This is a genomic window from Kaistia granuli DSM 23481 (assembly GCF_000380505.1).
GTDB classification, from domain to species: domain Bacteria; phylum Pseudomonadota; class Alphaproteobacteria; order Rhizobiales; family Kaistiaceae; genus Kaistia; species Kaistia granuli.
The window spans coordinates 171,167-228,491 of record NZ_AQYH01000008.1 but is presented as its reverse complement, the minus strand read 5'-3'; the positions used below and the strand labels follow the sequence as shown (position 1 = coordinate 228,491).

Below are 57,325 nucleotides of genomic sequence, written 5' to 3'. Positions count from 1 at the left end.
CTCGATGGCGGCCGTCGAGCCGTCCGGCCGGACGACAATGGCGCGGCCCGCATCGTCGAAGCCCTGCCAGTCGTCCCGCAGCGCGAAGCGGACGCCGAGCCCGTCGAGCCGGCGGAGCCAGGCCCGCAGCAGCGGCGACGCCTTCAGGGATTTCGGGAACACGCGGCCGCTGGAGCCGACGAAGGTCGGCGCGCCGAGCGCCTCAGCCCAGTCGCGCAGCGCTGCAGGCGGAAAGGCTTCGATCAGCGGAGCGAGGCGGGGTGCCGACGCACCGTAGCGGCCGAGGAAGGTCTCCAGCGGCTCGCTATGGGTCAAATTCAGGCCGCCGCGGCCGGCCATCAGCAATTTGCGGCCGACCGACGGCATGCGGTCGTGCACGCTGACGGCGAGGCCGGCGGCGGCGAGCATCTCGGCGGCGATCAGGCCGGCCGGGCCGGCGCCGATGATCGCCACGGAGCGGGATCGGGGGGAGGTTGTGTCAGACATCGCCGCGGTTTGTCGGTCGAAACCGCGGCGATCGCAAGTCCCCTGATGCGTGGACCGGCCGGACTAGCGCTTGCCGACCAGCTTGTCGGCGAAGAGCGCTGCGCTCTTGGCGTAGACGCCGGCCTTGTTCCACTCGCGCAGGACGCCGAAATTGTGGGAGCCTTCTTCCCAGCTGCCGCCGCGCTGCCAGCCATAGCCCTTCAGATAATTGGCGGTGGAGGCGAGAACGTCGATCGGGCTGTTGCGCAGATCGGCATGGCCGTTGCGGTCGAAATCGACGGCGAAGCGGACATAGGAGGTGGGCAGGAACTGGGTCTGGCCGATTTCGCCGGCCCAGCCGCCCTTCATCTGCGCCGGTGACAGGTCACCGCGCTGGACGATCTTCAGCGCGGCCATCAGCTGATCTTCGAAGAAATCGCTGCGGCGGCAATCGAAGGCGAGAGTGGCGAGCGAGCGGATCGTCGACATGTTGCCGCTGCCGGCGCCGAAATCGGTCTCCATGCCCCAGATCGCGATCAGGATCGGCGCGGGGACGCCGTACTGCTTCTCGATCCGGTCGAGCGTGCTCTTGTACTGCTGCATCAGCTTCTTGCCCCTGGCCACGCGGCCGGGGGAGACGACGCGCTTCGCATAGACTTCGAAGGGCTGGCTGAAATGCTTCTGGTTGCGGTCGAGCTTCATGACGCGCGGGTCGTAGGTGACGCCGGAAAGCGCCTGGTCGACAACCGAGCGCGAGATGCCGGCCGAAACGGCCTCGGCCTTGAATTCCTTCAACCAGGCGCCGAACTGCGCCGGATTGTTGCCGCAGGTGGCAGCTTCGGCCTGTCCCAGACCGGCCGCGAGCGCGACGGAGAGAGCAAGGGCCGGCAGGCGGAGCTTCGAAATCTTCATAGTGAGCCTTTGTCTTGTCGGAACGGCCGTGGACAGCGCCCGCCCGGCGGGCATGAGCGCGACAGTATCCTACGACAGTGATTGTTACCTAGCGGTTGAAGAGCCGTGCCGGTGTGATCCCCGTCACAGCCCTGCCTCCTCCAGGCGAAACCTGTCCGGAAGCGGCCGTTCTCAGCCGAATCCAGCCCGCTTCAGCCTGACGATGGCGAGATCGAGCGCCGACAGGAAGGCGGAGCGGTCCTTCGGCGAGAACGGGCGCGGGCCGCCGGTGACGGCGCCGGCCGAGCGCAGATCTTCCATCAGGTTGCGGGTGGCGAGCACGTTGCCGATCGAAGCTTCGGTGAAGGGCTTGCCGTTGGAGCCGATGACGTCGGCGCCCGCCTTGATGCAGCGATCGGCGAGGGGAATGTCGGCGGTGACGACGATGTCGCCGCGGCTGACGCGCTCGGCGATCCAGTCGTCGGCGATGTCCGGGCCGCTCGGCACGATGACCCGTTCGATCCACGGCTCGCGGGGAATGCTGATCGGCGTGTTGGCGACGACATGGACCTTGAGCCCGTGCCGTTCGGCGACCTTGTAGATTTCGGCCTTCACCGGGCAGGCGTCGGCATCGACATAGATTTCGATGGGGCGAGTTTCGTTGGGACCAGACATTCGATGCTCAAAATGGAAGAAGGGCCGCCCGTCCGGGCGACCCTTCCATTGTCAGACCGCGACCCGGCATCAAGCCGGAGGAAAGCCGGTCACGCGGCGCAAACCTCTACGAAGGCAGAGATCCGGACCATTGCAGCCGACATACGCGGTGAACGACAATGAGACACTAGACCACCTCCTTTCGATTGTTGATGACATGGTTAACGTAGCGCCTTTAGCGGCGATTCGGTAGGGCCTGCAGGCTGCTTCCGCAGCGGCGCGCTGTTTTTGCATCAGTGGCGCCGGGGTTGCCGCCCGTCAGCGGATCGCCTTCAGCAGACCGGCATCGGGGAAGCAGGTCGCCTGCCGGCCGTTCGCTTCCTGCCAGGCGCCGATCGAGATCCGCGTCTTGAAGCCGACCAGACCGTCCACCTTGCCGACATCGGCGCCGCGCTTCACCAGCCGTTCTTGCATGGCGCGGACGTCAGAGCGCTTGAAGCCGCCGACATCGCCCCAGGCGGCGCTGAGGGCGCCGGCGCCGCGCAGACGATCGGCCAGGTGGCCGATGAAAAGCGCGTAGAGGTCGGACTCGTTGTAGCTCTTCAGCACGTAGAAATTAGGGGAGACGATGAAGGCGGGGCCATGCCGCCCGGCTGGCATCAGCAGATGGCCGATGCGATCGGGTGTGCGTCCGGCCAGCTTGCCGCCGCCGACCGGCTGGATGCCCATCTTCTGCCAGACGGCCAGCGGCTTGCCCTGCTCGGGTCCTTCCAGGCTGCACGAGACCGTGTCGGGCACGATCACCTCGACACCCCAGTTGACGCCGGGCTGCCAGCCGTTCTGGCGCAGATAGTTGGCGATCGAGGCGAGGCTGTCGGGCACCGAGTTCCAGATGTCGCGCTTGCCGTCGCCGTCGAAATCGACCGCGAGGGTGAGATATTTGGACGGCAGGAACTGCGGCTGGCCGAGGGCGCCCGCCCACGAGCTCTTCATCTCGGCGAGCGGGATATGGTCGCCCTCGAGGATCTGCAGCGCGGCGAGGAATTCGGGATAGAAATTGGCCTTGCGGGCGCCCATGAAGGCTTCCGTCGCCAGCGCGCGGACGGCCGGGTAGGGCAGCTTCGCAGCGCCATAGCCGGATTCGCGACCCCAGATGGCGACGACGATCGAGGCCGGTACGCCGTAGGTCTTCTCGATCTTCGCCAGCGTCTTCGACCATTTGCCCATCCGCGTCCGGCCGCCATTGGCCAGCCCCGCCACCTTCGCCTCGCTGAAATAGCGGGCGGGACCGGAGAACTCGGCCTGGCGCTGCGGCTCCTCGTGCTTCTTCGGCGCGCCGGGCGGCGCCAGGTCGGGCAGCGACCAGTCGAGCGTCAGGCCGGAAAGCGCGCTGTCGAGCGTGCGGGCGGAGACGCCGCGGGCGCCCGCGTCAGCGCGCACCGTCGTCGCCAGCCAGTTCTGGAACTGCTTCTCGACCCGGGCCCGGTTCGCATTCTGGGCGGTTGCCGGCAGCGCGGCGACGAGGAGCAGGAGGAGACTGAGCAGGATGCGCACGGGATCGATCGCCTTGCCGTTGATGGGAACCGACCGCACCTTGGCGAAGGCGGGCAGCTCGCGCAACCGTCTCGGTTGGCGATCGATCGGTGGTCGGGCAAGCGCTGGTTCAGCGCGACAGCCTGGGCTTGGTGTTCGATTCGCCGATCAGGCAATCGGTCACTGGCAGTTCCTGGCGATCGACGACCGGCAGGATCGTCGGGGGCTGGACCGCGATCTCGGTCACCAGCTTGCGTCGGATCGCCTCCTCGAACTGCTCGACGGCCGTCACCGCGACGGTGAAGGCGCCGACGCCGCCGACGACGCAGTCCCGGTAGTAGGCGTCGAGATTGTCGATGTCGAAGATGCTCGAGCCGGATCTCTCGCCCGGGTTCCTCAAGGTGATGGCGAGCCCGTTGATGGTGATCCCGCGCGCGATGACCGCGTCGCGGATGGGAGTGACCGGCGGTCCCATATTGTTGGGGCCGTCGCCGGAGATGTCGATCGTTCGCCGCGCGCCGGCCAGGCCGTTGCCGTCGAACAGGGAGGCGCCAAAGGCGAGGCTGCTGGAGATCGAGGTGCCGTAGCGGCCATAGACTTCGCCGGGGCTGATCTGCGCCGCTACGGCATCGGCCCCTTCGCCATCCTCGATCACGCTCCACGGCACCACGATCCGCTGCGCATTGGCGCCAGACCACTCGAAATAGGTGATGGCGATCCGGCCGAGCGGTCCTGACTGAATCGCGGCGATGACGTCGGGATGGCGCAGCGCGGCGATGTAGCCGAGCCTCTGCAGCGCCTGTTCGTCCGCGTCCATGGACCGCGAGACATCGACGGCGAGCACCAGTTCCAGATCGACCGGCAGATCCCTCGTATCGGCGATCCGCTCCTTGGCCTCGGTAAGTCCCGGTGCCAGCGATGTCAGCAGAATAGCGGCCAGAAGGGTTCGAGTGTGCATGACGCATCTCCGTTCGACAGCCGGCCCCTTGGTGAGGCTAGGGCGGCGGCGGCGCGGCGCAAGCGTCCCGGCGTCGTCGCAGCGCGCACGGCGGATCAATTCGACGGCACTCGCATTCCGCGTAGCGCGGCCGGGGGAATTGTCGGCTAGAGTGGCCGGGGCGTTTGCCGGGGAGGCGATCGTGGACGAAGCGGGCAGGACCATGTCGGAAAGCTTCGTCGCGGATCGGGGCCGCTATGTCCTCGCCGCCACCATTCTCGCCTCCGGCATGGCCTTCATGGACGGCTCGATCATCACGGTCGGCCTGCCGGCGATCCGCGCCAGCCTCGGCGCCAGTTTCGCCGAGGTGCAGTGGACTTCGAACGCCTACACGCTGACGCTCGCCGCCTTTACGCTGCTCGGCGGCGCCGCCGGCGACGCCTATGGCCTGCGCCGGGTCTTCATGCTCGGCATCGCCCTGTTCGGCCTTGCCTCGGCCGCCTGCGGGCTTGCTTGGTCGCCGGGCAGCCTGATCGTCGCCCGCGCCATCCAGGGCGTCGGCGGCGCGCTGATGGTGCCGGGCTCGCTGGCGTTGATCTCGGCGCATTACCCGGCCGGGATCCGGGGCCGGGCGATCGGCACCTGGGCGGCGGCGTCGTCGATCGCCCCGGCAATCGGCCCGATCCTCGGCGGCGCGCTGGTCGACCTGGGCTCCTGGCGCGCACTGTTCCTGATGAACGTCCCGATCGCCATCGTCGCCTGGCTGCTCTGCCGGGCCAAGGTGCCGGCGGACGACGCCAAGTCCGGGGTGACGATGGACTGGACCGGCGGCGTTCTCGCCGTGCTCGGCCTTGGCCTCCTGACCTATGGCCTCACCTTGATCGGCACGGCGGACCGGCCCGAACTCGCTGCCGGGCTGACGGTCGCCGGCGCGCTGGTGCTGGTCGGCTTCGTAATCTTCGAAGCCTGGACGCCGTCGCCAATGATGCCGCTCGATCTCTTCGCCAACCGCACCTTCGCCGGCGTCAACGTCCTGACGTTGCTCCTCTATTTCGCGCTCGCCGGGGCGCTGTTCTTCCTGCCGACGGCGCTGATCCAGGCGCATCACTACAAGGCGGCACAGGCCGGTTCGGTGTTCCTGCCGTTTGTCATCGTCATGGCCGTCCTGTCGCGGTTCGGCGGCGGGCTGGCCGACAAGATCGGCGTGCGTCCCTGCCTGACCATCGGGCCGATCCTCACTGGCATCAGCTTCCTGCTGCTCTCACCCGCGGTGGCGCGGGGCGATTTCTGGAGCGCGGTGGTACCGACCATGCTGCTGATGGGGCTCGGCATGGGCATCACAGTGGCGCCGTTGTCGACGGCGGTGATGAACGCCGCGCCGGATGTGCGCGGCGGCGCCGCGTCGGGCATCAACAATGCGGTGGCGCGCGTCGCCGCCCTGATCGCCGTGGCGAGCCTCGGCATGGCTGTCGGTTTCGGATTTGACGGCGTGCTGGCGGGGGCCGGACCGGAGATGGCGGCAATGGTGCGCTCGGCCGGCTTCGGCGGCAATCTGGGGCCGGTCGCCGGCGCCGATCCGGTCGCCATGCAGGATCTCTGGTCGCGGGCGACGATCGCCGGCTTCTCAGCCGTGACGATGCTCTGCGGCGTCTTCGCAATTCTTGCCGGGCTGGTCGGCTGGTTCACCACCGGCGGCGATCAAAAGGGCTGAGGCCGCTAGCGGCGGCGTCGGCGCATGGTCGTCCGACCGGTGTTGTCCATCGGCGATGCGGTAGGTGGCGCCGCCGGAGGCCTTGGCGTCATAGAGCGCGATATCGGCCTGCCGGTAGGCGCCCTCGAAATCGGGCGATCCGTCCGCCACCACGGCGACGCCGATGCTGGCGCCGGTAGAAACAAGGGCGGCGGCAAAGCCGATCGGCTCCGAGATGCGATCGATCAGGCGCTGCGCCATCGGCTCGGCCTCGGCGCCCTCGATCAGCAGCGCGAATTCGTCGCCGCCGATGCGCGAGGCGATGTCGCGCTGGCCGAGGCAGGCGCGCAGGCGGTCGGCGATCGCCAGCAGCGCGTGATCGCCGAACTGGTGGCCGTACAGATCGTTGATCGGCTTGAAGTCGTCGAGATCGATCAGCACGAAGCAGAAGGACCGCTTTTCCACGTTCCAGCGTTCAAAGATTTCCGTCAGGGCAGTACGGTTGGCAAGGCCGGTGAGCGGGTCGTGATGGGCGAGACGGCTCAACTCGTCCTGGCGGGCGCGACGGCGCGAGATGTCGAGCAGCGTGCCGACGGCGCGCAGCGGCCGCCCCTCCGCGTCGTGCTCGACGACGCTGCCGCGGTCGAGCACCCAGACCCAGTGGCCGTCCTTGTGGCGGAAGCGCTGCTCGACGCTGTAGCGCGGCGACCGGCCGTCGAGATGGTCCTGGATCCGGCGCCGCGTTTCCGGCTCGTCATCGGGATGGCGTAGTCGGTCCCAGGTCGAGGCATCGGCCTGAAGTTCGTCGCGTTGATAGCCGAGGATCGTGTACCAGCCGTCGCTGAAATAGGTCTCGTTGGTGGCGATGTTCCAGTCCCAGACACCTTCGCCGGAGCCCGCCAGCGCGTAGCGCAGCCGCTCCTGGCTGAGCTTCAGGTCGCGCGCCGCCTTCTGCAGGCCGGCCAGGGCAGCGGCGACGAACAGCGGCGGAATGGTGTTGAAGCAGAGCGCGAGCTCGACGCGTTGCAGCTGCGAGGCGAGCGGAACGCCGCTCGGAAAGGGCCAGACTCCGGCGACGATCATCAGGATGACGGTGAGGGACGTCGCCGAGCCGATGGCGGCGGTGGCGGGGCTGCCGAAGCGGATCGCGCACCAGAGCAGCGGCGCGGTGAAGAAGCTGATCATCGACACGCCGGTCTGCCGCATCACGAGGATCGACACCCCGATCACGCCGACGATCATCGCCAGTTCGGCGATGCGAAGCCGGTCGTTCCGATGGAAAATATCGCGCAGTGGCTCGACACGGCCCGGCTTGGCGATGGCGAAGAACGGCGCGAGGATCATCAGGGCGCTGGTCGCATTGAGGCGCCAGAGGATGGTGAGCGTGTCGGCGAGCGGAATGTCGCGAAACCAGGCGAGCGTGACGGCGCCGCCAAGCGCGCTCGCCGCGGCGCCGGTCGAGATGATCGCCACCAGCACGACGACGTTGACGATGCTCTCGAGGCCGGAGCCGACGAGCCGCAGCCGCTGTGCGGCCAATGCGACGAACACCACCTCAACCAGATCCGCGCCCGACAAGGCGAAGCCCATCATGCCGGTGCCGAGCAAGGCATTGAGGAAGGCGCTGCCCACGATCGCGCCGGAGATCGCCCAGCTGATCTGCCGAATTCCGACCGTCAGGATCAGCGCGACGAGCAGACCGTTGGAGGGCCAGAAGGCGGGTTCGTTGCCGGCGATCCGCATCAGCCACAGGCCAAACGCCGCGCCCGCTGCTTGCAGCAGGCAGCCGGATACGAACGAGACCAGCGGAAGGGGAAGTCGATGCACCACGGGCGGCCTGATTGTCGCTTCGTCGCCTCCCTATCACAGCAATTAATTTAGGAAGAGCAAATAAGCGCGATCACATCGATCGAATGCAGCTTTGGCGCGTATCCGGCCCGATCGCGGAGCCGCTGCCGGCTCCGCGATCGGGCGCGCTCAGGCGGCGCGCGTTCCCTTCTTGACCGAGACCTGCTCGGCCAGCCGGCCCGTCAGCTCGGCGAGATGGTCGAAGCGGCTCGTATAGGTGCCGACGCCGGCCGTCGCCGAACGCAGCTCGACGATCAGCCCGCGCATTTCCGATTCAGGAATTTCCGCCTCGACGACGTCCCAACCCGGCCAATCCTTCTTGGCGTCGAAGCCGAGCAGCTGGCCGCGACGCTGCGTCACCATCATGTTGACGCGGGAGCTCGCCTCGGACGGCACCGAGACGGAAACACGCAGCACCGGCTCCAGCAGCACCGGCGTGCAGGCCTCCAGGGCTTCGCGCATGCCGATCTGGGCGGCCGTGCGGAACGCCTGGTCGGAGGAATCGACCGCGTGATACGAGCCGTCGGTCAACTTGACCGCGACGTCGACGACGGGGAAACCCAGCGGCCCGCGCTTCAGCACGTCCTGCACCCCGGCCTCGATCGCCGGAATGTAGTTGCGCGGCACGACGCCGCCGGTGATGGCGTCCTCGAACAGGAAGCCGTTGCCGCGCCGCTGCGGCCGGATCTCCAGCACGCAATCGCCGAACTGGCCATGGCCGCCGGACTGCTTCTTGTGCCGGCCGCGCACCGTGGCCTCGCCGCGCACCGTCTCGCGATAGGGGATGGACGGCGGGCGCGTCTCCACCTTGAGCCCGTAGCGCGCGGCGAGCCGCTCGATCGCGACGCGCAGATGCATCTCGCCCTGGCCGCCGATGCGGATCTCGCCGGTCTCCTCGTCCTGGCTGATCACCAGCGAGGGATTTTCCTCGGCCAGCCGGCCGAGCGCCGTGGAGAGCTTGGTCTCGTCCTTGCGCTCGCCGGGCGCGATGGCGAGCGCAATCACCGGCTCGGGCCGTTCGAGCGGCGCCAGCTGGACCGGCGGCTGCTTGCCGGTCGCCAGCGTCATGCCGGTCGCCGCGCCGTCGAGCTTGCCGAGGCCGACGACTTCGCCGGCCGAGGCCGGCTCCCGCTTCGAGGCCTGCTGGCCGAGGAGGCGCATCAGCCCGGAGATCCGGCCGACCGAGCCTTCCGGCCCGATCAATTCTGTGCCGTCCGCGATGGTTCCGCGCATCACCCGCGCGACAGAGAGCTTGCCGGCGTGGCCGGTGTGCAGCGTCTTGATGACTTGGACGATGGCCTCGCTGCCGTCCTCGAGGCCGAGGCGCTCGGCGGTCGCCGCGATGTCGGGCGCCTCGTGCCGGATCGCCTTCAGCAGGCGTCCGATGCCGTGTCCGTGCAGGGCGGAGCCGATCAGCACCGGGCAGACCAGGCCGGCCCGCATGTCGGTGACGAGATCGGCGAGCACGTGCTCGCGCGAGGGTTCGACGTCCTCCAGCAGCTCTTCCATCAGCGAGTCGTCGTAATCGGCGAGTTTTTCCAAGAGCGCGTAGCGCTCGCGCGCCTCGGCGGCGCGCACCTCGTCCGTCATGTCGATCAACTCGCTCGGCGCGTATTCGCGGTAGACGAAGGCGCGCTCGAGGGCGAGGTCGACGAAACCGGTGACAACGTCATGCTGGCGGATCGGAATATGGCGGAGCAGCAGCGGCACGGCGCTCGCCGGCTGCAGCAGCGTCAGCGTCTCGCGGACGCCCTTGTCGCTCTTGTCGATCTTATTGAGGAACAGGATGCGGGGAATGCCGCGCGCCTCGAGCCGCTTCAGGATCAGCTGCAGGGCGGCGACCTTCTTCTCGTCCGGCTCGGCGACGACGATGGCGCAGTCGACGGCGTCCAGCACCGCCTCGGACTCGTAGCTGAATTCGACCGATCCGGGACAGTCGAGCAGGGTGATGCGCTCGTCCATGAAGCTGGTTTCGGCGACATTGAGCTCGACGCTCATGGCATGGGCGCGGGCTTCCGCGGCGCTGTCGCCGACTGAGCTACCGTCGCCGACGGTGCCTTGCTTGTGAATGGCGCCGGTGCGCGCCAGGATCGCCTCCATCAGGGTGGTCTTGCCGCTGCCGAAGGGGCCGATCAGGGCGATTGCCTTGGGGCCGGCACTTCTGCCGACGCCACCTCCGTTCCTGCTCGTCATCGCTTCCTCCGTTCATGAAATGTTCTTTGATCATTCTCATGTCTTGGACGCGTGAACCGGAGCCAGAGTTCCGGCCCGCCCGCCGATCGTCTCAGGGAACGGCGGACGTGGCAAGGCGGGAACCATGGAAAAGCAAAGGCCCGCGCCGGTCAGGCGCGGGCCTTGTCATCCAGATGGATGCGATTGGACGGCGATCCCGATGCCGGGACCGGCCGGAACTTAGTTGACCGGGTCGAGCACCAGAGCGGCGCCGCCAGCGGCGACGTTCAGGCCGATCTGGCCGGTCGCGCTGATCGGCTGCAGGGCGATCGAGCCGCGCGTGCCGCCGAATAGGATGTTGGTGCCGATGCCGGCGCCGACCGTGGCCTCGGCACCCGCGCCGAGATACAGGCCGCCCAGCGAGCCGCGGTGATAGCCGGCGGTCGGGGCGAACACGGCCCAGATCAGGCGGCCCTGGCTGGTGTAGCCGAGGTCGATGCCGAGCTTCTTGATGTTGCCGACGTAATCCTCGGCGCGGCCGCCATTCGGCTTGAACGTGCAGGCGACTTCCTTGGCCGAGGCGATGACGTAGCCGAGGCCGGAATTGATATCGCAGGTCAGCATGCCAATGCGGATGCCGTTGCGGCCGTCTTCATAGACCGGGGCGCTCAGATCGGCGGCCTTGGCGACGCCGAGACCGGCGAGGGTGAGGGCCGCTGCGGCTGCAACGAGCTTAAGGGAAACAAACTTGGACATAATGAAATAATTCCTTTCGTGTTACGCCCAACACCGTCACCGCTGCCGGGGCGCAGTCTGGCGAGCGACCTCGGTGACGACCGAACTTGGCGGCAGCCGACCTGCTGGCGACAGGGTGTCGCCCATGTTAACGACTCTCGCGGCCATTCGATCCCTCGAAGGTGCGACTGGAGACCGTCATGACAAACGAAATGCTGCAGCGCAAGTGACCGGCATCACCTGTCTTAGGATTCGGTTAACGCGCGGGAGCCTGGAATGCTGACTGCCTATGCGATTACCCCGGCCGGACCGACCGTGCTGCCGCCTGGCGACAGCCATGCCGCCGAGACCGCGGGGTGGATCGACCTCTACGTGCCGACGCAGGAAGAAGAACATCTGGCAGAGGCCTATCTCGGCGCGCTGGTGCCGACGCGGGAGGAGACGCAGGAGATCGAATTCTCCAGCCGCTTCTATGTCGAGAACGGCGTCGTCTTCATGACGGCGAGCGTGCTGGCCGGCCTCGACCTCGGCCATCCCGTGCTGACGCCGTTCACCTTCGCGGTCTCGAAGTCGAAGATCGTCACGCTGCGCTACGAGGATATGAAGGCTTTCCGCCAGTTTCTGGCCGTGGCGCCGAAGCCCGACAGCGGCTGCGGCACGCCGGCCGGCATCTTCAACGGCCTGATCGAGGCGTTCATCGGCCGCACCGCCGACGTGCTTGAGCATGTCGCCCAGTCCGTCGATCGCATCAACAGCGAGATCTTCACCCGCAAGCCGAGCGAGCGGCTGCGCGCCAAGCGGCTCGCCGTTCTGATCGGCGCGATCGGCGCCCAGGGCGACCTCGCCTCGAAGGCGCGCGAGAGCCTGGCCTCGCTGGAGCGCCTCGCGCAATACGCCGCCGCCATGCTGCCGGACCAGGCGCTGAAGAACGGCAATGGCGCCCGCCTCAAGCTGGCGCTGCGCGACGTCCGGTCGCTGGAGGACCACGTCAATTTCGTGCTGAACAAGATCACCTTCCTGCTGGATGCGACGTTGGGTCTCGTCGCCAACCAGCAGAACCAAGTGGTGAGCGTGCTGACCGTCGCCTCGACCATCCTGATGCCGCCCACCCTGATCGGCACGATCTACGGCATGAACTTCAAGGACATGCCGGAGCTCGGCTGGGGATATGGCTATCCGCTGGCGCTCGGCATCATGGCGATCTCGGCGATCGTGCCCTTCGTCTATTTCCGGCGGCGCGGCTGGCTCTGAGCCGCGCCTCAGAGATAGGGTGTCAGCAGTCGCGTCGCCGCGTCGCGCAGGCGGACCAGCAGCGGGCGCCCGCGCAGGTCGGCGACCCGGATCCGCCGCGCGCCCTTCAGCTTGGCATCGATGAGCGCGTCGATGGTCTCGGCGAAGTGGACGTCATAGGCCTCGACGTTGAACTCGAAATTGAGGCGCAGGCTGCGCGCATCCCAGTTGGCGCTGCCGAACAGCACCCAGGCGTCGTCGACCGTCATCAGCTTGGAATGGTCGAAGGGCGGCAAGGCGCGGCTGATGACGACGCCGGACCGGATCAGCGGTGAGAGCGAGGCATTCATCGCCCAGTCCATGTAGAACTGGTCGGAACGCTCCGGGATCAGCAGTTCGACCGAGACGCCGCGCAGCGCTGCCAGCGCCAGCTGCGAATTGATGCGCTCGTCCGGCAGGAAATAAGGCGTGACAATGCGGATGCGACGCTCGGCGCGAGCGATCGCCGCCGCCATCGTCCACATCAGCTTCTCATTGTCCTCGTCCGGGCCGCTGGCGATGCCGCGGGCCGGGATCGAGCCGCCGGCGCCGAGTTCGGGGAACCAATGCGGTCCCTCGAGGATTTCGTCGACCGTGAACGCCCAGTCCTCGGCGAAGGTCTCCATCAGATGCGCGACCACCGGCCCGCGTACCTCGAAATGGACGTCCTGCACCGCCTTGCGCTCGGGGATGCTGACCTGCCGGAACAGATTGCCGGCGCTGATGTTCATGCCGCCGGTGTAGCCGAGCCGGCCATCGACGATCATCAGCTTCTTGTGGTTGCGCAGGTTGAGGAACGACATCTTCCATGGCGCGCTGATCTCGTGGATGAAGCGCGCCGAATTGACGCCCTTCGCGACGAGCCGGTCATGCGCCGCGCATTTCAGATAGCCACCGCCGATGCCGTCGATCAGCACGCGCACGATGACGCCGCGCTCATGCGCGTCGATCAGCGCGTCGATGATGGGCGCGCCGGCCAGATCGTCATGGAAAATGTAGCCCGAGAGCGCGATGCTGGTCTGCGCCGCTTCGATGGCGGCGATCATCACGGGATACGCGACGTCGCCATCCACCAGGACATCGATGGCGTTGCCGGCCAGCAGTGTGCGGCCGGTGATCCGGAGCCCGAACTTCGCCAGCGGCTCCAGATGCTCGTCGGCGCCATGGGCGACATCCTCGGGCGCCAGAGCGAAGCGCGATGGCGGCGCATCGACGTCGTCCTCCGGGCTCGAAAGCTTGAGCGCCTTGCGGTGGACGCGGTTGATGCCGAACAGGAAATAGAGCGCCGCGCCGACATAGGGCGAGAGCCAAGCCAGGCCGATCCAGGCGATGGTCGATTGCGGGTTCAGCCGGGTCAGCAGCGCGTGGATGGTCACCGCGCTCGCGAAGACGACATGCAGGACCGAAAAGAGAAGCGCGAGATGGGTGGTCATCGCCGGCGGCCCGGCTTGGAGCCCCGTGCCCGCTCTGGCGAGCCTTTCGCGAGGCTAGGGCGCACCGTTGATCTCCACGATGTTACGGTCGGGGTCGAGCAGGTAGAGCTGCGGGAAGCCCGCGAGGCCTTCGCGAATGACGAAGAGCCGCATCGGATCATCCTCGCCCACATCCTCGCGGAAGCCCTGCTCGAGCAGGTGATCGAGGATCCCGTAGAAATCGCGCGTGTGGAACGAGAAGTGGTAGTCGCTGTTGTCGATCGGCCCCGTCCGGAACGTGCCTTCCGGATAGAGAATCAGGTGGATCTGGATGCCATGGCAGGCGAGCCAGGCGCCATCGGTCTTGAAGGGCGGCCGCGCCAGTCGCTCAAGCCCGAACGCCTTCTGGTAGAACGCAACGGATCGCTCGAGGTCGGTTACGACAATCGATACATGATGGACGCGCAGATCGAGCATTCCGACGATTTCCCCCGATAGGATTGCGAAGCCGGGTCGCCGGCTTCTGTCGGGAGGATACGGCCAAGCCGGAGCCGTGTCTTGCGGGATATTGGCCGGCGTCGCCGCCAGGAGGGCCGGATTCGGCGGATGGGGGTGTCCGAGAGGGCGGAGAGGAGATCGCGCCCGGAGGCGCGATCCTGAAGTCTTTGGAGGGGCGAGCCGCCCGGGTCCTTAGCGGAGGTTGCCGCAGAAGCGCTGGATGCGCGTGCAGGCTTCTTCCAGCGCCTCGGTCGAGGTCGCGTAGGAGATGCGGAAGTAGGGCGCCAGGCCGAAGGCCGAGCCCTGGACCACGGCCACGCCTTCCTCTTCCAGCAGCGCCGTGACGAAGTCGACATCCGTCTCCAGCAGCTTGCCGCCAGCCGTCGTCTTGCCGAGCGTGCCGGCGCAGGACGGGAACACGTAGAACGCGCCTTCCGGGTTCGGGCAGACGATGCCGTTGGCCTGGTTCAGCATCGAGACGACGAGGTCGCGGCGCTTCTTGAAGAGTTCGGCGTTCTTCGGGATGTAGTCCTGCGTGCCGTTCAGCGCCTCGACCGCAGCCCATTGCGAGATCGAGGACGGGTTCGACGTCGACTGCGACTGGATCGTGCCCATGGCCTTGATCAGCTCGACCGGGCCGCCGGCATAGCCGATGCGCCAGCCGGTCATGGCATAGGCCTTGGAAACGCCGTTCACAGTCAGCGTGCGGTCATAGAGCTTCGGCTCGACCTCGGCGATCGTCGCGAACTCGAAATCGTCGAAGACGAGGTGCTCATACATGTCGTCGGTCATGATCCAGACATGCGGATACTTGAGCAGCACGTCGGCGAGCGCCCTGAGTTCGGCACGCGTGTAGCCGGCGCCAGTCGGGTTGGACGGCGAGTTCAGCAGCAGCCACTTGGTCTTCGGCGTGATCGCGGCCTCGAGCGCCTCCGGGCCGATCTTGAAGCCCTGCGACTGCGGGCCGACGATCTCGACCGGCGTGCCGCCACCGAGCGCCACCATCTCCGGATAGGACACCCAGTAGGGTGCCGGGATGATGACTTCGTCGCCGGGGTTCAGCGTCGCCATCAGCGCGTTGTAGAGCACCTGCTTGCCGCCGGTACCGACCGTGATCTGGTTCGGGGCGTAGGTCAGGTTGTTCTCGCGCTTGAACTTGGCGGCGATGGCGGCCTTCAGCTCCGGGATGCCGTCGACGGCGGTGTACTTGGTCTTGCCGTCGCGGATCGCCTGGATTGCGGCTTCCTTGATGTTTTCCGGGGTGTCGAAATCGGGCTCGCCGGCGCCGAGGCCGATGACGTCGCGGCCTGCCGCTTTCAACTCGCGCGCTTTGTTCGTGACCGCGATGGTCGCGGACGGCTTGATGCGGGCGAGGCTATCGGCGAGGAAGGCCATTTGGGGCTCCGAACGTGGAAAAACATAAGGGATTTATGCGGCGCGGAACCTAGTCTGCGGGGCGCTTGATGGCAAGCGCCGCGATGCGGCGGGACGGCTTCGCTCGCGCCGGAAATAGAGGTCCGTGACGCGGGGAATTGATTTGAAGCCTTTTGGTCCGCGTCCTACGTATCTCCCGTCGGGGCCGCATATCGGATTGGAGACAGGAATGCTCATTCGTCGCAAGCGTGGCTGGGAGATCCCCGAAAGTCGCGCCACTCCCGAAGCCGTGTTTCTCAATCGACGCGAAATCCTCGCCGCCGCCGGTGGCCTGGGTCTCGCCACCGCCCTGCCGCGCTTCGCCCATGCCGAAGAGGACCCGAGCGCCGGCCTGTACCCGGCCCAGCGCAATCCGCGCTACACGATAGAGCGCGACGTGACGCCGGAGAAAATCAACGCCCACTATAACAATTTCTACGAATACAGCACCGACAAGGACCTCGCCGACGCCGCGCAGGCGCTGAAGGTTCGCCCCTGGACCATCCAGTTCAGCGGCCTGGTCGAGGCGGAGAAGACCGTCGATATCGACGACCTCCTGAAGGCGATGAAGCTGGAGGAGCGGGTCTATCGGCACCGCTGCGTCGAGGCATGGTCGATGACGGTGCCATGGACCGGCTTCCCGCTCGCCGATCTCGTCGCCTACGCCAAGCCGCTCGGGAGCGCGAAATACATCCAGATGGAGACCTTCCTGGATCCGGCGATGGCGCCGGGGCAGAATCAGCCCTTCTATCCGTGGCCCTATATCGAGGGGCTCACCATGGCGGAGGCCAATAACGAACTCGCCTTCATGGTGACGGGCGCCTACGGCAAGCCGCTGCTGAAGCAGATGGGCGCCCCGATCCGTCTGCACACGCCCTGGAAGTACGGTTTCAAATCGATCAAGTCGATCGTCCGGGTCAGCTTCGTCGAGGAGCGGCCGATCAATTTCTGGCAGCAGCTGCAGTCATCTGAGTACGGATTCTGGGCCAATGTGAATCCCGATGTGCCGCATCCGCGCTGGAGCCAGGCCTCGGAAACCGTGATCGGCACCCGCGAGCGCATCCCGACCCGGATCTATAATGGCTATGGCGAGTTCGTCGCCGGTCTGTACAAGGGGCTGGAGAGCGAGCCGCTGTTTATGTAGGCGTGCCTGCTTCATAGGCATCCGGGTGGCGGGGCCGTCTGGTCAACCGGTTTACAAAAGAAAAGGCCGGGCGCTCTTGCGAGGCCCGGCTAAGTCTTTGTTGCTGCGGCAGGGAAATGCGCAGCAAACACCTTCCAGAGGGGAACAGCTGAGGTCGAACCCATCGCAGGGAGGAGGGAGCGAGAGGCCCAACGCATCAACTGATACGTATATGGATTGCTCAGCCTGCCTAATCAACCGGCAGGTGTGCATTTCTGCTATGCAAATTTGATATGGCGCAACGTTGATGTCGTAATGTCACGCCTTGCTCCGAAGGTGGAGCTAGATTGTTGGCAATTCTGGAATGAATTTTCGGAATTTGCTGTAAATCTGGAATGACAACGATCCGGGGATCGTCCGGCTGGGCCGGGCGACCGGGATCGTCACAATCCTGTGGCTTTCGAAGCGGCAACCGCTCGTCAGAACTGCCAGTTCTGCGCCTTGGCGAGCATGAAATCGCGGAAAGCGGTCACGCGTGCCGAATTCTTGAGCTCGGACGGGTAGCAGAAATAGGTCGGGAAGCTCGGCACCTGGGCTTCCGGCATCAGCTTCACCAGCGTCGAGCCTTCTTCCAGCATGTAGTCCGGCAGGATGGCGATGCCGGTGCCGCGTTCGACCGCCGCCTTGATGGCGTAGATGTTGTTGATTCGAACGATCGGCTCGCGCGGATTATCGGTGGAGCGGCCGGCGATCTCGAGCCAGTTCACGTCGCGGATGTTCGGCGGCACGGGGACGCCGAAGGTGACGATCCGGTGGCTGTCGAGATCGTCCAGCGTCTCGGGCTTGCCGAAGCGCTCGACATAGGAGGGCGCGGCGTAGACGTGATAGTGCGCCGTGAACAGCCGGCGCTGGATCAGGTCCGGTTGCACCGGCTGGCGCAGGCGGATCGCCACGTCGGCCTGGCGCATGGTCAGGTCGAGTTCCTGGTCGTCGAGGATCAGGTGCAGGTTCAGATCCGGATGCAGGTCGACGAATTCGTTGATGCGCTGGGTCAGCCAGGTCGAGCCGAGCGCCACCGTCGTGGTGATGCGCAGCGTGCCGGTCGGCTTCTCGCGCGAATCCGTCAGCCGGATTCGCACCCCTTCCAGCTTCTGCATCACGTCCTGCGAAGTGCGGTAGAGCAGCTCGCCCTGCTCCGACAGGATCAGTCCGCGGGCATGGCGGTGGAAGAGGGGGACGCCGAGATCATGCTCCAGCGAGCCGACCTGGCGGCTGACGGCGGACTGGCTCATACCCAGCGCCTCGCCGGCATGGGTGAAGGAGCCGGCCTGAGCGGCGGCATGAAATATTCTGAGTTTGTCCCAGTCCATGGTTGGACAGCCCCCTCCGCACCACCAGCCCTAAACAGTTCTTATTCGGCGGCGGCTGCGGTCTCGGTCACAACCGGATGGATCGCCAGCCAGCGCTCGGCCTCGAGCGCCGCCATACAGCCCTGGCCAGCCGCGGTGACGGCCTGCCGGAAGGTTTCGTCCGTCACGTCGCCCGCCGCGAAGACGCCCGGCACGCTGGTCGCCGTCGAATCGGGCGCCGTCCAGATATAGCCGGACGGCTTCAGCTCGAGCTGGCCCTTGACGATCTCGACCGCCGGCGCGTGGCCGATCGCGACGAACACGCCATGCGTCTCGCGCTCGCTCACTTCGCCGGTCACGATATTGCGCAGCCGAACACCCGTCACGGAAGGCGGGAAGCCGGTCTTGCCGAGCACCTCGTCGACGACCGTGTCCCAGATCACCTCGACATTGTCGAGCTTCATCAGGCGGTTCTGCAGGATGCGCTCGGCGCGGAAATGATCGCGGCGATGGACGATCGTCACCTTCTTGGCGATGTGCGCCAGATAAAGCGCTTCCTCGACGGCCGTATTGCCGCCGCCGACAACGAATACTTCCTTGTCGCGGTAGAAGAAGCCGTCGCAAGTAGCGCAGGCGGAGACGCCGAAGCCCTTGAACTTCTGCTCGCTGTCGATGCCGAGCCATTTCGCCTGCGCGCCGGTGGCGATCACCAGCGTGTCGGCGGCGTAGAGTTCGCCGGAGTCACCCTTCAGGATGAAGGGCCGCTGCGACAGGTCCGCCTCGACGATGTGGTCGGAAACCATCTTGGTGCCGACATGCTCGGCCTGGGCGCGCATCTGCTCCATCAGCCAGGGGCCCTGGATGACGTCGGCGAAGCCCGGATAGTTCTCGACATCGGTTGTGATGGTGAGCTGGCCGCCCGGCTGGACACCGGCGATCAGCATCGGTTCCAGCATGGCGCGGGCTGCATAGATGGCGGCGGTGTAGCCGGCTGGGCCGGATCCGACGATGATGAGCTTGGCGTGCTGCATGATGGGCCAGACATAATGTCGAGACGCGCACTTTTTAAGGGCGGCGACTCTGGAGGGATGTGCGGAGCGCATGCAATAATGAAAGCTATGCGATCCTGTGCGTTCTCGCGAACAATTGTTTCCGAATCATGGCAATTCGGCCAGACTCCAATACCCGATTGCCGACCGGCATCCCCGGCTTTCTTTCCTGTTAGAGGCTCTGACCCGGTTCCCATCGAGTGCTGCCCTGGTCCAATTGAGTTCAGACCCTAACCGTGAGGCCCGAGTGAAAGCCCGTTTAGACGCGATCGACTGGAAGATCCTGAAGGAATTGCAGGCTGACGGTCGCATCACCAATGTCGAGCTCGCCCGCCGGGCCGGCATCTCGGCGCCCCCCTGCCTGCGGCGTATGCGCGCTCTGGAAGAGGCGGGCATCATCGAGGGCTATCGCGCCCTGGTCGATGAGGGGGCGCTTGGCTACGACGTCACCGCTTTCGCCATGATCGGGTTGTCGAGCCAGGCCGAGGCGGATCTGACCGCGTTCGGCGCCCGGGTACGTGACTGGTCGATCGTGCGCGAATGCTACATGCTGTCGGGCGAGGCGGATTTCATCCTGAAATGCGTCGCGCCGACGCTGAAGGCGTTTCAGGCCTTTGTCGAGGAACTGACGGCGGCCGCCAATGTTGCCAGCGTCCGCACCACGCTGACCATCCGCCGCATCAAGGACGAGCCGCTGGTCCCGATCGACTGAGGCCGGGCCTCAGCGGTTCCAGCCGGCGGCGAGATAGCGCCAGAAGATCTCCTGGGAGCTGGCGACGGCGGCGACGAAGCCGTGTTGGCCGTCGAGGAAGCCGCGCTTGCCGATATAGAGCTTCAGGAAGGTCGTGATCGAACGGATGATTGCCTTGCCCACGCTGCCGCCGCGGCCGCTATTGCGGCGTTGCTCCGCGCCGGCGAGTGCGTAGCGTCGCAGCTTGTCCAGCACCTCGTCAAAGTCGCGATAGGACAAATGCGGCATCGGCGTCGGCAGGTCGCCGATCGTGCCGTCGACGATGAGAATTTCGTGGACGACATCTTCACTGAAGCGGGCCGCGTCCCGGCGCACGACGCGCAATGGGCGGTCCGGAGTCCAGCCGCCACTGTGCATGAACTTGCCGAGAAATGCGTTCAGACGATTGAGGCGATAGCCAACATGCGTCTCGCTCTCGATCGCTGTCCGGATCTCCAGTGCGAGCTCCGGCGGAATCACTTCATCGGCGTCGATTGAGAGAACCCAGTCACCGGTCGCCGCGTCCAGGGCGCGCTGCTTCTGGCGTCCGAAGCCGGCCCAGTCGGCCCGCACGATGACGCGCGACGCCACCCGTTCGGCGATCTCGAGGGTGCCGTCGGTCGAGCCGCTGTCGACGACGACGATCTCGTCGCAGAAGGCCAGCGAGGCGAGGCAAGCAGGGAGGTCTTTCACCTCATTCTTGGTGATGATGATGGCAGACAGTCGGGGGCGGTTCGAATTCACGGGCATCGTCTATCCAGAAGGCTTACCGATCGAGCTCGTGCGAGCCGTGGTTGCTCTATTTACCTTATGGAGGTGAAATATTGGCGACAAGACTTGGTTGTCCCCGGATGCTCTGGCTGGATTGGCTGCCGTGACGATTTTTTCGGAGCGTGTCTTCAGGGTTTCGGATGTCCCAAAACTTCGGCAGGCGAACAAAAAAACACCGGACTTCGAGGAAGCCCGGTGTTTTCGAAGAATCAGCCCTCGCGTCGGCTCCTGGCCTGGCGAGGCGATGTCATCCTAGCGGAAGGCGACCTCAAGCACTTCGTAGGAGCGCTCGCCGCCAGGCGCGGTGACGGCGACCGTGTCGCCGGGGCCCTTGCCGATCAGCGCGCGGGCGATCGGCGATGAGATCGAGATGCGGCCCGAGCGGACGTCGGCTTCGAGATCGCCGACGATCTGGTAGGTCTTCTCTTCCTCGGTATCCTCGTCGACCAGCTTGACGGTGGCGCCGAACTTGATCCTCTCGCCGGACAGCTTGGTGACGTCGATAATCTCGGCGCGCGAAAGCTTGTCCTCGAGTTCCGCGATGCGGCCCTCATTATGGCTCTGGGCTTCCTTGGCCGAGTGATATTCGGCGTTCTCCGAGAGGTCGCCATGTGCGCGCGCTTCCGAGATCGCCGCAATGATGCGCGGGCGCTCTTCGGAGGTCAGACGCTTCAGCTCCACTTCGAGAGCCGCATGACCCGCAACGGTCATCGGAACCTTTTCCATGGTCTTTCTGGCCTTTTCTTCCTTCTTGACCCCGGGACGAAACAGGTCCGGGGCACAATAATTCAGGCGCCGGTGCCCTGGAGCACCAGCTTCCTGAGTTTGAAATCCGAATGGGGAAATCTGGCCGCCACGATCCGGCCGTTCGCCCCACCCGCATGCCTATCCGGCAAATAGAGCCTTTAAGTGTCGTCCACGATTGCGACGAGCGCAAGAGGGACGGTTACGGGCCGTCTACCGGCCCGTAACGGATCAGGCCGGCTGAAAATAGGCCTGCAGGGGCCGAACTTCCAGGGTGCCGGTCGCATAGGCCTCAATGCCGAGCGACGCCGCGATCGCCCCGGAGAGCGTCGTGTAGTACGGCACCTTGTGCAGCAGGGCGGCGCGACGCATCGAGCGGCTGTCGCCGAGCGCGCGAGCGCCCTCGGTCGTGTTGAAGACCAGCTTCACTTCGCCGTTCTTGATGGCGTCGACGATATGCGGACGGCCTTCCAGCACCTTGTTGATCTTGGTGCAGGCGATGCCGTTCTCGGCCAGGAAGCGCTGCGTGCCGCTGGTCGCGATGATCTTGAAGCCGAGACCCTCGAGACGGCGCATCGGCTCGACGATGCCGGCCTTGTCCGAATCCCGCATCGAGACGAATACGGTTCCGGCGGTCGGCAGCGCGCTGCCGGCGCCGAGCTGCGACTTGGCGAAGGCGACCTCGTAGTCGTAGTCGAGGCCCATGACCTCGCCGGTCGAACGCATTTCCGGGCCGAGCAGCGTGTCGACACCGGGGAAGCGGGCGAACGGGAACACGGCTTCCTTGACCGCGATGTGATCGCGGCGACCCGACTTCAGGTCGAAGCTCTCGAGGCTCTCGCCGGCCATGACGCGGGCGGCGATCTTGGCGACCGGCAGGCCGATCGTCTTGGCGACGAAGGGCACCGTGCGCGAGGCGCGCGGGTTCACTTCGAGCACGTAGATGTCGCCGTCCTTGATCGCGTACTGGACGTTCATCAGGCCGCCGACCTCGAGCGCCAGCGCGAGCTTGCGGGTCTGCTCCTCGAGCACAGCGATCATCTCGGCCGAGAGCGAATGCGGCGGCAGCGAGCAGGCGCTGTCGCCCGAATGGATGCCGGCCTCTTCGATGTGCTCCATGATGCCGGCGACGAACACCGACTTGCCGTCGGAGAGCGCGTCGACGTCGACTTCGATCGCATCGGAGAGATAGCGGTCGAACAGCAGCGGGTTCTTGCCGAGCAGCGTATTGATCTGGCCGGTCTTGTCGTTCGGGTAGCGAACCTTGACCTCGGCCGGCACCAGCTCCGGCAGCGTGCCGAGCAGGTAATCCGACAGCGTGTCGTCGTCGCGGATGATCTGCATCGCGCGGCCGCCGAGCACGTAGGACGGACGCACGACCAGCGGGTAGCCGAGATCGGAGACGACCAGGCGGGCCTGCTCGACCGAATAGGCGATGCCGTTCTTGGGCTGGCGGATGCCGAGCTTCACGAGCAGCTTCGAGAAGCGGTCGCGGTCCTCGGCCAGGTCGATGGCGTCGGGCGAGGTGCCGAGGATCGGCACGCCGGCCTCTTCGAGGGCGGCGGCGAGCTTCAGCGGCGTCTGGCCGCCGAACTGGACGATGACGCCGTGCAGCGTGCCGTTGGACTGCTCGACGCGGATGATCTCCAGCACGTCCTCGGCCGTCAGCGGCTCGAAATAGAGCCGGTCCGACGTGTCGTAGTCGGTCGAGACGGTTTCCGGGTTGCAGTTGACCATGATCGCTTCATAGCCGGCATCCTTCAGCGCGAAGGCGGCATGGCAGCAGCAATAGTCGAACTCGATGCCCTGGCCGATGCGGTTCGGACCGCCGCCGAGGATGATGACCTTCTTGGCGGCCGAGGGCTCGGCCTCGCTCACCGGCGCGCCGGTGAACGGCGCCTCGTAGGTCGAGTACATGTAGGGCGTCGGCGAGGCGAACTCGGCCGCGCAGGTGTCGATGCGCTTGTAGACCGGGTGCACGCCGAGCGAGGTGCGCAGCGCCTTTACGTCGCTGTCGTTCTGGCCGGTCAGGTTGGCGAGACGCTGGTCCGAGAAGCCCATCGCCTTGAGGCGGCGGAACGCGCCCGCCGTCTTCGGCAGGCCATGCATGCGGACCTTCAGCTCGGTGTCGAGGATGCCCTTGATTTCCTTGAGGAACCACGGGTCGATCTTGCAGATCTCATGCACCTGCTCGACGGAGATGCCGAGGCGCATCGCCTGGGCCGCCTTGAGCAGGCGGTCCGGCGTCGGCGTGCCGATGGCGGCGCGGATCGCATTGCTGTCGTCGCCCTGGCCGAGGCCGGGGATCTCGATCTCGTCGAGGCCCGAGAGACCCGTTTCGAGGCCGCGCAGCGCCTTCTGAAGCGATTCCTGGAAGGTGCGGCCGATCGCCATCACTTCGCCGACCGACTTCATCGCGGTGGTCAGCACCGGCGAGGCGCCCGGGAACTTCTCGAAGGCGAAACGCGGGATCTTGGTGACGACATAGTCGATCGTCGGCTCGAACGAGGCCGGTGTGGCGCCGCCGGTGATGTCGTTCTCGAGCTCGTCGAGCGTGTAGCCGACGGCGAGCTTCGCCGCGACCTTGGCGATCGGGAAGCCGGTCGCCTTCGATGCCAGAGCGGACGAGCGCGACACGCGCGGGTTCATCTCGATGACGATCAGGCGGCCGTCGGCCGGGTTGACGGCGAACTGCACGTTCGAGCCGCCCGTCTCGACGCCGATCTCGCGCAGAACCGCCAACGAGGCGTCGCGCATGATCTGGTATTCCTTGTCGGTCAGCGTCAGCGCCGGCGCGACGGTGATCGAATCGCCGGTGTGGACGCCCATCGGATCGATGTTCTCGATCGAGCAGATGATGATGCAGTTGTCCTTCTTGTCGCGGACAACCTCCATCTCATACTCCTTCCAGCCGAGCACCGATTCCTCGATCAGCACTTCGTCGGTCGGAGAGGCATCGACACCGCTTTCGACGATCTCGATGAATTCCTCGCGCGTGTAGGCGATGCCGCCACCGGTGCCGCCCAGCGTGAAGGACGGACGGATGATCACCGGCAGCCCGATCTCTTCCAGCGCGGGCAGGGCCTCGGCGAGCGAATGGGCGAGGCGCGAGCGCGGCGTCTCCAGCCCGATCTTCGTCATCGCGTCGCGGAACCGCTCGCGGTCCTCGGCCTTGTCGATCGCCTCGGCCGTGGCGCCGATCATCTCGACGTTGAACTTGTCAAGCACGCCCATCTTCTTCAGCGACAGCGCGCAGTTCAGCGCCGTCTGGCCGCCCATCGTCGGGAGCAGCGCGTCGGGGCGCTCCTTCTCGATGATCTTGGCGACGATCTCCGGCGTGATCGGCTCGATGTAGGTTGCGTGCGCCAGATCCGGATCGGTCATGATCGTTGCCGGATTGGAGTTCACGAGGATGATTCGATACCCTTCATCCTTCAGAGCCTTGCAGGCCTGGGTGCCGGAATAGTCGAACTCGCAAGCCTGACCGATGATGATCGGGCCAGCTCCAATGATCAGGATCGATTTGATGTCTGTACGTTTCGGCAATTTCGTCTCGCGCGTAGCAAAAAACCCGACGCGGTGATCCGCGCGGGCCATCAAGCAGGGGGCGTGTAAGGCTAGAGCGGCCTTATAGGGGAAAAGGCGGGGTGGGGGAACCCCTGCGGGCAACTGTCTGTGCCTTCGTCACGTTAGAGAGACTGGCGGTGCGACACCTGCGGGACTAGTTTCGTCAAAACAGGTTCTGTCCGGCTGGCATCGGCCGAGGCAACAATGGAGTAGGGCGGATGCGGCTTGGTGGTCAGCGCGAAAGCGAGAATGTTGAAGACCGGCGCGGCGGCAATTCGGGAGGCCTTGGCGGCGGCTTCCGGCCCGCCGGCATGGGCGGGCGCGGCATTCCCCTCAAGGGCGGTTCGCTGGTGACGATCGCCGTCATCGTTGGCATCGGCTGGCTGGTGTTCGGCATCAACCCGCTGCAGATGCTCGCCATGGTGACGGGCGGCGGCGACATCACGCAGGACCAGAGCTATCAGCAGCCCGCGCCATCGCAGGCCGGTCCCGGCATCGACGACGAGGGCAAGGCCTTCGTCGCCAAGGTCCTGGGCAGCACCGAGGACGTCTGGGACGACATCTTCAAGTCGGCCGGCGAGACCTACCAGCCGACGCCGCTGGTGCTGTTCACCGGCATGACACGCTCCGCCTGCGGCAGCGCCAGTTCGGCCTCGGGACCGTTCTACTGTCCGCTCGACAAGAAGGTCTATATCGATCTCGCCTTCTATGACGAGCTGAAGCGGCGCTTCGGTGCGCCGGGCGACATGGCGCAGGCCTATGTCATCGCGCATGAGGTTGGCCATCACATCCAGGATCTCACCGGCATCCTGCCGAAGTTCAACGAGATGCGGCGGAACATGAGCCGCGAGGACGCCAACGCGCTCTCCGTCAAGGTCGAGCTGCAGGCGGATTGCTATGCCGGCGTCTGGGCCAATCGTACCGACCAGAAGGGCATGCTGGAAGCCGGCGACATCGACGAGGCGCTCAACGCCGCCACCCAGATCGGCGACGACGCGATCCAGAAGCGCACCCAGGGCGTCGTCGTGCCGGAAAGCTTCACCCACGGCACCTCGGAACAACGCAAGACCTGGTTCAATCGCGGCTACCAGACCGGCGATCTGAACCAGTGCAACACCTTCCAAGGCTCGATCTGAGGACGCATGTCCGACGCGGCCATCCGCGAATTGTGTGAACGGCTGCTCGCCAACGGCACGGAAGCGCTGTCGGCGGGCGACCGCAGATTGCTGGAGAAGGTGGCGACCCGCACGCATGTGGCGCGCAACATCAACGCCGAGTTCGACAGCCAGCTCTCCTTCGGCGATCGCCTGGCCGACCGCGTCGCCGCGATCGGCGGTTCCTGGGGCTTCATCATCGCCTTTGGGCTGGTCATCGCCGCCTGGGTGGTCCTGAACTCGTTCCTGCTGGCGAGCTGGGGCGGCGCTTTCGACGCCTATCCCTATGTCTTTCTCAATCTCGTCCTGTCGATGGTGGCGGCGCTGCAGGCGCCGGTCATCATGATGTCGCAGAACCGGCAGGCCGATAAGGACCGGCTGGCGGCGCAGCACGACTATGAGGTGAACCTCAAGGCCGAGGTCGAGATCATGGCGCTGCACGACAAGTTCGAGCAGCTGCGTAGCGGCGAATTGCATACGATTCTCGAGCGCATCGAGGCGATTCTCGCCGCGCATATGGCGCAGGACGAGGCCTCGCGACGCCAGGACACGAACGCCTAGGAGGGTGCGTTCCGCTACTGTGGCGGGTCAGTTGCCGCTCGTGGCCAGCATCCAGTTCAGCGTCTCGCGCCAGTCGGTCATGCGGATCGGCGTGCCGTGGTTGCCGTTCTGGAACAGCACGAACCGGATCGGGTAGCCGGGCGACTTCTTGCGCACCTGGTCGAAGAAGGCCTGCTGCAACTTCCAGTCGATGATCGGGTCGCGGCTGCCATGGCCGATGAAGATCGGGATCTTGCGCCCGCCTTGCTTCATCGCCGCCGTCTTCAGGAAACCGGGGTCGTTGAGCGAGCCGAGCAGGATCAGGCCGGAGATCATCGAGGCCGCTTCCGGATCGCGCGCCAGCGACCAGCACAATTTGCCGCCATAGGAGCCGCAGGCGACGAAGATCGGCGCGCCGGGCGAGCGGCCGGCGTATTCCTGCATCAACGCCTTGATCTCGGCCGTGCCTCCGCCTTCGAAATCGCTGAAATCGGGCGACAGATAGGCGCCGCCGGCGGCGACGGTCATGTTCTTCACGCGGTTGAAATTGCCGCCGAAGGTCCAGTCGTCGGCGCCCTGGAACCGGGTGCCGTTCTGGCCGTGCAGATAGAGGACGATCAGGCTGGCGCGGCCCTTGGTGGCGCCGGCGCCGACATATTTGAGCGTGCGCCCGCCCGCCTTGTAGGTCAGGTGGTCCTCGACGCGCTTGGCCTTCAGCGACACGTATTTTCGCTGCGCCCTGCGCTCCGGCACCTCGTCGCGGCCGTTGATGTCGCGCATCTCGTCATAGTCGACGATGCGGAAGGCGCCGTCGGCGCGTGTCTCCAGAACCTTGCCGTACCGGAACAGATCGTCCTTGTAGGGCGCGAGCTGCGTCGCCTCCGCCGAAGCCGCGCCGGCAAGCAGAATTCCCGGCAGCAGCGCCAGCGCCAGCGCCAGCAGGCGGCCAATCCTCGCACCCGCCGGATGGCCGGTCGCCGTCCTCGATCGTTCCGCCGACATCCGCCGTCCGTCTCCCATGGTCCCGTTGCGGCGGCAGGATGGCATCTCTGCGCCACGACGCCAATCCGTCGCGGGGTGCGGCATTCAGGGAACGTTCAGGCGCCGGGATCGATTGAGAAGGGAAGGAACGAGGCGAATCGGCCGCTTGATGCGCCTTGATTGGGCCTCGCCCTTGCCGCTTTCCCCGGATGATATCGGGATAACGGCCAAGGGATTGGCATTGATTCGGTTCGGACCGCGTCGTGATGGCGCGGAAACGACGGGAAGGTAGCGATGAAGTTTCTGGGACTGATCGGAGCGGCGCTCGCCGGCGGCGTCGTGGTGGCGGGGGCCGCCGTCGTCACCGGTGTCGTCGAGGTTCCGTATAAGCTCGAATTGCGGCCGAAGGCAGCGGCCGTTGTCGAGGGCAGCGAGCAGGAGCCGGCCGCCAACACGACCGACATGGACGATTACGACCAGGCGGCCGAGGAAGACGGCACGGCGGCGGCCGAGACGCTGCCGCCGCAGCAGGTCGCCGAGGCGCAGGTCCTGCCGCCGACGCCGCGCCCGCGGCCCGTCCAGGCCGTGCAGCCCTCGTCCAAGCCGCGTCCGCAGCCCGTTTCCAGCCGCCCGCGCGCCAGCCGTCCTTCCGGCGACATCGACTATTTCTTCGACGAACTGGCGCCTCATGGCCGCTGGGTCGAGAATGACGACTACGGCTATGTCTTCGTGCCGAAGCGCCGCGGCGCCGGCTGGCGGCCGTTCCAGGAAGGCCGCTGGACCTGGACCGACGACTATGGCTGGTACTGGGAATCGAGCGAGCCGTTCGGCTGGGCGACCTACCACTACGGCCGCTGGGACTATGACCCCGACTATGGCTGGTACTGGATCCCGGGCGACACCTGGTCGCCGGCCTGGGCGACGTTCCGCGTCGGCGGTGGCCAGGTCGGCTGGGCGCCGATCGCGCCCGACCGGCCGGGCTATGCCTATGGACAGCCGCGCCGCTACGACCCGCCGGTCTCGGAGAGCTGGGTCTTCGTCGACGAGCGCTATTTCGACGATGACGACATCGGCCGCCGCGCCGCGCCGGTGCGCGATGTCGGCCGCTATCTCGGCGAGGCGCGCGACGTGCGTCGCCCGCGCTACGAGGATGGTCGCTACTTCAACGAGCCGGTCCGCCGGCGCGACCGGCCCGGTCGCGAGGTCGTCTATGTCGACGACCAGAGCGACATCTTCGACGACGATCGTGGCGGCCGCATCGGCGTGTTCCGTCCGCGCATCGACAACCAGCGCTTCGATCGGCGGCCGGACCGGTACGACCGCGACGTGCCGCGCGGCGATCGCACCATGATCGACCAGTATGTCGAGCCCGATCCGAACGCGGCGATCGCCGGCGTCGTCTCGGCGGCGCTGCTCTCGGTGCTCGATCCCGGCGAGCGGCGCGACCTGCGCCGCGACCGGGACCGCGACCAGCCGCAGCAGCGCGACCGCATGCAGGCGGAGATCGACAAGCTGAAGGCCGAGAAGGCGAGCCTGATCGAACAGCAGCGCAAGCAGTCGGAAGCACGCGCCGCCGAGATCGACGCCGCCAACAAGAAGGCGGCGGCGCAGCGCCAGGCCGAGCAGGAGCGCATCCGCCGGGAGCGCGCCGCCAAGGCGGAAGAGGTGCTGAAGAAGGTCGAGGCCAATCCGCAGCCGGCCGAGCCGGCGCGGCCGACCGATGGCAACCCGCCGCCGGTTGACTCTAGCCAGCCCGAGCGGCCGAACCGCCCGGATCGCGGGCAGGAGCCGAAGCCGGGCCAGCCGGACGGCCAGCAGGGCGAGCGGCCGCGTGGGGATCGTCCGGCCAGGCCGGTCGAGGAGAAGCCTGCCGCCGAGCAGCCGGCTCCCGAAGCCAAGCCGGCCCCCGAAACCAAGCCGGCCTCGGAAGCCAAGCCCGAGCCGGAGGCCAAGCCGGAGCAGGAAGCCAAGCCCGAGCCGAAGCCCGAGGCCAAGCCTGAAGTGAAGCCTGAGCCTGAGGCGAAGCCTGCACCGGAAGCGACACCGGCGCCGCGGGACGAGCCGCCCAAGGCCGAGACGCCCCGCAAGGAGCGTCCGGCGAAGCCCGCGGAGGAGGCCAAGCCAGCCCCCGAGGCGAAGCCGGCACCCGGACCGGCCCAGCCGGAAGCGCAGCCCGAGCCGCCGCGCAAGAAGCGCCCGGCGAAGCCCGCCGAGGAGGCGCCGCCGCGTGCCGAGCAGCCGGCGGCCGAGCCGCAGCCGGAAGACCGGCCGCAGGAGCAGGCCGAACCGCCGCGCCGCAAGCGGCCGCAGGCTGAGCCCCAGGCGGAGCCGGACGCCCCGCCCGCCGAGGAAGCGCCGCGTCAGCGTCGCCAGGAGCGGCAGCGGCAGGAACAGGAGCAGCCCCGGCAGGAGCAGCAGGAACCGCCGCGCCAGCAGGAGCAGCGCGAGCAGCCGGAGCCGCAGCAGGAGCGTCCGCGCCGCCAGCGCGAGCCGCAGAGGCAGGAGCAGGGCCAGCCAGAGCCCCAGCAGGAGCAGCGTCAGCCCGAGCGGCGCGAGCAGCCTGAGCGCGGTGGCGATTGTCCCGAAGGCGCACTCCAGCCGGACGGCAGCTGCGCCCAGTAGCGCACACCACCTCGCCAAAATGAAAAAGCCGGCCGCGTCATCGCGGTCGGCTTTTTCTATCCGGGTCTGGCCATGCCCGATCAGCTGGCGTCGTAGATCCGGTCGCCCTGTTCGTCGATGATCTGCTTGCCCTTGATGACGGCGAATTCGGCGGCGGCGTCGCGACTCGCATGCGAATCGACGCGCACGAACCGGTAGGACTTCTCGACGCCGTCGATCGTCTTCTCGATATAGCCGGCCGTCTTGTACTGGCCGCCTTCCGAATAGGGGGCCGGGCGGATGTTGTGGCCCTTGTATTCGGTCGCCTCGCCCTTGGCTTCGACAGCCTCCGAGCTGCCACCGCCGCCGAAAAGCTTCTTCAGGAATGACATGGAATGACCTTCTGATTGGTGTCCGTGTCCGAGGCTTAGCGCGATCCCTCGCCGAGGTCGAGATCGGCGAGCCGCAGCGCGAATTGCGACGGCGCGAAGGCCGGCACGACGAGATCGTCGGCGCTCCAGGGCGTGATCGAGGCATAGCGCCCGTCCGTCGGCTCGCGATGGACATGGATCGCATTGGTGATCGCGTCGATCACCCAGAGCTCGCGAATGCCGAAATGGGCGTAGACCAGCGCCTTGGGGCCGAGGTCGAAGCCAAGCGAGCTGTCGGAAATTTCGACGGCGAGCAGGGCGAGGCCAGACCGCAGGTCGCGAATGGCTACCGAACGCCGAAAGACGAGGAAGTCCGGTTCGAGAAACGTGTCATCGGACAGGCGGAACGTCGTCTCGGGAATGAAGACGGTATCGGCCGGATGCTGGCGCCCCCAGCGAAGCATGATTTCGAGCTTCAATGTCTCGTGCCGGCTGCCTTCGGGGTTGCGCACGTTCATGACGCCATTCTAGGGCAAAAGCACCGTTCTCGCGAGCCGGACGGCGGGCGAGCACGGCCTGGGAGGGTGCTGCTGCATGGCTGGTCTGTGCTGGAGGGCTGGCCCGGATGGCGGGATCCTGATAGGAAACCGGCGCTGGCCCTGGTGGCCGTGCCGTAAGCGTCTCACGTCAGGCAACGCATCCAACCCGGTTCTCGGTACCGGAGCGATGCGAACAAGTTGCCCATGACGACCGACGAACCTTTCTCGAGACGACACATATGACTATCCGCTCTACCGCCGCCCGCTTTCGGCTGCCGGCGCGCTATGCTGCCATCGTCATGCCCTTCGTGCTGTCGGTGATCATGACCTTCGTGGTCTCTGCCATTTCCACGCTGCGGAGCCTCGGCCTGTCGGCCGAATTCCTGTCGACCTGGCCGGTCGCCTGGGGGCTCTCCTGGCTGGTGGCGTTTCCAACCCTCTTGGCCGTGCTGCCGGTGGTTCGTCGCGTCGTCGGCCTCGTCGTGGCTCCGCCGCGCTAGATCCTGGAACGAAAAAGGGCGGCCGAAGCCGCCCTCTTGAAGAAACGAACCGGTCCGGACTAGTTGTCCAGGAACGAGCGCAGCTTGCGCGAGCGGCTCGGGTGCTTGAGCTTGCGGAGCGCCTTCGCCTCGATCTGGCGGATACGTTCGCGGGTCACCGAGAACTGCTGGCCGACTTCTTCCAGCGTGTGATCGGTGTTCATGCCGATGCCGAAGCGCATGCGCAGCACGCGCTCTTCACGCGGGGTGAGCGAAGCCAGAACGCGCGTGGTCGTCTCGCGCAGGTTCGACTGGATCGCCGCGTCGATCGGCAGGATCGCCATCTTGTCCTCGATGAAGTCACCGAGATGCGAATCCTCCTCGTCGCCGATCGGCGTTTCGAGCGAGATCGGCTCCTTGGCGATCTTCAGGACCTTGCGGACCTTTTCGAGCGGCATTGCCAGCTTCTCGGCCAGTTCTTCCGGGGTCGGCTCGCGGCCGATCTCGTGCAGCATCTGGCGCGAGGTGCGGACGATCTTGTTGATCGTCTCGATCATGTGGACCGGAATGCGGATCGTGCGCGCCTGGTCGGCGATCGAACGGGTGATCGCCTGGCGGATCCACCAGGTCGCATAGGTCGAGAACTTGTAGCCGCGGCGGTATTCGAACTTATCGACGGCCTTCATCAGGCCGATATTGCCTTCCTGGATCAGGTCGAGGAACTGCAGGCCGCGGTTCGTGTACTTCTTGGCGATCGAGATGACGAGGCGGAGGTTCGCCTCGACCATTTCCTTCTTGGCCTGGCGGGCTTCCTTCTCGCCCTTCTGCACCATGTGCACGATGCGGCGATATTCGGTGATCTCGAGACCGGTCTCGGTGGCGAGGTTCTGGATCTCGCTGCGCAGCTCGCGGATCCGGTCCTTGCCGTTGGTGACGAAGTCCTTCCAGCCGCGGCCGCCGAGATTGGCGACGCGACGCAGCCAGTTCGGATCGAGCTCGGAGCCCTGGTACTCGCGCAGGAATTCTTCGCGGCTGACGCGGTAGCTCTCGGCCAGGCGCAGCAGCCTGCCTTCCGAGCTCACCAGGCTCTTGTTGATCGCGTAGAGCTGCTCGACCAGCGAATCGATGCGGTTCTGGTTCAGCGAGAGCGACTTGACCTCAAGGATCAGGTCATCCTTCAGCTTCTTGTAGCGGCGCTCCTGCGAGGGCGACAGCGTCTCGTTCTTGAGGCGGCCCTCGACCAGCTGGTCCTGCAGACGGCGCAGTTTCTTGTAGTTCTCGGCGACGTTGTCGAAGGTCTCGACGACCTTCGGCTTCAGCTCGGCCTCCATGGCGGCGAGCGACATGTTGTTCTCGAGATCGTCCTCGTCGTCGGAATCGCCGTCGGGCTGCGGCGGCTTCGGCTCGTCGGCTTCCTCGTCGTCGGCGCCTTCGCTGAACGGCACGCCGCCCGGACCCGCCATCGGCGCGTTCTTCGCCTCGGGACCGGCATAGGTCGCCTCGAGGTCGATGATGTCGCGCAGCAGGATCTTGCCTTCGGCCAGCTCCTCCTTCCAGATGATGATGGCCTGGAAGGTGAGCGGGCTCTCGCAGAGCCCGGCGATCATGGTCTCGCGCCCGGCCTCGATGCGCTTGGCGATGGCGATTTCGCCTTCGCGCGACAGCAGTTCGACCGAGCCCATCTCGCGCAGATACATGCGGACGGGATCGTCGGTACGGTCGGTCGGTTCCTTGGTGGTCGACGAACGGGCAACGGCGGTGCCGGTCGATTCGGCGAGCTCGCCGGCCTCTTCCTCGGCGTCGGCGGCGGTCGGTTCTTCCGCTTCCTCGACCTCGTCGGCCTCGATCACATTGATGCCCATTTCGGAGAGCATCGACAGGATGTCTTCGATCTGCTCCGAACCGACCTGCTCGGATGGCAGGACGGAATTCAGCTCCTCATAGGTGACAAAGCCGCGCTTTTTGGCGACCTTGATCATCCGCTTGACGGCGGCATCCGAGAGGTCCAGAAGCGGACCGTCCTGCGGCTCGGCCTGCGCGTCCTGCGCTTCTTCGTTTTCCTGAACCTTGGTCGCCATGCTGTTCTCCGTCTGGGTGGACGCGTCGCGCCAGACGGTTCACGTCCGTCGCGCTCGCATATCCGCCGTTAAATCCTAGAGGCGGCACGAAGTTTCCCTCATGCCGTCGGTCGCCCGACTCTTAGACTTTCTTGTCTTAAGGCCCGCTTAACCTTACGCCGTCATCGGTCGCTCGACCCCTACATCGACTGTAGCCGTCGACCCGAACTAATCCCGAACCCCTCGATCAGAGCCTCGGTTCCATCGCTGTTGGCCATCTGGTTCTGGATGTCGATCATCTTCGCCAAATTGGCGTCGCTCGGATCGGTCGCTAGGGCAGCCTCGGCATCCTTGAGCTCCTTATGTAACGTTCGCGCCTTCCTGTGCAAGGTGAGAGCCTGCATCCAACCATCTGCCGCGTCCCGATCGGCCGCGTCCGCGCGGGCCTGCCAGTTGCCACAACGCTCGAGCTGCAGATCGAGCTTGTCGAGCAAATCGCCGAACCGCGCCGAAAGAAGGCGGCTTCTCAGCCCCCCACCATCGATGTGCGGATCTTCGGCGGCAATCTCTAGGATTTGCGTGCGAAGGGAGTCAAGTTCGCGATTCGTCAACTCGATCTGGGCGAATTCGTCGAAATGGTCCGCGGCGAGGTTCGGATGGTTGGCCATGGTCATCACCAGCACCACCTCCCGCAGCGGCGCCTGCACCCGGCCGGACAGCGTCGTCGAGCGCTTCAGGCTCTCCGAAATGATCGGCGGCGGCTGGCGCTGCGGTCGCCCGGCGCCTCCGCCGGCGCCGCCCCGGCCGTCCTGGCGGCGTTCGCCGCGCGGCTGGCGGTTGCCACCCTTCTGGCCGTAGCCGAAGAACTCGCGCGCCCGCTCGGCGAAAGCCTGCTCATAGTGATGGCGGATGCTCTCGTCGGCGACGCTCCTGGCGATATCGCGCAGACGCGCGTCCAGCGCCGCGCGCCGTTCCGGCGTCTCGAAGCCGCCGCCATCCGTCTCGCGCATCCACACCATGTCGAACAGCGGCCGCGCGGCGGCCAGCACCTGCGCCATCGCCTCGCGGCCGGACGAGCGGATCAGGTCGTCCGGGTCCTGGCCCTCGGGCAGCAGCGCGAAGCGCACCGTCTTGCCGGGCTTCAGCGCCGCGAGCGCCAGATCGGCGGCGCGGTAGGCGGCCCGCAGCCCCGCCTTGTCGCCGTCGAAGCAGAGGATCGGCTCGGGCGTCATCCGCCAGAGCAGGTCGAGCTGGCGTTCGGTCAGCGCCGTGCCGAGCGGGGCTACCGTGTGGCCGAAGCCGGCCGTCGCCATGGCGATGACATCGACATAGCCCTCGACGGTGATCAGTGTGCCGGCGCTCTGTACGGATTTCCGCGCCTCGAAGCCGTTGTAGAGCAGGTCGCCCTTGCGGAAGAGCACGGTCTCCGGCGAGTTGAGGTATTTCGCCTGCGCGTCGGGGGAGAGCGCCCGGCCGCCGAAGGCGACGATGCGGCCGCGGAAATCGGTGATCGGGAACATCACGCGGTCGCGGAACCGGTCATAGGAGACGGGAATGTCCTCGCCCGAGATCAGGAGGCCGGTCGCCACCATGTCCTCGTGCGGCACGCCCTTGGATGCCAGATGCTCCTTCAGGGCGTTGCGGCTCTGGCGCGCATAGCCGAGGCGGAAGCGGCGCTGGATGTCGGGGCCGAGGTCACGGCCGTTCAGATAACCGCGCGCGCTGGCGCCGTCGCGCGATTGCAGTCCCTCCTCGAAAAAGCGGCAGGCGAGCTCCATCACCTCGTGCAGCGAGGCGCGCTTGCGCTCCTCTTCCTCGGCATGGACGTCGCGCGCCGGCATTGGCACGCCGGCCTCCATCGCCAGCCGCTCGACCGCTTCCGGGAAGGAGAGGCCCTCGAGCTTGGTCAGGAAGGTGAAGTGATCGCCCGATTCGCCGCAGCCGAAGCAATGGAAGCGCCCCTTGCGGTCCTCGGCGTGGAAGGAGGGCGACTTTTCGCCATGGAACGGGCAGCAGGCCCAGAAATCACCCTTCTGCGGCTGCGACTTGCGCCGATCCCACGTCACGCGCCGGCCGACGATCGAGGAGATCGGCAGGCGGGCACGGATTTCGTCGAGAAAGGAGGGCGAGAAACGCATTGGACCCCGAACAGGTGATGACCCTCCAATTTAGGACTTGGCGGGTCGAAGGGCAAAGGCGGAGGACGATTTATACCCGCTATGCAGGGCGGCTTGATGGCGCAGGCCCGTCGCCGCCTCAAACGTCGATGGCGTCGCCCCAGTCGACCCGGCGGGCGGCCTTGAAGCGGTCGCCCTCGCGCTTGGTGAAGAGGCGGGTCTCCGCCGCGCCGGATGCCAGGCAGAGCTTGAGGCTGACCTTGCCGCTGGAGGCGCGCGGCGGCGAAAGCACGCGGCCGCTCGCCCGGGGCGCGGGAGCGCGCGACGCGGCGAGATAGATGAACTTCTCATCCTCGAACGGCACGACCGCGCCCTTGCTGCGCAGGTGGATCTTGGTGCGCGCCACGCGGCGGGAGAAATGGCACCAGTCGGGCGAAACGATCGGGCAGAGGGCTTCATGCGCGCAAGGGGCGACGACATGGGCGCCGGCCTCGATCAGCTGGGCGCGCGCGGCAAGAATGCGCTGCCAGCCGGCCGGCGTGCCGGGCTCGACGATCAGGAGCAGGGCGCCGGTGGCGCGCCAGGCCGCCTCGACCAACGCGGTTCGGCCCGCTTCCTCCAGCTCGTCCAGCACATAGGCGATGGTGACGAGGTCATGCGTGTCGACGTCAAGCTTGCCCTTGGCGAAGTCGACGCCGCGCCATTCCCGCTTGAACGGGGCGGCGGAGGCGGCGAGCGTCTCGCCCCAGCGCCGCATGGTCGGGCTGCCCTCGATCATCAGCGTGTCGTCGATCGTCGGCCAGGTGTCGCGCGCCGCCCACATGGCGGTGCCGGGGCCGGCGCCGAGATCGAGTAGAGTCTTCGGCCGGAACTCCGGCAGCAGGCTTTCCGCCGCGTCCATCGCCGCGCGCACGGCGGCGAAGGTCGCCGGCAGCCGCGCCGCCAGATAGGCGCGCGCGGCATCGTCCTCGGAGACGTGGAAGCGCCCGTCGCGCAACTCGCTGCGATAGCGCTGCGAGAGCATGGCGGAGGCTTCGGCAAGGGCTGCCGTCGAGGCGCCCTCGAGCGCCGCGTCGACGGCGTCGCGGAGGGCCGGCGGCAGTTCCATCCTGTTGTCCTAGCTGGAAAGGGCTGCCTTGACCGCGGCGCTCGCCTTGGCGAAGTCCATCTGGCCGGCATAGCGGGCCTTCAGCTCGGACATCACCTTGTTCATGTCGCGGATGCCCGAGGCGCCCGTCTCGACCACGAGGGCGGCGATGGCCGCCTTGGCCTCGTCGTCGGAGAGCTGCTTCGGCAGATATTCCTCGATGACCGCGATTTCCTCGCGTTCCTGCTCGGCCAGCTCCGGACGGCCATTGTCCTCGTAGATCTTCGCCGATTCGAGACGCTGCTTGACCATCTTGGCCAGGAGATCGATCAGCTCGACGTCGGTTGCCTCGCCGGTGCCGGCAGTGCGGGCGACGATGTCGCGATCCTTGATCGCCGCCATGATCAGGCGAAGCGTTCCGGTGCGCTTCTTGTCCTTGGCGAGCATTGCCCCTTTCAGGGCCGCATTGATGGTATCGCGCATCGTCAATCTCCTTGAACGCTGGCGCACCATAGAGAAGCTTGGCGCGTCCTTCAAGCGCATCTATCCTAACGTATTGAAATGTATGACTTTTGTATTTTTCGCTTCGGGTTGACGGGGTGCCGGGCTTGGCCTAGTTTCCGGGCAAATGGGCGCGAGGCGGTGGATCCCTAGGATCCGCTGCGTTTTTGTGCGGCATAAGCTTGTCGGCACGAGCTTGGCGCCCCATCTCGAGACCAGCAGGTAGACCATGGCCGACACAATGCTGACCGACACGATCGCGGATGAAAACGTCTGGGCAGAGCCGAAGCCGACAGCGCTTCTGATTCTCGCCGACGGGACCGTGATCGAGGGCCGAGGCATCGGCGCCGTCGGTCACGCGGTTGGCGAAGTTTGCTTCAACACGGCGATGACGGGTTACCAGGAAATCCTGACCGATCCGTCCTATGCCGGCCAGATCATCACCTTCACCTTCCCGCATATCGGCAATGTCGGCACGAATGACGAGGACATCGAGACCATCAACATGGCCTCGGCTTCCGGCGTGCGCGGCTGCGTGATCAAGACCGACATCACCGACCCGTCCAACTACCGCGCGCTGAAGAGTTTCGACGCCTGGCTGAAGTCGCGCGGCATCGTTGGCATCGCCGGCGTCGACACGCGCGCGCTGACGGCGCTGATCCGCGAGAAGGGCATGCCCAACGCCGTGATCGCCCATTCGGCCGACGGCGTGTTCGCGCAGGCGGAACTGGCGAAGGAAGCGGCCGCCTGGCCGGGCCTTGAGGGAATGGACCTCGCCAAGGACGTGACCACCGGCCAGACCTTCCGCTGGGACGAGACCACCTGGGTCTGGGACAAGGGCTATGGTCGCCAGGAAAACGCGGTGCACAAGGTCGTCGCCGTCGACTATGGCATCAAGCGCAATATCCTGCGCCTGCTGGCCGACGCTGGCTGCGACGTGACGGTTCTGCCGGCGACGGCGACGGGTGAAGAGATTCTGGCCCACAAGCCGGACGGCGTTTTCCTGTCGAACGGCCCCGGCGATCCGGCCGCGACCGGCGAATACGCCGTGCCGGCGATCAAGGATGTGATCGCGGCCGACGTGCCGCTGTTCGGCATCTGCCTCGGCCACCAGATGCTCGGCATCGCGCTCGGCGGCGAGACCAAGAAGATGCACCAGGGCCATCACGGCGCCAATCATCCGGTCCAGGACCGCACCACCGGCAAGGTCGAGATCACCTCGATGAACCACGGCTTCGCCGTCGACGCCGCCTCGCTGCCGGCGACCGTCGAGGAGACGCATGTCTCGCTGTTCGACGGCTCGAATTGCGGCCTGCGCGTCAAGGACAAGCCGATCTTCTCGGTGCAGTACCACCCCGAGGCCTCGCCCGGCCCGCAGGACAGCCACTATCTGTTCACGCGCTTCGTCAATCTGATGCGCGCCCGCAAGGGCGAGGCGCTGCTGCCCGAGCATCCCGCGCCGATCGAGGATTGATCGCGACAGGCACTCGTTCCCATGGAACGACCTGATCCCGCCCCCTAAAAAGGGCGGGATTTTCATTTTCTGTGTCGCCTTCATTGCTGGGCGTGGATCGATCCGGCCGGTGCTTGCGTTGCCGGTCGGCGACCGCCACCTTGGGGCTGTCTCAGCCTGGGAGAGATCGTGGCCGATACCGTCGTCATTCTCAATGCGCATGCCGGGACGATCCAGGATCGCGATCCCGCCGAAATCCGTGGCATCGTCGAGCACGCCTTCAGCGAGCGCGGCCACTCGGCCGAGGTGATCCTGGCCGAGGGAAACGCGTTCCTGCAGGCGATCGACCAGGCCGCCCGGTCGGGGCCGGCGACGGTCGTCGTCGGCGGCGGCGATGGCTCGGTCGGCCATGCCATCCGCAAGCTGGTCGCGGCCGACGGGGCGGGCTCGGAGCGGACACTGGGCGTCCTGCCGCTCGGCACCATGAACCTGTTCGCCAAGAGTCTCGGCATGCCGGCCGAACTCGACGCGGCGCTGTCGGCGCTCGCCTCGTCGACACCGAGCCGGATCGATCTCGCCAGCGTCAATGGCCGGGTGTTTCATACCTTGGCCGGGCTCGGCTATTTCGCGGAAGTGGCACGCGGCCGGGCGCAGTTTCGCGGCGGCGGCCTGCCGTTCGGTCGCTTCATCGCGGTGGCGCGCTCATCGCTGCGCGCCTTCAGCCGGGCCGGTATCCTGCAATTGACGCTGGAGACCGCCGGCGGACGACGCGAGATCGAGGCCTATGCGCTGCTTGCCAGCAACAATCGTCTGTCGCTGACCGGCTTCGACCGGCCGCAGCTCGACGAGGGGCTGATCGAGATCCATTTTGCCGAAGGGGCGGAATGGGCGAGCCGCATGCAGGCGGGGCTCGACCTGCTGGCCGGGCGCTGGCGCGACAATCCGGAGATCGAATCGCTCGCGGTGCGGCGGGCGACGATCACGAGCCATCGGCCGCGCCTCTGGCTGTCGATCGACGGCGAGCTGACGCGGATGGCGACGCCGCTCATCTTCGAGAGTCTGCCCGGCGCGCTGTCGGTTCTGGCGCCGGGCATCGGCGCGGCGGCTGCCGCGCGGGTCGTGGCGGCGGGGCCGGAAGGCCCCGCGCCGTAGGGTTTTCTACTTCTGCGGCTCGATGATGTAGACGATCGTCGCGTTGGCGGTGATCTGCTGCTCGCCGCCCATCACCGGCGTCGACACATCGGCCTTCATTGCCATCTGGGTGCGGAAGATCGGCACGCCGCCGCCCTCGCTCGTCTGCACCGACTGGATCGGGCCGAGCTTCACGCCGGCGGCTTCCGCCATCAGCTTGGCCTTGCGGCGCGCCTCGGCGATCGCCGCCTTCATCGCCTCGTCGCGCAGCGCGCTGGCCTTGTCGATGTCGAAATCGATGCCGGTGACGCGGTTGGCGCCGGCGGCGATGACCTTGTCGAGCAGGGGGCCCGACTTGGCGAGGTCACGGATCTTGACCGTCACCTGGTTCTGCACGCGGTAGCCGGTGACCTGGGCGCGGCCGTTCGGATCCTTCGACGGATCGGAATAGACCGGGCTGACCGAAAGGCCGCTGGTGGCGATGTCCTTGGTGGCGATGCCGGCATCGGTGATGGCGGCGATCACGGCCGTCATGTCGGTGGCGTTGGCGCCCATCGCGTCCTTGGCGGTAGCGGCCTCTGAAACGACGCCCAGCGTGACGACGGCGATGTCGGGCGCGGCGGTGGCGATGCCGTCGCCGAACACGGTCAGCGTCGGCGGCTGCGGCGCGGATTGGGCCAAGGCGGGAGCGGCAAAGACGGCAATGAGCGTCGAGGCGAGGATGGTGGTCCGAATGAACTGCGCGCGGATCATGGGCGTCTCCCGTTCGTCTTTCGCGTGTTGCGTGTGAACCTCGCCGTGGATAGGGGGGCATTGCGACGGGACTGCGGCAGTGCGCTTCGTCGTGTCGGTGATCCGCCCACCGTCCCCAGCCGATGCCTTCGCCGCCGTGCCGGAACCCGTGCGTGATTGCACCGGCGCGCCATCTTCGGAAGCATTTCGTCCCGTCCTGTGCTATCCGGCGGCATCGCCTTTTCCCGTAGCCGCGGGAGCCGGGCCTTGGCGCGATCCCTGCCGCCACCCGTCGCCACCAACGAAATTCAGAGGTTGATATGAGCATCGCCAAACGCCCGCTCGGCCGCACCGGCCTCGACGTCACCGAGATCAGCTTCGGCGGCGCCAGCATCGGCAATCTCTACCGCGCGGTCAGCAACGAGGCGGCGCACGAGACGCTGCAGGCGGCCTGGGACGCGGGCATCCGCTTCTTCGATACGGCGCCGCGCTATGGCCACGGCCTCAGCGAGCGGCGGCTCGGCGATTTCCTGCGCGACAAGCCGCGCGACAGCTATGTGATCTCAACCAAGGTCGGTCGCATACTGACGCCGCTGCGCGGCCGCGTCATGGGCGATTACGGTTTCGTCGACGTGCTGCCCTTCGAGCAGGAATACGACTATTCCTATGACGGCGTGATGCGCTCGCACGAAGCGAGCCTGCATCGCCTCGGCCTCGATCGCATCGACGTGCTCTACATGCACGACATCGGCGTCGACACGCATGGCGTCGAGCAGAACGCCGAGTATTTCCCCGTCGCCATGTCGGGCGGCCTGAAGGCGATGCAGGAACTGCGCGCCGCTGGCGACGTCAAGGCGATCGGCCTCGGCGTCAACGAGGTCGAGGTGTGCCTGCAGGCGCTGGACCATGCCGATCTCGACGCCTTCCTGCTGGCCGGCCGCTTCACCCTGCTGGAACAGGAAGGCGCGCGTCCGCTGCTCGCCGCCTGCCTCGAGCGCGGCGCCAGCATCGTCGTCGGCGGCGTGTTCAATTCCGGCATCCTGGCGACCGGGCCGGTTCCCGGCGCGCACTACAACTATGCCGAACCGCCGCGGGAGATCGTCGATCGCGTCCGCCGTCTGGAGGCGGTCTGCGCCCGCCACGGCGTCGCGCTGGCGGTCGCCGCGCAGCGCTTCCCGCTGAGCCACAAGGCTGTAGCGTCCGTCCTGCTCGGCGTCAGCAGCAAGCGCAATCTGGACCGCAACCTTGAGGCGCAGGAGGTAGTCATTCCGGCCGCCCTCTGGACCGATCTGGTTGCGGAAGGCCTGCTCGCCGCCGATCTCGCGCCCGCCCAGGCCTGAGCCGGCCTCGGCCGGTATTCCGGCGAGGATGCGCCTTGTCCGACATTAACGGGCAGGGCGCTTCAACGTTTGGCGGAGGTCGCTTGACCGCGCGCCGCCCACGGCTATAGTTTTTGCTCGGTCCACATCATCAAGGGGAGGGTCGGATGCATCTCGAACGATATCACGATCGAACCCGTGGACCTGTCCAGGCCCTGCAAATCCGTTTGCAGGGCTGATCGAGGGACATTCCTGTCACGACGATCTGCCCGAATGGCAGCCCCTGGGCTGCGCCCTACAGATCGACACGTGACCCATGACCCTGATCAACCTCCGCAATCTCGGCGTAACTCTTGGCGCGCCGCTTTTCTCCAATCTGAACTTCGCCATCGTCAAAGGTGACCGGACCGGCCTTGTGGCCGCCAATGGTCGCGGAAAGTCGACGCTGCTGCGGGTGCTCGCCGGCGACGCCGACGCGAGCCATGGCGACATCACCCGCGCCCGCGGCCTGCGCGTCGGGCTGGTGACGCAGGACGTTCCCGAGGCGTTGCAGGCGCTGCCGCTCCATCAGGCGGTGCTCACGGCGCTCAGCGACGAACAGGCCCGGTCCGAGGCCTGGCGGGTGGATATCGCCCTCAACGATCTCGCCGTGCCGGATGAGCTCTGGGAAAAGCCGCTGCGGGCACTGTCCGGCGGCTGGCAGAGGGTGGCGCTGCTGGCGCGGGCCTGGGTGGCCGAGCCGGATCTCCTGCTGATGGACGAGCCGACCAACCATCTCGATCTCGGCCGGATCGGCATCTTGCAGGGCTGGCTGGACACGGTCGCCCGCAACACACCTTTCCTCGTCGCCAGCCATGATCGCGCCTTCCTCGACGCGACCACCAACCGGACGCTCTTCCTGCGCTCCGAGCGGTCGCAACTGTTCGCGCGATCCTATTCCGAAGCACGCGCCGCGCTCGACGAGGCGGACGCGGCCGAGGGCCGGCAGTTCGCCAATGAACTCGCCAAGGTCAGCCAGCTGCGGCGGCAGGCGGCCAAGCTCAAGAATATCGGCATCAATTCGGGCTCCGACCTGCTTTTGACCAAGACCAAGCGCCTGAACGAGCGGGCCGAGAAGATCGAGGAGGCGGCGCGTCCCGCCTTCCAGGAGCGCTCCGCCGGCGCGATCCGCCTGACCAATTCCGGCATTCATTCCAAGGCGCTGGTGTCGCTGGACAACGCCGATATCCAGACCCCGGACGGCCGAACCCTGTTCCGGACCGGCGCGCTGTGGATCAACCGGGGCGACCGGGTGGTGGTGCTGGGTGCCAACGGCACCGGCAAGACGCGGCTGCTCAGCCAGGTGATCCGCGCCCTGGCGGAGCCGGACCCCAGAATCCGCGTCGCACCTTCTGTGGTGCCGGGGATCTCGGATCAGGCGTTGCAGCATCTCGACCGCTTCCGTTCGCCGATGGACGCGGTCGCTGGCCGTCGTGATGTCAACGACCGGGCCGCGCGGGCGCTTCTCGCCGATGCCGGCATGTCGGTCGCGATCCAGGACGGCAAGATCGCCGCCCTTTCCGGCGGGCAGCGCGCCCGCCTGTCGATGCTGCTGCTGCGGCTGGAGCATCCCAACTTCTATATTCTCGATGAGCCGACCAACCATCTGGACATCGAGGGCCAGGAGGCGCTGGAGCACGAACTGCTCGCCCATGATGCGACGGCGCTGCTGGTCAGCCATGATCGCGCCTTCGTGCGTCAGGTCGGCACGCGGTTCTGGCAGATCGTCCGCAACCGCCTGGTCGAGGTCGACGATCCCGAGGCGTTCTTCGCGCTTCAGCTCGGCTAGGCCAATCTGCTACCGCAGATGGCAATTCGCGCGATGCGCCCTTCTCCGATCCATACGGATGCACTAGCGTCTGGATCGGAGGAGGGCAGCATGTCGTCAGATCGATCGGCACTGGCCCGGGCATTGGCCGAACTTCACGATGTCGTGGACGCAGCCGCTCTGAATCCCGAGCGATGGTCCGACTTCATCGACCTGCTCGAAGCCCATGCGGGCGGCACCAAGATCCTGTTTCAGGCCTTCGACCGGGAATGCACTCGCTGGACGCCGATGCTGAGCCGCGGCTTCAGCGACCGCACGCTTCACGCCTATGCCACCTATTTCGCTCCCATTTCACCCTGGCGCGACCTGCTTGAAAACATGGAGCCAGGGCAGGCGGTCTGGGGGGATCAATACGTCCCGGTCGCCCTGCTGCACCAGACGGAGTTCTACAACGACCTGCTGCGTCCCGAAGGCGCCGCCGACAGTTCCACAGGCCTGAATGTCTTCCGCGATCACCGCCGGCAGGCGTCGCTGGCCGTTCACTACAGCAGCCACCATGCCGAGCGCATGAATGCGAGGGTGATGCCGTTGCTGAGCGGGCTGGCCGTCCGCATGCGGCAGGCGCTCGACGTCAATCGGGCGCGCATGCAATCGTCGACGCCTTTCGAGGGAGATGCCTCGCTGCTGCAATCGCTGACGACGCCCGGCGCCCTCGTCGACAGCAAGGGGCGCGTGCTGGCGGCCAACCAGGCTCTGCTCACATGGGTCGACCGCTCGGTCGCGATCCGGATCCGGGCCCGTGACCTGCTGGATTTCGGGCCGGCAGAATACCAGCATCGTTTCCTGAGCCGCCTGCAGGACAAGGGCTGGGACAATGTCGACGGGGCGCGCCAGCCTTTGGGCGACCTGATTGTCGACTATCCAGAGGGCTCGTTTGCGGTCTCGCTGCTGCCGATCCGCTTGGAGGTCCAGGACCTGCGCGGCGTCGCCGCCCTGTTCCCGACCTCGCGCCGGTTCCTGGTGCTGTTTCGCCCGCGGGAGCGCCAGGTTCCGGACAAGGCGCTGGAGATCCAACTGGCGCGGCGGTTCCATCTGACCGCCGCCGAGATCCGTCTCGTCCTGGGGCTGGCACAGGGAGAAAGCATCAACGGCCTGGCCGCTTCGCTCGGCGTTTCACACCACACCCTGCGAGCGCAAATGCGTTCCGTCTTCGCCAAGACGGACACCAACCGGCAGGTCGAGCTCATCGCCCTGGTGACACGCATGCTGCGGTAGGGGGTGCCCCGGCGCCCGGCCGGGCCGCGCCCTCGTCGACCCCGCGGCAATCCCTTCCGAATGATGTTCCCGACCGCTGTCCTCGGGAATGCTGCGAGGGCATTTCCCGTTGCGCCGGGCCCAGCAGAGAGGATGGAACGGAGCGCCATTTCGAGAAGTTCGCTAATGGCCCGGTAAGGCGGCGTGCAGTGCACCGGCGCTTCTGCTCTGTGTCGCCGCCGGCTTGCTGGGCGGCGACCGGATCCTCCCCTGGACGGGAGTGATCGGTTCCTCATCGTTCACTCGAAGGCGCAGTTGACCGCGCCGAGCGTGTCGAAATCGACGGCCAGTGTCTGCCCCGGGATCACCTGGAGGAGGGGAGCGCAGGAGCCCGTCGCGACCAGATCGCCGGCATTGAGGCCGCCGCCGTCGTCGACAAGGTTAAGCGCCAGCCAGGCGACGGCCTCCAGGGGATGGCCGAGGATGTCGGACGCGCTCGCGCTCATGACGAGATTGCCGTCGATCCGGGCGGTCATTGGAAGCTTGTCGAGATCGAGCCAGTTGATCGGGCGGGGAGAAGGGCCGCAGATCGTGGCGACATGGCATGCGAAATCGGCCGTCGCCACCAGCGGATTGGCGGGCGCCGTCCGCGTGCGGCGCCCCACGAGCCCGATGGCCGGCCGGCACGCGACGATGGCGTCCGCCGCCGATTGGCGATCCACGGTCTCGCCGGCGGCCGGGTAGTTCCGGCCGATCGTGAAGAGGAGTTCGCATTGCGCCCCGATCATGCCGCGCGGCAGGGGGAATGTTTTTCGGCTCTCGAAACATGCGCGGTTGGGAATGGGCGAGACGATCGCCTCGCGAAGGCCGAGGCTTCGCCGGACGGTGGCATGGGTGCCGACCAGGGCGTAACCCCGGAAATCGGTGTCGAACGCGGCGAGCGCAGCCGACTGGACCGCCTTCGCGGCTTCCTCCGATTGCAGCAAGGATAGCGGCAGGTCCGTGACAATCCCCGCGGATCGGTTGCGTGCCAGTGCCTGCGCCAGTTCATCGAGTGAGTTGACCATCGTCGTGACCTTCCTGACGGCGGCAAGGTAGGGCCGGATCGCATTGGGCTTCGAGATGGAAGATCGGGCTGGAATATAGGATTCGCAGAAGGATTTGGCCGGTATCCCATCCGGGTCCGGAAGCGGCGCTGGAGCAACCGGCCCTCGCGGAACCGAGGATCCCGGTGCTGGGGCCTCGCCAGGGGATCGCGAATTGGCGCGTGACGATCTGGGCGCACCGACAGGAGAGGGCCGCAAGGCGGCCCTGAGCCAATGAAAAGATTGGTGGGCCCACCAGGACTCGAACCTGGAACCAGACCGTTATGAGCGGTCGGCTCTAACCATTGAGCTATAGGCCCGGGCAGGCTCGGCCTGCGCGCTTCTTCCTATAGACAATCGGCCGGCGCGGGCAAGGGCCTTGACCGGATCGGTTGTGCAGGGGCGCGATTGCGCCGGCCCGGGACGGGGGCGAGCCGAGGGGCGAGGATAGCTCGCGCATGCGGGATGAGATCCGGTCGCGAAAGATGGGAAGCCCTAGAAACGACTCGCCGATTCGCCCTTGCCACGCATCGCCGCAACGTAAAATCGGGCGGTGCACGTTTTTGGCGACAATCCGTGGTTTTTCCGCCACAGATCTGGCGGCTGGTGACGCAGATGCAGACCTCTCCATATATTTCTATTTTTTAAGTACTTACCGATTAATCGATAAGTGTACCGTGCTTACATTCAGCCATATCGGCCTGGACGCTACGTCAGGCCGAGAGTCCTGTTGCGGCCCTGCAACATCTAGTTCGCCTTCCTTGAGGTAAGGGTGATGTCATCAGGGCAGGTCGGGCGATGATCGTTCGGCTGGGGTACTTCCAGGCAAGGGGCTTCAAATGAAATTCGTACTTCGCAGCGCGACGATGGTTTCGGTTCTGGCGCTGGGCGTTGTCGGCGCCCAGGCCGCAGATCTCACCTATGAGCCGGCTCCCGTCGAGGCGCCGGCCGTGTTCAACTGGACCGGCTTCTACATCGGCGTGCATGGCGGCGTCGCCGCCGGTGACTTCAAGTATCCGGGCGACCTGTCGGTCGACACGGGTGACGAGATCTTCTCGCTCATCAATGGTGAAATCGAGCAGGATGCCAGCGGCGGCTTCGGCGGCGCCCAGATCGGCTACAACTGGCAGTTCAACCCCAACTGGGTTGTCGGTGTCGAAGCCGATATCGCCGCGTCGTCCTATGAGGGCAAGATCAACGGCAATCTCAACTTCGGCAATGATTCGGCTAGCTTCGAAGCGGGCTCCGAGGTGGAGTGGTTTGGCACCGTGCGCGCTCGCCTCGGCTACGCCTATGACAACCTGCTGCTCTACGGCACGGGTGGTCTGGCCTATGGCAGTGTGAAGTCCTCCCTCTCGGCCAACATCAATGGCAATTCGATCATCGATGAATCCGCGTCCAACACCCAGACCGGCTGGACTATCGGCGCGGGTTTCGAATACGGTATCACCAAGAACATCACCCTGAAGACCGAATATCTTTACGTTGATCTTGGAAGCGACCAGATCATCAACGCTGGCAATTTCGACCCCTTCCATGCGACGCTTGACGTCGAGACCAAGTTCCACACCCTCAAGGCCGGCCTGAACTACAAGTTCTAAGCCTGTCCGAGACGGGGTTCCTCAGGGCGGCCTTCGGGCCGCCCTTTCTTTTGACTCAAGCGTGTCTCTCGCCGCAGGGGCTCGGAGCTGGGCGTTCTGCCGCGCTCGTCCCCTCTCCATTCGTTCCGCGAGGGAGCCTGAGCGGAATTCGGAACGATTTCCCGCTTCGCTCCGTTTGCTCTGCGACTAGGTCAAACGAGGAGAACGTCATGAAGACTCTCGCGGAGATTTTCGAGCACACGCTGAAAGACGTCTATTTCGCCGAGAATGCGATCGTGAAGGCGCTGCCCAAGGTGGCGAAGGCGGCGGGCGACAAGAATCTGAAGAAGGCGGCTGAAGACCACCTTGCCGAGACCAAGGGTCAGATCGAGACGCTCAAGCAGGTCTTTGCCGAGATCGGCGTCAAGCCGTCGGGCGAGAAATGCGATGCGATCGAGGGGCTGCTGAAAGAGGCTGACGGCGTGATCGAGGAGACCGAGGGCACCGCGCGCGACGCCGGGCTTCTCGCTGCCTGCCAGGCCGTCGAACACTATGAGATCGCGCGCTATGGCTCGCTGCGGGAGTGGGCCAAGACGCTGGGCCATGACCAGTCGCACAAGTTGCTCGGCGAAATCCTCGATCAGGAGAAGGCGACCAACAGCAAGCTCACCAATCTGGCGGTCCTGGAGATCAACAGGGCCTGACGTCCGGCGGGCGCAGGTGGTTCGGCCCGGTCCATCACCGGATGGATCGGGTCCTTTTTCTCCGGACAAATCGCAGCTCGCCGTGGGATCCCGGCAATTGCCAACCATGCCGTGCGGCGCCATCTCTTGAGTCAGGAGAGAGGAGAGCGACATGAGCAACGAAATGGTCAAGCGCGTCGCAATGGCAATCTATGACGCCGAATCCGGCGACCCTACGCGCCCGAAACCTGACTATGTGCGGGGCTGGAAGGCCTTCGAGGCGCATGCCCGCGCGGCGATCGAGGCGATGCGCCAGCCGAACGAGGAAATGATTTTTCGCGGCGGCCTGGTCAAGGACCAGCCGTGGGACGGCAAGAAATCCGGCCGCGTCTTCACGGCGATGATCGATGCGGCGCTGCAGAATTCGGACATGCCCTGACGGGGACAATATCTGAGCCGGAAATCGAAAAGGCCAGCGGGAGTGAACGCCATTCCGTTGGCAATGCCATGCCGATAGGACCGTATTGCCGGTAGCGAAAGTCTTGGAGCGAAAGTCTTGCCGGCAAAATGAAGCCGGGCCGCTGGTGCGGTCCGGCTTCCGGTCGATGAATGTCGGGCGGGGTCACTTCTTGGCGTCGGCCCAGCTCTTCACCAGCTCGTCATAGTTGACGGTGATCGGCTTTTCTTTTTCGTTCTCGATCTTCAGCTGCGGCGCGAGGTTGCCTTTCTTGACCGCGTCGGCGTTCCAGTAGGCGAGGTCGTGCTCCTCGGCGAGCTTCGGCCCGATATCGCCCTGGACACCGGCCCGCTCGAGGCGCTGCAGCACCTTCTCCTGCTCGGCGCAGAGCGAGTCCATCGCCTCCTGTGCCGTCTTGGCGCCGGAGGAGGCGTCACCGATCGCCTGCCACCACAGCTGCGCCAGCTTCGGATAGTCCGGGATGTTCGTACCGGTCGGCGACCACTGGACGCGGGCCGGCGAACGGTAGAACTCGATCAGGCCGCCGAGCTTCGGCGCGCGTTCCGTGAAGCTCGGATGGCGGATCGTGCTTTCGCGGATCAGCGTCAGGCCGACATGGCTCTTCTTGACGTCGACCGTCTTGGAGGTGACGAACTGGGCATAGAGCCAGGCCGCCTTGGCGCGATCCTCCGGCGTCGACTTCAGGATCGTCCAGGAGCCGACGTCCTGGTAGCCGAGCTTCATGCCGTCTTTCCAGTAGACGCCATGCGGGCTCGGCGCGAAACGCCATTTCGGCGTGCCGTCCTCGTTCACGACCGGCAGGCCCGGCTTCACGAAGTCGGCGGTGAACGCCGTGTAGGTGAAGATCTGCTGGGCGACCTCGCCCTGGCCGGGCACCGGGCCGGATTCGGAGAAGGTCATGCCCTGGGCGGCGGCCGGCGCGTAGGCCTTCAGCCACTCCAGATATTTCTCGATCGAATAGACCGAGGCCGGGCCGTTGGTGTCGCCGCCGCGGGCGACGCAGGAGCCGACCGGGCGCGAATTCTCGTCGACCTTGATGCCCCATTCGTCGACCGGCTTGCCGTTCGGGATGCCCCTGTCGCCATTGCCGGCCATGGAGAGCCAGGCATCGGTGAAGCGCCAGCCGAGTGACGGGTCCTTCTTGCCATAGTCCATATGGCCATAGACCTTCTTCCCGTCGATCTCGCGGCCGGTGAAGAATTCGGCGATGTCCTCATAGGCCGACCAGTTGACGGGAACGCCGAGGTCGTAGCCGTACTTGGCCTTGAAGTCCTCCTTGTTCTTCGGATCGCTGAACCAGTCGTAGCGGAACCAGTAGACGTTGGCGAACTGCTGGTCGGGCAGCTGGTAGAGCTTGCCGTCCGGGGCGGTGGTGAAGGAAGTGCCGATGAAGTCGGCGAGGTCGAGGTTCGGATTGGTGACGTCCTTGCCCTCGTTCGCCATCCAGTCGGTCAGGCTGCGCGCCTGCTGATAGCGCCAGTGCGTGCCGATGAGATCCGAATCGTTGACATAGGCGTCGTAGATGTTCTCGCCGGACTGCATTTGTGTCTGCAGCTTCTCGATGACGTCGCCTTCACCGATCAGGTCGTGCGAGATCTTGATGCCGGTGATGTCGGAGAACGCCTTGGCGAGCGTCTTCGATTCATATTCATGCGTGGTGATCGTCTCCGAGACGACCTTGATGTCCATGCCGGCGAACGGCTTGGCGGCATCGATGAACCACTGCATCTCGGCTTCCTGCTCGGCGCGCGACAGCGACGACAGGTCGCCGATCTCGGCGTCGAGGAATTTCTTCGCGGCATCCATGTCCGCGAAGGCAGGCGAGCCACATATCATGACGACCAGGGTCGCCGTGGATGCTAAGAGACTGCGTCGCATGTGGAATCCTCCCAAGGGTTTTTTCTAGCGACTTGGCGCGGCCATCTCAGAAATGGCCGCGCCATCCTTCCTTCTCACACCCAGCGGAACACGATCACCGCATAGGCGAGAGAGAGACCGAGCGCCCACCAGAGGTTCGGGCCGACGAGGCCGAGCCAGGCGAGGCAGATGAAGGCGCTGCCGAGCAGCGAAACGAACAGCCGGTCGCCGCGCGTCGTCTCGAAGCGCAGGATGCCGACGCGCGGCGCGCCGCCGGGACTGACATATTCCCAGACCCCCATGCCGACGAGGATCAGGAAGATCGTCGTGAAGAAGATCGCGGTCGGCAGCGTCCAGGCCATCCAGGCGAAGTTCATCAGACCCTCCCCAGGGCAAAGCCCTTGGCGATGTAATTTCTCACGAACCAGATCACGAGCGCGCCGGGGATGATGGTGAGCACGCCGGCGGCCGCCAGTACGCCCCAGTCGAGCCCGGAGGCCGAAACGGTGCGGGTCATGATCGCCGCGATCGGCTTCGCCGCCGTCGTCGTCAGCGTGCGGGCGAGCAGAAGCTCGACCCAGGAGAACATGAAGCAGAAGAAGGCGGTGACGCCGATGCCGCTCGCGATGAGCGGCATGAAGATCTTCACGAAGAAGCGCGGGAAGGAATAGCCGTCGATATAGGCGGTCTCGTCGATCTCGCGCGGCACACCCGACATGAAGCCTTCAAGAATCCAGACCGCCAGCGGCACATTGAACAGGCAGTGTGCCAGCGCCACCGCGATGTGGGTGTCGATCAGGCCGAAGGCGGAATAGAGCTGGAAGAAGGGCAGGGCGAACACCGCCGGCGGTGCCATGCGGTTGGTCAGCAACCAGAAGAACAGGTGCTTGTCGCCGAGGAAGCGGTAGCGCGAGAAGGCATAGGCCGCCGGCAGCGCCACGGCGATCGAGATCACCGTGTTCATCACCACATAGGTGATCGAATTGATGTAGCCATTGTACCAGGATGGATCGGTGAAGATGACGGTGTAGTTGCGCAGCGTCGGATCGTTCGGCCACAGCGAGAAGGTGTTGGTGATCTCGACATTGGTCTTGAAGCTCATATTGACGAGCCAGTAGATCGGCAGCAGAAGAAAGATGAGATAGAGCGTCATCACTAGCCAGCCGAGATGCAGCGGCTTGCGCATCTTGGGTGGCGCGATGAAGCCATGGGCCTTGGCGGCGGTGGCGGCGCGGGTGCCGGCCGGACCGTTGATGTCGATGCTTTTGGTGGCGCCGGTGTTCACTGTCCGCCCCGCTCGTAGTTCGTCATGACCGTGTAGAAGATCCAGGAAAGCAACAGCACGATCAGGAAGTAGATGATCGACATCGCCGCCGCCGGGCCAAGATCGAACTGGCCGACCGCCATCTTGACCAGGTCGATCGACAGGAAGGTGGTCGAATTGCCGGGGCCGCCGCCGGTGACGACGAAGGGCTCGGTGTAGATCATGAAACTATCCATGAAGCGCAGCAGCACGGCGATCAGCAGAACGCGGTTCATCTTCGGCAGCTGGATGTAGCGGAAGACGGCCCAGCGCGAGGCGCCGTCGATGCGGGCGGCCTGGTAATAGGCTTCGGGAATCGAGACCAGGCCGGCATAGCAAAGCAGCGCGACCAGGCTGGTCCAGTGCCAGACATCCATCAGGATGATGGTGAACCACGCGTCGAGGGGATCGCGGACATAATTGTAGTCGATGCCGATCGCTTCGAGCGTATGGCCGAGCAGGCCGATATCGACGCGGCCGAACACCTGCCAGATCGTGCCGACGACGTTCCACGGAATGAGCAGCGGCAGCGCCATCAGCACTAGGCAGATCGAGACGCCGATGCCCTTTCGCGGCATGGAAAGCGCGACGACGATGCCGAGCGGGATCTGGATGGCGAGGATGATGGCCGAGAAGATCAGATTGCGCGCCAGCGCCTCGTGGAAGCGCTGCGAATGCAGCATCTCCTCGAACCAGGCGGTGCCGGCCCAGAAGAACTCGTTGTTGCCGAACGTGTCCTGGACCGAATAGTTGACCACCGTCATCAGCGGGATGATCGCCGAGAAGGCGACCAGCAGCAGCACCGGCAGGACGAGGAACCAGGCCTTCTGGTTGGTGGGTCTGTCCATGCTCAGCCTCCCCGGACCGGCGTGCCGTTAACGAGGTGGCCGTCGACATAAACGTTCAAATGGGCAGGATCGAACACGGCGCCGACGTCATCCGCCGGAAACTCAGTCCCTTCCGGCGCGATCGCCGCGATCTCGCGGCTACCGAAGGCGAGGCGGGCGATCTTGTAGCTGCCGACGTCCTCGACCTTGCGGATCCTCACCGGCAGGCCTTCGCCGCGCGCGACGCGCACGAATTCCGGCCGGATGCCGAGTTCGACTTTGCGGTCGGTCGTCGACTTGCCATAGGCGCGCGGCAGGCGGATCGCCGTGCCGTCGACGGTCGCCACCGTGCCGTCGACCTCGGCGGCGAGCACGTTCATGCCGGGCGAGCCGATGAAATAGCCGACGAAGGTATGGGCGGGTCGCTCGAACAGTTCGGCAGGCGTCCCCATCTGCACCACTTCGCCCTCATACATGACAACGACTTTGTCGGCGAAGGTCAGGGCCTCGGTCTGGTCGTGCGTGACATAGACCATGGTGTATCCGGACTTCTTGTGCAGCTGTTTCAGCTGCGAGCGCAGCTGCCATTTGAGCAGCGGGTCGATGACGGTCAGCGGCTCGTCGAACAGGATGGCGGCGACGTCGGAGCGGACGAGGCCACGGCCGAGCGAGATCTTCTGCTTGGCGTCGGCGGTAAGCCCCCGGGCGCGCTTTTTGAGCACATCCGTCATTTCCAGCATGGCGGCGATCTCGCGCACCCGCGCATCGACGGCCGGCGCCGGGACGCGGCGGTTTCGGAGCGGGAAGGCGAGATTGTCGTAGACGGTCATGGTGTCGTAGATGACCGGGAACTGGAACACCTGGGCGATATTGCGCGCCTCGGTCGGCATGGCGGTGACATCGACGCCGTCGAACAGCACCTGCCCGTGGCTTGGTGTGATCAGTCCGGAGATGATGTTGAGAAGCGTGGTCTTGCCGCAGCCGGAGGGCCCGAGCAGGGCATAGGCGCCGCCATCCTCCCAGGTGTGGTTGAGCGGCTTCAGCGCGTAGTCGCGCGGTTCCTTCGGGTTCGGTCCGTAGGCGTGGGCGAGATTGCGAAGGTCGATCCTGGCCATCTCATCTTCCCTTCAGGCGGCGACCGCCGGCGGTGTCACGACGGCGCGGCCGCTGTCGGCGGAAAACACGAAGAAGCGTTCCGGGTCGAGCCGGACCTCGACGCGGGCGCCGATCTCGATCGGCCTGATGCCGTGCATCAGCCCGACCCAGCGGCCATCCGGCGAATCGAGATGGACGAAGCTTTCCGAGCCGGTGATCTCGGTGATCGCCACCGTCGCCGGCACGGCGATGGTGTCACTGTCGCCGGGCTCCAGATGCAGATCGTGCGGGCGGAAGCCGAACAGATAGGTTCCATCGGCGAGGCGGCCGAGACGGCCGGTCGCCGGCAGCGACGCGCCGTCGGCGAGCGCGATGCGATCGCCGGATTTGGCGGCGCGCAGCGTGTTCATCGGCGGATCCGAGAAGGTGGTCGCCGTGATCAGGTCTGCCGGGCGGCGATAGACCTCGGTCGTCGGCCCGAATTGCGTTACCCGGCCTTGGGAGAGCGTCGCCGTGTTGCCGCCAAGCAGAAGCGCCTCGGTCGGCTCGGTGGTGGCATAGACGAAGATCGCGCCGGTCTCGGCGAACAGGCGGGGGAGTTCGGCGCGGAGTTCCTCGCGCAATTTGTAGTCGAGATTGGCGAGCGGCTCGTCGAGCAGGACGAGATCGGCCTTCTTGACCACGGCGCGGGCGAGCGCGGTGCGTTGCTGCTGGCCGCCGGAGAGTTCGAGCGGCGTGCGCTCCAGCATCGGCGTCAGCCGCATCAGTTCGGCCGCCTCGCGCACGCGCCGGTCGAGCTCGGCCTTGGCGACGCCGGCGACGCGAAGCGGCGAGGCGATGTTCTCGTAGACGGTCAGCGTCGGGTAGTTGATGAACTGCTGGTAGACCATGGCGATGTTGCGCTTCTGGACCGGCAGGCCGGTGACCTTGGCGCCGTTCATGAACACATCGCCGCTGGTCGGCGTGTCGAGGCCGGCCATCAGCCGCATCAGCGTGGTCTTGCCGGAAAGCGTCGGGCCGAGCAGGACGTTGAGCGAGCCGCTTTCGAGGATGAGTGAGACATCCTCAATATGCGTCGCCGCGCCGACCTTCTTGGTTACCTGTCTTAACTCGAGCATGGTTCCTCCCGTGCCCGATGCGGCGCTCTCTATTGGGCCGCTGTCGGTAGTCTCTCCTGCATGGCATTGCGCATGTAGCCGTCGAGCGCGGCGATCTGCGTCGCCGTCATCCGAAGACCGAGCTTGGTGCGCCGCCAGACGATGTCGGCGGCACTCCGCGCCCATTCCTGATCGATCAGATAGTGTACTTCCGCGCCCGTTAGTCCAGCGCCGAAGTCGCGACCGAGATCGCCCTCCGTCCGCGCCGACCCGAGGATCCGGCGGGTCCGGGTGCCGTAGTGGCGGGCGAGCCGCCGCAGGCGCGCGCGGTCGAGGCGCGGATAGTCCGCGACCAGCCCGGCGACCAGGGCCTCGAAGCCGTCGACGGGGAAATCGCCGCCGGGCAGGGGGGCCTTCCTGGTCCAGGGCGCCCCGCGCTTGCCGAGCACCGTCTCGACATGTTCGAGCACATGCTCGGCCAGCCGCCGCGATGTGGTGATCTTGCCGCCGAAGACATGGATGATCTTCGGCGCGTCGGCGCTGCCATCGACCTTCAGCACATATTCGCGGGTCGCTTCTTGGGCGCTGGTGGCGCCGTCGTCATAGAGCGGCCGCACGCCGGAATAGCTCCAGGCGATCTCGTCGCGCCGCACCGGCTTCTTGAAATATTCGCTCGCCGCCGCGCAGAGATAATCGGTCTCCTCGTCGGAGATGGCGACGTCGGCCGGGTCGCCGCGATAGTCCCGATCGGTGGTGCCGATCAGGGTGAAGTCATCCTCGTAGGGGATGGCGAAGATGATGCGGCCGTCGGCGTTCTGGAAGATGTAGCAGCGATCGTGGTCGAACATCCGCGGCACGACGATGTGGCTGCCCTGGACCAGGCGGACGTGATGGCCGGCATCGGCGCCGTTCATGCCGCGCACGACGCGATCGACCCACGGGCCGGCGGCATTGATCAGCAGGCGCGTCTCGATCTCACGGGTTTCGCCCGTCAGCGTGTCGGCGAGCGTGACGCGCCAGTGATCGCCGGCCCGCTCGGCGCCGGTGACGCGGGTGCGGGTGGCGATGCCGGCGCCGCGATCGGCGGCGTCGCGGGCGTTGAGCACGACGAGGCGGGCGTCATCGACCCAGCAATCCGAGTATTCGAAACCCTTGCGGAAATCGCCCTTGAGTGGCGCGCCGGTACCGTCGCGGGTGAGGTCGAGCGCCTGGGTCGCCGGCAAGAGCTTGCGGCCGCCGAGATGGTCGTAGAGGAAAAGGCCGAGACGCAGCAGCCAGGCGGGGCGGAGGCCCTTGTGATGCGGCAGCACGAAGCGCAGCGGCCAGATGATGTGCGGCGCGTTCGACCAGAGCACTTCGCGCTCCATCAGCGCCTCGCGCACCAGGCGGAATTCGTAATGCTCGAGATAACGCAGGCCGCCATGCACCAGCTTGGTCGAGCGCGAGGAGGTGCCGCTCGCCAGGTCGTCCATCTCGGCGAGGCCGACGGCATAGCCGCGGCCGACCGCGTCGCGGGCGATCCCAGTGCCGTTGACGCCACCGCCGATGATGAAGAGGTCGAGCATGGACACGACGCAGCGCTCTCCTGTGCGGCGCAGCATAATTATTTCATTTCGAAACTCGATCGGTACGATAAATGAAAGATAACGCGCGTCAAGTGAAAGTGATGTGAAACAAGCGAGGGAGCGGGCGGCCACGGCAACGCCTTGGCGGGATTGTCCGATTCCGTCGCGGCCCCGGCGGGAGCAGGCGGGCGCGGGATGTGGGCGGCGGGGGCTGTCGGTTTCCGGATCGGGGAATCGTCACGGCTCGGCGCGTGTGCGCCGCAGCGTCAGGCGTCCAGTTCGGCCGTTTCGGGCAGCGCCTCGATCAGTTCGACCTCGCTGTCGGCGCAGATCTGGCGAATGCGATCGCTCGGGCAGTGATCGGTGACGAAGGTATGGATCTGCTTCAGGCTGCCGATCCGCACAGGCGCGGTGCGGGCGAACTTGGTCTGGTCCGAGGCGAGGATGACGTGGCGGGCATTGGCGATGATCGCCTGCGCCACCTTCACCTCGCGAAAGTCGTAGTCGAGCAGCGAACCGTCCTCGTCGATTGCCGAGGTGCCGACAATGGCGTAGTCGACCTTGAACTGGCGGATGAAATCGATCGCCGCCTCGCCAACGATGCCGCCGTCGGAACTGCGCACGACGCCGCCGACAATCACCACCTCGATCTGCGGATAGGGTCGCATGATGTGGGCGACGTTGATGTTGTTGGTGATGACCATCAGGCCCTGGTGCTGCAGCAGCGCCTGCGCCACCGCCTCGGTGGTGGTGCCGATATTGATGAAGAGCGAGGCCTCGTT

General features: G+C 66.0%; 49 protein-coding genes and 1 tRNA gene (2 of these 50 cut by a window edge). 16 read left to right on the top strand and 34 right to left on the bottom strand.

The window, feature by feature from the left end:
* The 5 genes from G342_RS0113370 to G342_RS0113350 form a co-directional block, all read right to left on the bottom strand.
* A protein-coding gene (locus tag G342_RS0113370; protein WP_040878869.1) for a BaiN/RdsA family NAD(P)/FAD-dependent oxidoreductase crosses the window boundary here: on the bottom strand, window positions 1-486 show its 5' end (the start). Its footprint begins 762 nt before the window's first position; the window shows 486 of its 1,248 coding nt (coding positions 1-486); its start codon is at window positions 484-486; the stop codon falls past the left edge of the window.
* Window positions 487-549: 63 nt separating this feature from the next.
* Complete coding sequence (locus tag G342_RS0113365; RefSeq protein ID WP_018183659.1) at window positions 550-1,377, bottom strand: lytic murein transglycosylase; 828 nt, start codon at window positions 1,375-1,377, stop codon at window positions 550-552.
* A 171-nt stretch (window positions 1,378-1,548) separates the two neighbouring features.
* Window positions 1,549-2,031, bottom strand: a complete 483-nt coding sequence (locus G342_RS0113360) for a YaiI/YqxD family protein (RefSeq protein WP_018183658.1) — start codon at window positions 2,029-2,031, stop codon at window positions 1,549-1,551.
* 297 nt (window positions 2,032-2,328) lie between these two features.
* A complete protein-coding gene (locus G342_RS0113355; RefSeq protein WP_018183657.1) occupies window positions 2,329-3,630 on the bottom strand; it encodes a lytic murein transglycosylase in 1,302 nt (433 codons plus the stop codon).
* Between the two features lie 43 nt (window positions 3,631-3,673).
* Window positions 3,674-4,501, bottom strand: coding sequence for a DUF1194 domain-containing protein (locus G342_RS0113350; RefSeq protein WP_018183656.1), 828 nt, complete (start codon window positions 4,499-4,501; stop codon window positions 3,674-3,676).
* A gap of 181 nt (window positions 4,502-4,682) precedes the next feature.
* On the opposite strand from G342_RS0113350, the gene G342_RS0113345 reads away from it, so the two are divergent.
* Window positions 4,683-6,191 (top strand): MFS transporter, encoded by a 1,509-nt coding sequence (locus G342_RS0113345; RefSeq protein WP_245557278.1) that lies wholly within the window; start codon window positions 4,683-4,685, stop codon window positions 6,189-6,191.
* Here G342_RS0113345 and G342_RS0113340 read toward each other — a convergent pair.
* The 3 genes from G342_RS0113340 to G342_RS0113330 all read right to left on the bottom strand — a co-directional run bounded on the left by G342_RS0113340 (window position 6,105) and on the right by G342_RS0113330 (window position 10,946).
* Window positions 6,105-7,997, bottom strand: a complete 1,893-nt coding sequence (locus G342_RS0113340; RefSeq protein ID WP_156830937.1) for a sensor domain-containing diguanylate cyclase — start codon at window positions 7,995-7,997, stop codon at window positions 6,105-6,107. The two genes, G342_RS0113345 and G342_RS0113340, sit on opposite strands and share 87 nt — an antisense overlap.
* A gap of 150 nt (window positions 7,998-8,147) precedes the next feature.
* Window positions 8,148-10,211, bottom strand: a complete 2,064-nt coding sequence (locus G342_RS0113335) for an elongation factor G (protein ID WP_018183652.1) — start codon at window positions 10,209-10,211, stop codon at window positions 8,148-8,150.
* Between the two features lie 219 nt (window positions 10,212-10,430).
* On the bottom strand, window positions 10,431-10,946 hold the full coding sequence (locus tag G342_RS0113330; RefSeq protein ID WP_018183651.1) for a DUF992 domain-containing protein: 516 nt from the start codon (window positions 10,944-10,946) through the stop codon (window positions 10,431-10,433).
* A 255-nt stretch (window positions 10,947-11,201) separates the two neighbouring features.
* Between G342_RS0113330 and G342_RS0113325 the strand changes: the two genes are divergently transcribed.
* A complete protein-coding gene (locus G342_RS0113325) occupies window positions 11,202-12,176 on the top strand; it encodes a magnesium transporter CorA family protein (RefSeq protein ID WP_018183650.1) in 975 nt (324 codons plus the stop codon).
* Window positions 12,177-12,184: 8 nt separating this feature from the next.
* Here G342_RS0113325 and G342_RS0113320 read toward each other — a convergent pair whose 3' ends face one another.
* The 3 genes from G342_RS0113320 to G342_RS0113310 form a co-directional block, all read right to left on the bottom strand.
* A complete protein-coding gene (locus G342_RS0113320; RefSeq protein WP_018183649.1) occupies window positions 12,185-13,627 on the bottom strand; it encodes a phospholipase D-like domain-containing protein in 1,443 nt (480 codons plus the stop codon).
* A 54-nt stretch (window positions 13,628-13,681) separates the two neighbouring features.
* On the bottom strand, window positions 13,682-14,083 hold the full coding sequence (locus tag G342_RS0113315) for a VOC family protein (RefSeq protein ID WP_018183648.1): 402 nt from the start codon (window positions 14,081-14,083) through the stop codon (window positions 13,682-13,684).
* Window positions 14,084-14,296: 213 nt separating this feature from the next.
* Complete coding sequence (locus G342_RS0113310; RefSeq protein WP_018183647.1) at window positions 14,297-15,499, bottom strand: pyridoxal phosphate-dependent aminotransferase; 1,203 nt, start codon at window positions 15,497-15,499, stop codon at window positions 14,297-14,299.
* Window positions 15,500-15,707: 208 nt separating this feature from the next.
* Between G342_RS0113310 and msrP the strand changes: the two genes are divergently transcribed.
* Window positions 15,708-16,661, top strand: a complete 954-nt coding sequence (gene msrP / locus G342_RS0113305) for a protein-methionine-sulfoxide reductase catalytic subunit MsrP (protein WP_018183646.1) — start codon at window positions 15,708-15,710, stop codon at window positions 16,659-16,661.
* A 458-nt stretch (window positions 16,662-17,119) separates the two neighbouring features.
* Here the strand turns inward: msrP and G342_RS0113300 are convergent, their stop codons facing one another.
* Entirely contained in the window at window positions 17,120-18,010 is an 891-nt protein-coding gene (locus G342_RS0113300; RefSeq protein WP_018183645.1) for a LysR family transcriptional regulator, read from the bottom strand.
* 41 nt (window positions 18,011-18,051) lie between these two features.
* Complete coding sequence (trxB, locus tag G342_RS0113295) at window positions 18,052-19,020, bottom strand: thioredoxin-disulfide reductase (protein ID WP_018183644.1); 969 nt, start codon at window positions 19,018-19,020, stop codon at window positions 18,052-18,054.
* 265 nt (window positions 19,021-19,285) lie between these two features.
* On the opposite strand from trxB, the gene G342_RS0113290 reads away from it, so the two are divergent.
* Window positions 19,286-19,750, top strand: a complete 465-nt coding sequence (locus tag G342_RS0113290) for an Lrp/AsnC family transcriptional regulator (protein ID WP_018183643.1) — start codon at window positions 19,286-19,288, stop codon at window positions 19,748-19,750.
* 9 nt (window positions 19,751-19,759) lie between these two features.
* Here G342_RS0113290 and G342_RS0113285 read toward each other — a convergent pair whose 3' ends face one another.
* The 3 genes from G342_RS0113285 to carB all read right to left on the bottom strand — a co-directional run bounded on the left by G342_RS0113285 (window position 19,760) and on the right by carB (window position 24,829).
* Window positions 19,760-20,518: a glycosyltransferase family 2 protein gene (locus tag G342_RS0113285; protein WP_018183642.1), complete on the bottom strand. Its 759-nt coding sequence runs from the start codon at window positions 20,516-20,518 to the stop codon at window positions 19,760-19,762.
* A 273-nt stretch (window positions 20,519-20,791) separates the two neighbouring features.
* Window positions 20,792-21,265, bottom strand: a complete 474-nt coding sequence (gene greA, locus G342_RS0113280) for a transcription elongation factor GreA (RefSeq protein WP_018183641.1) — start codon at window positions 21,263-21,265, stop codon at window positions 20,792-20,794.
* 249 nt (window positions 21,266-21,514) lie between these two features.
* Window positions 21,515-24,829 carry a carbamoyl-phosphate synthase large subunit gene (carB, locus tag G342_RS0113275; protein ID WP_018183640.1) on the bottom strand — a complete coding sequence of 1,105 codons (3,315 nt, stop codon included), beginning with the start codon at window positions 24,827-24,829 and terminating at the stop codon, window positions 21,515-21,517.
* Between the two features lie 239 nt (window positions 24,830-25,068).
* Here carB and ypfJ point away from each other — a divergent pair, with 239 nt between their 5' ends.
* Window positions 25,069-25,986 (top strand): KPN_02809 family neutral zinc metallopeptidase, encoded by a 918-nt coding sequence (gene ypfJ / locus G342_RS0113270; protein WP_018183639.1) that lies wholly within the window; start codon window positions 25,069-25,071, stop codon window positions 25,984-25,986.
* A gap of 6 nt (window positions 25,987-25,992) precedes the next feature.
* Window positions 25,993-26,565, top strand: a complete 573-nt coding sequence (locus tag G342_RS0113265) for a DUF1003 domain-containing protein (protein WP_018183638.1) — start codon at window positions 25,993-25,995, stop codon at window positions 26,563-26,565.
* Between the two features lie 27 nt (window positions 26,566-26,592).
* Here G342_RS0113265 and G342_RS0113260 read toward each other — a convergent pair whose 3' ends face one another.
* The gene (locus tag G342_RS0113260) at window positions 26,593-27,546 is read right to left on the bottom strand and encodes an alpha/beta hydrolase (protein WP_018183637.1); all 954 of its coding nucleotides are present in this window, start codon (window positions 27,544-27,546) and stop codon (window positions 26,593-26,595) included.
* A 273-nt stretch (window positions 27,547-27,819) separates the two neighbouring features.
* Between G342_RS0113260 and G342_RS25320 the strand changes: the two genes are divergently transcribed.
* Complete coding sequence (locus G342_RS25320; protein ID WP_018183636.1) at window positions 27,820-30,147, top strand: DUF6600 domain-containing protein; 2,328 nt, start codon at window positions 27,820-27,822, stop codon at window positions 30,145-30,147.
* Between the two features lie 80 nt (window positions 30,148-30,227).
* Here the strand turns inward: G342_RS25320 and G342_RS0113250 are convergent, their stop codons facing one another.
* Window positions 30,228-30,518, bottom strand: coding sequence for an HlyU family transcriptional regulator (locus tag G342_RS0113250; RefSeq protein WP_018183635.1), 291 nt, complete (start codon window positions 30,516-30,518; stop codon window positions 30,228-30,230).
* 35 nt (window positions 30,519-30,553) lie between these two features.
* Window positions 30,554-31,015 carry a Uma2 family endonuclease gene (locus tag G342_RS24115; protein ID WP_018183634.1) on the bottom strand — a complete coding sequence of 154 codons (462 nt, stop codon included), beginning with the start codon at window positions 31,013-31,015 and terminating at the stop codon, window positions 30,554-30,556.
* A 260-nt stretch (window positions 31,016-31,275) separates the two neighbouring features.
* Here G342_RS24115 and G342_RS0113240 point away from each other — a divergent pair, with 260 nt between their 5' ends.
* Window positions 31,276-31,536, top strand: coding sequence for a DUF2798 domain-containing protein (locus G342_RS0113240; protein WP_018183633.1), 261 nt, complete (start codon window positions 31,276-31,278; stop codon window positions 31,534-31,536).
* Window positions 31,537-31,595: 59 nt separating this feature from the next.
* Here the strand turns inward: G342_RS0113240 and rpoD are convergent, their stop codons facing one another.
* From rpoD to G342_RS0113220, 4 genes are all read right to left on the bottom strand, one after another.
* Window positions 31,596-33,593: an RNA polymerase sigma factor RpoD gene (gene rpoD / locus G342_RS0113235; protein WP_018183632.1), complete on the bottom strand. Its 1,998-nt coding sequence runs from the start codon at window positions 33,591-33,593 to the stop codon at window positions 31,596-31,598.
* Window positions 33,594-33,772: 179 nt separating this feature from the next.
* A complete protein-coding gene (gene dnaG, locus G342_RS0113230) occupies window positions 33,773-35,710 on the bottom strand; it encodes a DNA primase (protein WP_018183631.1) in 1,938 nt (645 codons plus the stop codon).
* 118 nt (window positions 35,711-35,828) lie between these two features.
* Entirely contained in the window at window positions 35,829-36,797 is a 969-nt protein-coding gene (locus G342_RS0113225; RefSeq protein ID WP_018183630.1) for a small ribosomal subunit Rsm22 family protein, read from the bottom strand.
* 9 nt (window positions 36,798-36,806) lie between these two features.
* Window positions 36,807-37,259, bottom strand: a complete 453-nt coding sequence (locus G342_RS0113220; RefSeq protein ID WP_018183629.1) for a GatB/YqeY domain-containing protein — start codon at window positions 37,257-37,259, stop codon at window positions 36,807-36,809.
* A 247-nt stretch (window positions 37,260-37,506) separates the two neighbouring features.
* Between G342_RS0113220 and carA the strand changes: the two genes are divergently transcribed.
* Window positions 37,507-38,751 carry a glutamine-hydrolyzing carbamoyl-phosphate synthase small subunit gene (gene carA / locus G342_RS0113215; RefSeq protein WP_018183628.1) on the top strand — a complete coding sequence of 415 codons (1,245 nt, stop codon included), beginning with the start codon at window positions 37,507-37,509 and terminating at the stop codon, window positions 38,749-38,751.
* A 168-nt stretch (window positions 38,752-38,919) separates the two neighbouring features.
* On the top strand, window positions 38,920-39,882 hold the full coding sequence (locus tag G342_RS24110) for a diacylglycerol/lipid kinase family protein (protein WP_018183627.1): 963 nt from the start codon (window positions 38,920-38,922) through the stop codon (window positions 39,880-39,882).
* Window positions 39,883-39,888: 6 nt separating this feature from the next.
* On the opposite strand, the gene G342_RS0113205 is transcribed toward G342_RS24110, so the two are convergent.
* Window positions 39,889-40,614: an SIMPL domain-containing protein gene (locus tag G342_RS0113205; protein ID WP_018183626.1), complete on the bottom strand. Its 726-nt coding sequence runs from the start codon at window positions 40,612-40,614 to the stop codon at window positions 39,889-39,891.
* A 305-nt stretch (window positions 40,615-40,919) separates the two neighbouring features.
* On the opposite strand from G342_RS0113205, the gene G342_RS0113200 reads away from it, so the two are divergent.
* The 3 genes from G342_RS0113200 to G342_RS0113185 all read left to right on the top strand — a co-directional run bounded on the left by G342_RS0113200 (window position 40,920) and on the right by G342_RS0113185 (window position 44,994).
* The gene (locus tag G342_RS0113200) at window positions 40,920-41,933 is read left to right on the top strand and encodes an aldo/keto reductase (protein WP_156830965.1); all 1,014 of its coding nucleotides are present in this window, start codon (window positions 40,920-40,922) and stop codon (window positions 41,931-41,933) included.
* Between the two features lie 295 nt (window positions 41,934-42,228).
* Window positions 42,229-43,740 carry an ATP-binding cassette domain-containing protein gene (locus tag G342_RS0113190; RefSeq protein ID WP_018183623.1) on the top strand — a complete coding sequence of 504 codons (1,512 nt, stop codon included), beginning with the start codon at window positions 42,229-42,231 and terminating at the stop codon, window positions 43,738-43,740.
* Between the two features lie 18 nt (window positions 43,741-43,758).
* Window positions 43,759-44,994 carry a helix-turn-helix transcriptional regulator gene (locus G342_RS0113185; protein ID WP_245557277.1) on the top strand — a complete coding sequence of 412 codons (1,236 nt, stop codon included), beginning with the start codon at window positions 43,759-43,761 and terminating at the stop codon, window positions 44,992-44,994.
* 278 nt (window positions 44,995-45,272) lie between these two features.
* Here the strand turns inward: G342_RS0113185 and G342_RS0113180 are convergent, their stop codons facing one another.
* Entirely contained in the window at window positions 45,273-46,277 is a 1,005-nt protein-coding gene (locus G342_RS0113180; RefSeq protein WP_245557276.1) for a 2-keto-4-pentenoate hydratase, read from the bottom strand.
* 25 nt (window positions 46,278-46,302) lie between these two features.
* Window positions 46,303-46,378: transfer RNA gene (locus G342_RS0113175), tRNA-Ile, on the bottom strand.
* Between the two features lie 519 nt (window positions 46,379-46,897).
* Between G342_RS0113175 and G342_RS0113170 the strand changes: the two genes are divergently transcribed.
* The 3 genes from G342_RS0113170 (at window position 46,898) to G342_RS0113160 (ending at window position 48,760) form a co-directional block, all read left to right on the top strand.
* Entirely contained in the window at window positions 46,898-47,659 is a 762-nt protein-coding gene (locus G342_RS0113170; RefSeq protein WP_026304408.1) for an outer membrane protein, read from the top strand.
* A 209-nt stretch (window positions 47,660-47,868) separates the two neighbouring features.
* Complete coding sequence (locus G342_RS0113165; protein ID WP_018183619.1) at window positions 47,869-48,342, top strand: YciE/YciF ferroxidase family protein; 474 nt, start codon at window positions 47,869-47,871, stop codon at window positions 48,340-48,342.
* Between the two features lie 151 nt (window positions 48,343-48,493).
* Window positions 48,494-48,760 (top strand): hypothetical protein, encoded by a 267-nt coding sequence (locus G342_RS0113160; RefSeq protein WP_018183618.1) that lies wholly within the window; start codon window positions 48,494-48,496, stop codon window positions 48,758-48,760.
* Between the two features lie 183 nt (window positions 48,761-48,943).
* Here the strand turns inward: G342_RS0113160 and G342_RS0113155 are convergent, their stop codons facing one another.
* The 8 genes from G342_RS0113155 to G342_RS0113115 form a co-directional block, all read right to left on the bottom strand.
* Window positions 48,944-50,677 (bottom strand): ABC transporter substrate-binding protein, encoded by a 1,734-nt coding sequence (locus G342_RS0113155; RefSeq protein WP_026304407.1) that lies wholly within the window; start codon window positions 50,675-50,677, stop codon window positions 48,944-48,946.
* A 74-nt stretch (window positions 50,678-50,751) separates the two neighbouring features.
* Window positions 50,752-51,033 carry a DUF2160 domain-containing protein gene (locus G342_RS0113150; protein ID WP_018183616.1) on the bottom strand — a complete coding sequence of 94 codons (282 nt, stop codon included), beginning with the start codon at window positions 51,031-51,033 and terminating at the stop codon, window positions 50,752-50,754.
* Complete coding sequence (locus G342_RS0113145) at window positions 51,033-51,842, bottom strand: carbohydrate ABC transporter permease (protein WP_026304406.1); 810 nt, start codon at window positions 51,840-51,842, stop codon at window positions 51,033-51,035. The genes G342_RS0113150 and G342_RS0113145 overlap by 1 nt, the downstream gene beginning before the upstream one ends.
* A 95-nt stretch (window positions 51,843-51,937) precedes the next feature.
* Entirely contained in the window at window positions 51,938-52,807 is an 870-nt protein-coding gene (locus tag G342_RS0113135; RefSeq protein ID WP_018183614.1) for a carbohydrate ABC transporter permease, read from the bottom strand.
* Between the two features lie 2 nt (window positions 52,808-52,809).
* Entirely contained in the window at window positions 52,810-53,901 is a 1,092-nt protein-coding gene (locus G342_RS24105) for an ABC transporter ATP-binding protein (RefSeq protein ID WP_018183613.1), read from the bottom strand.
* A 12-nt stretch (window positions 53,902-53,913) separates the two neighbouring features.
* A complete protein-coding gene (locus G342_RS0113125; RefSeq protein WP_018183612.1) occupies window positions 53,914-54,999 on the bottom strand; it encodes an ABC transporter ATP-binding protein in 1,086 nt (361 codons plus the stop codon).
* 29 nt (window positions 55,000-55,028) lie between these two features.
* Complete coding sequence (gene glpD, locus G342_RS0113120; RefSeq protein ID WP_040878941.1) at window positions 55,029-56,543, bottom strand: glycerol-3-phosphate dehydrogenase; 1,515 nt, start codon at window positions 56,541-56,543, stop codon at window positions 55,029-55,031.
* A gap of 266 nt (window positions 56,544-56,809) precedes the next feature.
* Window positions 56,810-57,325, bottom strand: the 3' portion of a protein-coding gene (locus G342_RS0113115) for a DeoR/GlpR family DNA-binding transcription regulator (protein WP_018183610.1). The gene runs 267 nt beyond the window's last position; 516 of the gene's 783 nt are visible here — the last part of the coding sequence; its start codon lies beyond the right edge, outside the window — the gene reads right to left on this strand; its stop codon occupies window positions 56,810-56,812.

Coding starts and splice junctions, on each gene's coding strand:
- greA (WP_018183641.1), bottom strand. CDS start 21,265: ATGGAAAAGGTTCCGATGACCGTTGCGGGTCATGCGGCTCTCGAAGTG.
- G342_RS0113125 (WP_018183612.1), bottom strand. CDS start 54,999: ATGCTCGAGTTAAGACAGGTAACCAAGAAGGTCGGCGCGGCGACGCAT.
- G342_RS0113325 (WP_018183650.1), top strand. CDS start 11,202: ATGCTGACTGCCTATGCGATTACCCCGGCCGGACCGACCGTGCTGCCG.
- G342_RS0113265 (WP_018183638.1), top strand. CDS start 25,993: ATGTCCGACGCGGCCATCCGCGAATTGTGTGAACGGCTGCTCGCCAAC.
- G342_RS24105 (WP_018183613.1), bottom strand. CDS start 53,901: ATGGCCAGGATCGACCTTCGCAATCTCGCCCACGCCTACGGACCGAAC.
- G342_RS0113150 (WP_018183616.1), bottom strand. CDS start 51,033: ATGAACTTCGCCTGGATGGCCTGGACGCTGCCGACCGCGATCTTCTTC.
- trxB (WP_018183644.1), bottom strand. CDS start 19,020: ATGCAGCACGCCAAGCTCATCATCGTCGGATCCGGCCCAGCCGGCTAC.
- glpD (WP_040878941.1), bottom strand. CDS start 56,543: ATGCTCGACCTCTTCATCATCGGCGGTGGCGTCAACGGCACTGGGATC.
- G342_RS0113160 (WP_018183618.1), top strand. CDS start 48,494: ATGAGCAACGAAATGGTCAAGCGCGTCGCAATGGCAATCTATGACGCC.
- G342_RS0113310 (WP_018183647.1), bottom strand. CDS start 15,499: ATGGCCTTCCTCGCCGATAGCCTCGCCCGCATCAAGCCGTCCGCGACC.
- G342_RS0113170 (WP_026304408.1), top strand. CDS start 46,898: ATGAAATTCGTACTTCGCAGCGCGACGATGGTTTCGGTTCTGGCGCTG.
- rpoD (WP_018183632.1), bottom strand. CDS start 33,593: ATGGCGACCAAGGTTCAGGAAAACGAAGAAGCGCAGGACGCGCAGGCC.
- G342_RS0113360 (WP_018183658.1), bottom strand. CDS start 2,031: ATGTCTGGTCCCAACGAAACTCGCCCCATCGAAATCTATGTCGATGCC.
- G342_RS0113330 (WP_018183651.1), bottom strand. CDS start 10,946: ATGTCCAAGTTTGTTTCCCTTAAGCTCGTTGCAGCCGCAGCGGCCCTC.
- G342_RS0113190 (WP_018183623.1), top strand. CDS start 42,229: ATGACCCTGATCAACCTCCGCAATCTCGGCGTAACTCTTGGCGCGCCG.
- G342_RS0113155 (WP_026304407.1), bottom strand. CDS start 50,677: ATGCGACGCAGTCTCTTAGCATCCACGGCGACCCTGGTCGTCATGATA.
- G342_RS0113135 (WP_018183614.1), bottom strand. CDS start 52,807: ATGGACAGACCCACCAACCAGAAGGCCTGGTTCCTCGTCCTGCCGGTG.
- G342_RS0113185 (WP_245557277.1), top strand. CDS start 43,759: ATGGCAATTCGCGCGATGCGCCCTTCTCCGATCCATACGGATGCACTA.
- G342_RS0113250 (WP_018183635.1), bottom strand. CDS start 30,518: ATGTCATTCCTGAAGAAGCTTTTCGGCGGCGGTGGCAGCTCGGAGGCT.
- G342_RS0113225 (WP_018183630.1), bottom strand. CDS start 36,797: ATGGAACTGCCGCCGGCCCTCCGCGACGCCGTCGACGCGGCGCTCGAG.
- msrP (WP_018183646.1), top strand. CDS start 15,708: ATGCTCATTCGTCGCAAGCGTGGCTGGGAGATCCCCGAAAGTCGCGCC.
- G342_RS0113285 (WP_018183642.1), bottom strand. CDS start 20,518: ATGCCCGTGAATTCGAACCGCCCCCGACTGTCTGCCATCATCATCACC.
- G342_RS0113335 (WP_018183652.1), bottom strand. CDS start 10,211: ATGACGAGCAGGAACGGAGGTGGCGTCGGCAGAAGTGCCGGCCCCAAG.
- dnaG (WP_018183631.1), bottom strand. CDS start 35,710: ATGCGTTTCTCGCCCTCCTTTCTCGACGAAATCCGTGCCCGCCTGCCG.
- carA (WP_018183628.1), top strand. CDS start 37,507: ATGGCCGACACAATGCTGACCGACACGATCGCGGATGAAAACGTCTGG.
- G342_RS24115 (WP_018183634.1), bottom strand. CDS start 31,015: ATGAACGTGCGCAACCCCGAAGGCAGCCGGCACGAGACATTGAAGCTC.
- G342_RS0113300 (WP_018183645.1), bottom strand. CDS start 18,010: ATGGACTGGGACAAACTCAGAATATTTCATGCCGCCGCTCAGGCCGGC.
- G342_RS0113315 (WP_018183648.1), bottom strand. CDS start 14,083: ATGCTCGATCTGCGCGTCCATCATGTATCGATTGTCGTAACCGACCTC.
- G342_RS25320 (WP_018183636.1), top strand. CDS start 27,820: ATGAAGTTTCTGGGACTGATCGGAGCGGCGCTCGCCGGCGGCGTCGTG.
- G342_RS0113220 (WP_018183629.1), bottom strand. CDS start 37,259: ATGCGCGATACCATCAATGCGGCCCTGAAAGGGGCAATGCTCGCCAAG.
- G342_RS0113205 (WP_018183626.1), bottom strand. CDS start 40,614: ATGATCCGCGCGCAGTTCATTCGGACCACCATCCTCGCCTCGACGCTC.
- G342_RS0113260 (WP_018183637.1), bottom strand. CDS start 27,546: ATGTCGGCGGAACGATCGAGGACGGCGACCGGCCATCCGGCGGGTGCG.
- G342_RS0113240 (WP_018183633.1), top strand. CDS start 31,276: ATGACTATCCGCTCTACCGCCGCCCGCTTTCGGCTGCCGGCGCGCTAT.
- G342_RS0113320 (WP_018183649.1), bottom strand. CDS start 13,627: ATGACCACCCATCTCGCGCTTCTCTTTTCGGTCCTGCATGTCGTCTTC.
- ypfJ (WP_018183639.1), top strand. CDS start 25,069: ATGCGGCTTGGTGGTCAGCGCGAAAGCGAGAATGTTGAAGACCGGCGC.
- G342_RS0113365 (WP_018183659.1), bottom strand. CDS start 1,377: ATGAAGATTTCGAAGCTCCGCCTGCCGGCCCTTGCTCTCTCCGTCGCG.
- G342_RS0113165 (WP_018183619.1), top strand. CDS start 47,869: ATGAAGACTCTCGCGGAGATTTTCGAGCACACGCTGAAAGACGTCTAT.
- G342_RS0113350 (WP_018183656.1), bottom strand. CDS start 4,501: ATGCACACTCGAACCCTTCTGGCCGCTATTCTGCTGACATCGCTGGCA.
- G342_RS0113145 (WP_026304406.1), bottom strand. CDS start 51,842: ATGCGCAAGCCGCTGCATCTCGGCTGGCTAGTGATGACGCTCTATCTC.